Raw genomic sequence first — 45,818 nt, forward strand, 5'->3', positions numbered from 1 at the left:
CTGGATCCGCCGTTTCAGCAACCAGCCGTTGAGCCAGCCCACCCACATAAAATGGGACTTCGGCAGGATCACGCCCAGCAACAGCCGGGACAGCAGGAACACCGGAATGCCGATCACCGATTTCAGCAGGGCCCGCAGTTGGTCCTGGTGATGCAGGTGGACCGAGGGATGTGATGGCTTCAGGTCGTTGGGATGGTTGCGGCAGGACAGCAGGTGACTGTCGTGGCCCTGCTCCGCGAAGGCGTCTGCCAGATTGACGGCCACGCGTTCCATGCCGCCCATTTTGAGGCTGTGGATAACCACCAGGGTTCTCATGGGAAGTTCCTGACGTGAGAGAGTCCAATTCTGCGGGTGCCGGTATCAGCTCCGCTGCTTGACGATGCCGTTCTCCGCCCAGTAGCTGCGGTGTTTCTTCACGGCCTTGCGAATGGCCCGGTTCTTCGCCCAGATCTCCGGCTTGGAGTAGCCCCGGGGATGGTCCAGGTGCAGGCACACGGTGGTGTAGCGGATCTGCTTGGACTTGTGGCCATAGTTCCACAGGCGCTCACCCAGCTCCCGGTCCAGCCCGCCGTACTGCATGTCTTCGTTAAAGCCGTTGACGGCAATCAGGTCTTTGGTCCAGGTGGAGCTGTTCATGCCGTTCCAGCTGGCGGCGGCGGGGGTGATCGTGTTCATCAGCTTCTGCCGGAAGGCCGAACGGGTCAGTTTGGTCAGCTTGTGGGACTTGGGCTGGCCCTGGGCCACCAGCCAGTCGATGGAGAAAATATCACCATCGCGGATGTGCTGCTCGGTGATCAGCTCCGACACCGGCATGGTCAGCTTGATGTAGCCGCCGGACAGGAAGTAGCCGGGGCGGGCGAGTTGGGCGTGGGTGCCCACAAAGTTCGGCTCGGGAATGCAGTCACCGTCGGTGAAAATCAGGTAGTCGCAGTCGGTCTCCCGGATCGCCTTATTGAGGATCTGGCATTTCCGGAACCCCTGATCCTCATGCCAGACGTGGTCGATGGTCAGCCGGCCCCGGTCCTGGTACTTGCGAATGAGCTCGGCGGTCTCGCTGCCGGAGCCATCATCGGCAATAATCACCCGGAAATCACGATAGGTCTGCTGCTCGTAGCCGATCAATACCTTCTCGAGCCATACCGGCGAATTGTAGGTGGTGATGACGACGCCGATATTCTCGGGCGGATTGGGGGACTGACGCTTAAACATAGGGATTCCGACTACTCCATCCATTGACGGCATCCGAGCATCCGGCGGCCGTCCAATTTGGCGTCAGTATACAGGTTTTGGCGTCAGGATTGGCACCTCATCGGGCCGTCTGGTTGCCTGGGCGGAGCGGAGTAAAGGCCGGGCGCCGGTTCCGCTCCAGTTCCCGATAGAGGTCCAGTGTATTCTGCACGAAGCGTTCGGGGGCGAAGTCGTTGTGCAGGCGCTGCCGGGCGCCCTGGCCCAGTTGCTCGCGCAGTTCGGCGGAGGCCTGCAGGCGCTCCAGGGCCCGGGCCAGTGCAGAGGCATCGGCGGGCGGGACCACCAGGCCGCTGCGGCCGTGCTCGATCAGTTCCGTGGGTCCCGGAATATCGGTGATCACCGTGGCCACCCCCTGGGCCATGGCCTCCTTCACCGAGCGGGGCAGGCCTTCCAGGGTGGAGGGCTGGACATAGACATTGGCCCGGCGCAGCCAGCGGGCGGCCCGTGGCTGGGGGCCCGCGAGGAAGATGCGGTCTGCGGCCGGGCCTGCTTGCACCCGTTGTGGAAGGTCGCTGTCGTAGTCGCCGACGATTACCAGGTGGGCCGATTCAAGCTGGGCCTGGTGAAACGCGTCAATCAGGAACCTCACGCCCTTGTGGGGACGCCCCCTGGAGTTGCCGATGTGCATCACGGTAAAGCGGTCGTCGGGCAGTGTCGGAAACCCGGCCGGCAGCTCCTCGTCGGTTCCCAGCCACTCGGGGCTGTAACCCTTGGGGTTCAAGACCAGCTTGTGACGCGGCAGGAAGCGGCTCAGGTATTCGTGGATTGACCGGCTGACACAGATGATCCGTGCTACCCGGGGGTTGAGCAGGCCCAGCCAATAAGTGGGGTCGAACCGGCGTATCCGGGAATTGGTACCGCGGTAGCCGATGACCTGGACCTGGGTAAAGTAACTGGCCCAGATGGCGTTGGCCAGGGAGGACGAGTCGGTTGCATGGATCACGGTGACCCCAAGCTCGCGGACCAACCGGCGGATCTGGCCGATCAGGGCCGGCTGAAACTTGCCCCGTCCGCGCCGCGCCTCAATATACAGACCATGTTGCTCCAGCGCGGGGCGGGCCAGGCAGTGGGGGGAGGCCAGTACTCGCATGGGTACCCCCATCCGGTGAAGACTGAGGATCAGATGCAGTTCGGAGGCATCCGGGCTGGGCTTGATAAACAGTACTTGCATCGGCTTGGCCATCTGGTTGCGATGGCCAAACTGTATCCTGCGACTATTAAGGTTTTCTTAAACCGAAGCTACTTGCACAGACGGTCGGGGTAATAGGGGTTGACCTCGCCGGTGGGGCGATGACGCCAGCGCTTGTACTCCCACTGGTACTGGGCCGGTAACGCCCGCACACACTGCTCGATGGAACGGTTCAGCGCCGTGGTGGCCACCACCGGATCGCTGTCCGCCAGGCCGGGCTCCACCGGACGGACCACGATGCGGAAGCCACGGCCTGCGGGCAGGCGTTCGGCGTAGGTAATCAGGGCCTGGGCGCCGGTGCGTTGCATCAGCTTGGAAACCAGTGTCATGGTGCGCACTTCCATGCCGAAGAAGGGCGCGTAGGCGTTGCCCTTGCCGCGGGGGGACTGGTCCGGCAGGATGCCGGCCACGCCGCCTTCCCGCAGGAGGGTGGCCAGCCGGGCCAGGCCGCGGCGGTCACCGCGCACCAGCTCCGATCCCAGCCGTCCACGAACACGGATCATGTAGTCCTCGAATGCCCGGATGTGAGGGGGGCTGTACAGGGCTGCCATCTTGAAGCGGGAGGAGAAATACAGCCCGGCCAGTTCCCAGTTGCCCAGGTGGGGAGCCAGCAAGATCAGTCCCTTGCCGCTTTCCAGGGCATCGGTCACCAGGGAGTCGCCTTCCACTTCCCGGATCAGCCCCAGGCATTTGTCCACCGGCCATTCCCACATCAGTGGGATTTCCAGGGCGGTCTGCCCGGTATGGCTGAGGCTTTGGCGGGCCAGGGCCTTGCGTTCCTCCGGGGGCAGTTCCGGGAAGCCAATGCCCAGATTGACTTCGGTGACGCGACGGGATTCGGTTCTCAGCCACCAACCCAGGGTTCCCAGAAACCGGCCGATGGCCTGGGCGGCCCGCAGAGGTAATTTGCCGGCCAGTTTGAGGGCGAATATCAGGAAAGTTGCTTTAGACAGAGCCACGTTGTCAGGGGTCCCGGATCACTCGTTAAAATTGTGCGGCAAGCTATCACTAACGCCCATGGTCGGCAAGGGCCGGCTGGCCGCAGCATGCCGGCGGCTCGGCAGTATCTCCATCAACGGTTCTGCACCGCCTCCCAGCGCTCGCGGCGGCCACCCAGTTCCCACCGGATTCTGCGGTGGAACCTTTGGATCTTGCGACCGATGGCCCGGCGTCGCAGGGACGGCTGATGAGCCAGCAGCCGCTGGAGGGAAGGCGCGCCCAGGCCGTCGATCAGGTACAGCTCGGGCTGGCCGCTGCGGTTGGATACCACCAGGTTATGGGGCAGCAGGTTACGGGTCAGGATGCCGTAGTCCTGTAACCACCGGCAGAACCGGTCAATGGCCCGTTCCAGCTCCGGGGTCAGCGGTCGGCGCAGGTAGTGTTCCAGGGTGGGGCTGGGATGACCGCTGCGGTCGGTGATCAGGTCGCTGACGTTGGCCCGGCCCAGGGTGGTGATCTCATCGTCGTAGAGCCTGGGCAGATGCTGCCAGAGCGCCGCCTCCTGCGGGCCGCCCAGTCGCCGGGCGATGGCCGGTTGACCATAACCCAGGTGCTCCTGGCGGTTGTCATCCAGCCGCCGCTTGCCCAGCAGCCGCTTGGCCGGGGATTGCCGCCGGTAACGCTGCTCCAGGCTGTCGGGTTTGAGCACTTTCAGGCACCGGCCCGGTTGATCCGGGTGCCGGAAGCACAGGCGATTGGCGCCGGAGGCGAAGGGTCTGGACTGGCTCAGGTCGATCAACCGAGGGCCTCCCGCTGGACCAGCGCCCGGTACCAGGCTTCGGTCCGTTCGGTCATGGCCGTGGCGGTAAACTCGGTGCTGGCTCGCCGCATGGCGTCGGCCTGCCGGTCCCGGAGCCCATCGAGCGAACTGAGGTGGGTGATGAGCAGTGCCTGCAGGGCCGCCACACTGGCATCCGCTGCCAGACAGTCCGGTGGCAGTAGTTCGGGCGCACAACCCACCGGGGGGGAAAGCACCGGGCAGCCGGCCTGCAGGGCCTCGATGACCAGGTAACCGAACCCTTCCCGCTCGGAGCTGACCACAACCACATCGGCCTGGGCTAGCCAGGCCTGTAAATCCTCGCAGTAACCCGCCAGGGTGACCCGATGCGTCGCCTCGAGGCCGTCAATGAGGTTTTGCAGATGGGCCCGCTGGCTGCCCTCGCCGGCAATGATCAGGTGCCCGGGGGGGGGCAGCGCCGCCCAGGCCTGGATCAGCCGGTCAAAACCTTTCACCGGTTCCAGCCGGCCGGCAGCCAGCACCAACGGGCGTGTCAGGGCCTTTGGCAAGGTGGCTGGGGCCTGGTCCCAGTGCGGCGCTGCCGGTTCGAGGCCGTTATGGATCAGTTCTTTGTGTGGGTGGTTCAGCCCTTCGAACACCTGCTGGCTTACCGCAATGACGCCGTGGAGGCGACGGAAGCTGGTGTGGGAGGACTTGAGGCCATGAACGGTGCCGACGCTGACGGTCCCCGCTGGGGTGGTGACCGAGAGCAAGGCAGCGGCCTTGTTGCCCTGGGCATGGCACAGGTCCGGGCGGATCTGTCGCAGGCTCTGACGCAGCCGGTGGCGGAGCCAGGGGTTGCGTCGCCCCAAGCCCACCGGCAGCGGGTGGAAAATGAGCGGAGCCGGGAAGCGGTCGGCGTAATCCGGGTGCGCCAGGATGTGCAAGGCATGGCCGCGGTGGGCCAGTGCCAGTGCCAGCGTCCGGGTGTATTGTTCCATGCCGCCCCAGGTCGTGGCCGGGGTGGCGAGCACCATGGCGACGGTGAGCGCCTTCATCGGTCGGCACCTAAGCGATGGGATTCGAGTACCCGGCGGTAGACTGCCAGGGTGGCCTCGGTCTGGGCCTCCAGGCGAAAGCGCTCGGGCAGTTCGATGTGGTGATGGGGCCGCTGGGCGAGGGCCATGGCCTTGTCGGTAAATTCCCCGATGTGATCGGGGGTGACCAGTCCCTCGGGAAAGCAGGCGCGCAGGGTTTCGGCCGCGCCGCCACGGTCGAAGGCCACCACCGGCGTGCCGGCGGCCAGCGCCTCGGTCACGGTACGGCCAAAGGGCTCCGGTTTGGTGGACATATGGCAGACCAGGGTGGCCTGGCTGTACAGGTCCGCCATGTCGCTGCGCTGCCCCAGGAAGGTCACCTTGTCATCCAGCCCCAGTTCGCTGCGATGTACCTCCAGCTCCCGCAGGAAGCGGTGTTTGCCCGGTTCCACGCCCCCCACGATCACGCCGTGAAGGTCCCGGTGCCGGCGTGTCATCTCCGCCATCGCATCGAGGAACAGCAGTTGCCCCTTCCAGCGGGAAATGCGCCCGGGCATCAAAACCAACCGTTTACCCGCCAGTTCCGGGTAGTCGCGATACAGGGCGGCCGACCATTCGGCGCTGGGGGCATGGTTGCGAAAACTGGCGGTGTCCACACCGCGCTGGATGACGGACAGTCGCTCCGGGGGGACCCGGTAGTGCTGCAGCACGTAGTCCCGGACGCAGTTGGACACCGCAATCACATGCTCGGCCTTGGCCATGATGGCACTGTAGGGGTTCACCGAATACATGCCATGAAAGGTGGATACCAGTGCCGGCCGCTCCTGCGGTGGTAGCCCATTCCAGGCCAGACGGGTGATCCAGGCCGGCATGCGGGAGCGGACATGAACCACGTCTGGCTGCAGGTCCCGCAGCAGCTGTCTTACCGGACCGATCAGCCGAAATGAGGCTGGGGATTTCCGATGCACCGGCAGGCTGATGTGATGGCTACCCTGGCGGTCCAGCAGTGCGGTCATCGGCCCCCCGGCGGACAGCACAAAGGACTCATGGTCTCGCTTGACCAGTTCTGCCGCAAACTCGACGGTGCCCCGTTCAACCCCCCCGCTCTCCAGTGCGGGTAACACCTGCAATACCCTCATGCGGCAACGTCCTTCAGCACGGTCTCGATCAGCCAGGCGGCGGCGCGATCGGCTTCCCACAGCTGCGGCGACAACAAACTTGCCTGATTCATGACACCCGACTGGTCGCGCCATAGCGCAGCCCGGCCGCTTTCCACCAGGTTGGCGATACCGCGGGCAATGCGGCTGTGGGGCACCGGTGCCAGCTCGAACAGGCCGGTGGGGACGCCGGAGGTCACCGCCTCATACACCATGGAGTTGCTGTCGGGAGTGACCCAGACCGCCCGGGACTGGGACAGCCGTTCCGCCAGCCAGCGAGGGCCGGTGCGGCGATGGTCGACCACGGTCACCTTGGGGCCGGCCAGGCTGCGCAGTCGCTCGCTCAGTTCGGTGGGGGTGCGCCGGGACCCGCTGAGGGTCCAGCGCCAATCGGGATGCTGCTGCATCAGCTGCAGCACCTGATCAAAAACCGCATTGTCATTCCATTCGAAGTGCCGGGACGGTCCGCCAATGAGCACCAGGGCCTCGGGTTTGTCAGCGAGCCGGGCCAGCGGCGTGATGGCATTGAGCACACCATCGCTCAGCAGTATGCGGGCGCCGGGCGAAACGTCGTCGTGTTGGGGAATAATGGCCGCATCCACCCAGCCCAGCGGAAACGAGGGTTTCATCAGCACCACCGTGCGGCAGCGTTTCAGGCGCCTCAGCGACAGCAGCAGGCGATGGGTACTGGAACCTGCAGCCAGGATCAGGTTGGGTGCCGGCAAGGAACGGTCCAGTACGGGCGGAAGGCCCATCAGGGCGCGCCACAGCGAAACCGGGTAATGGCGGGCGTCGAGCCAGTGAAGACTGGCACCACAGAGAACCTGCAGGCGACTGCCCAGGCCCCGCAACTGATTCTCATGGCCGGGTTTGTGGTCGGTCAGCAGCCATACCACCGGTGCCGGTCCCTGTAGGTTGCCGGATGCGGCCATCAGGCAGAGTCCTTGTAAAGATCCGGGTCCGTGGCGGATGGGCGGGTCTTGAAGCGCCGGTGCATCCAGAGGTACTGATCCGGGTGACGGCGGATTTCCTGCTCGATGGTGTGGTTCACCAGGGTGGCGTCCGCCAGGTCGTCGCCCGAGGGGAAGTTGGCCAGCGGCGGGAGAAAGTGGATGTCGTAACCGGGGCGCCCCGGCTGTCGGAAATGGCTGAACGGAATCACCGCGCAACCACTGCGTTCGGCAATCCGCGAGGTCGCGGTAATGGTGCCGGCCGGCACGTCGAAGAAGGGCGCGAAGACAATGCCCTTGCGGCCATAGTCCTGGTCGGTGGCGTACCAGACGGTGCGGTTCTGTTTCAGGCGCTTGAGCAGGCCGCGCAGGTCCTTGCTGTCCAGGGCGACGCCATATCGCCGTTCCCGGGCTCGGGTCATCACGGCGTTCAACAACGGGTTGTTGTGGTCCCGCTGCATCACGTCGGCGTCAATGTAGAGAGACACCAGGCTACCGCCCAGGTCCAGGGTGCTGTAATGCCCGCCCAGCAGCAGCACGCCGTTGCCCCGGTCGAGCGCCGCCTGCAGGTGGTCGAGGCCGTGGACCCGGGTGATGCTGCGAAACCGCTCCGGGTTGCGGAACCAGGCCAGGCCGATTTCCATGATGCCAATGCCGTTGGAGTGGAAGGATTTGCGCACCAGCGCCTGTTGCTCCCTGGGGGACAGTTCGGGGAAGCAGAGCCGGATATTGATTTCGGCAATGTGACGGCGGCGTGGAATCAGCCGGTAGGCCAGTTCGCCCAGCAGTTTGCCCAATGCCCACTGCAGGCGTAGCGGGAGCCGGGCCAGCAGCCACATCAATCCAATCAGCAGCCATGTTGGCCACCACCGGGGTTGCCAGTAGCGGGAGTAGCGGGTGTCGCGTGTCTTTTTCCTGCGCTTGCTCACAATGATCTGTCCATCACCAAACTGGCCAGAAGTTTAGCAGTCCCGTAAGCCCCCGCTAAAGTCTGTCGTCGCGGTATTTTCATGAACAATTCCAGAAAGTTGATCATCAGAGGCGACTTCACCGGATCTTCAAGCGAAACCGTAATGGTTTCGGTAGAATGGCCGCCGCACCTACTGAACTGGAGCCATGATGCTGCATTTTCTGTACTCACTGTTCTTTCGTTTCGCCTTGCCCTTCGTGCTGCTGCGGCTGTGGTGGAGTGGACGGGAGAATCCGGAAGTATGGCGCAATTGGCAGCAGCGTCTGGGCTATGTTTCCCGCTCTGAAGAGCCGGTGATTTGGGTACATGCCGTCTCGGTCGGTGAAACCATCGCCGCGGCGCCTCTGGTCAAGGCGCTGCTGAGCCGCAATCCGGGGTCCTCCATCCTGATGACCGCCATGACTGTCACCGGACTGGAGCGGGCGCGGGTGATGTTTGGCGACCAGGTCCGCTACGCGTATTCCCCCTACGATACCCCCGGCTCGGTTCGGCGCTTTGTTGAACGGGTACGGCCCCGGGCGCTGGTGATCATGGAAACCGAACTTTGGCCCAACATGATCGCCGCCACCCGGCGGCGCCAGGTTCCCATTTTCCTGATCAACGCCCGCCTGTCGGAGCGTTCCGCCCGGGGCTACGAGCGGGTCGGTTCACTGGTGCGGCCGTTGCTGGCCAGCATTGGCTGGATCGCGGCCCAGGCCCGCGAGGATGCCAGCCGGTTCCTGCGTATCGGTGCTCAGCCGGAGACGGTTTCGGTCACCGGCAGCATCAAGTTCGACGTGGACATCACCCCGGAGTTGCGTGCGGCCGCCCGTCAGGTGAGGGCGGCGTTCGGCGACAACCGGCCGGTGTGGATTGCGGCCAGTACCCATGAGGGGGAGGATCGTCAGTTACTGGATGCTCACCGCCAGGTGCTGGCCCACCACCCGGAGAGTCTGCTGGTGATTGTGCCTCGTCACCCAGAGCGTTTCGACGATGTGGCCGCCCTGGTCACGGCGCAGGGGCTGTCCCTGGCACGGCGGTCAAAGGGCGAGTCGCCGGCGGCGATGCAGGTGTATCTGGGCGACACCATGGGGGAGTTGCTGATGCTGTTCGGCGCGTCGGATATTGCCTTTGTCGGTGGCTCACTGATCGAACGGGGCGGTCATAACCCTCTGGAGCCCGCGGCCTGGGGGATGCCGGTGCTCTCCGGTCCCCACGTATTCAACTTCGAGACCATCTACGGCCAATTGGCCGATGGGGAGGGCGTGTTCATCACCGAGGACTGTCAGCAACTGGCGGCGCGGCTGAATTCCCTGATTGGCGACCCGGCGCTGGCGGACCGTGCCGGAAACAACGCGCTGGCGGTGGTTGAGGCTAACCGGGGCGCGTTGGCGCGGGTGGTGGACGGCATCATGGGCCGTGTTTGAGGGAGCCGAGACACCGAGTGGGCAGTGCGGGGACAGGTTTTAACCTGTCCCCAGCGGTTTAGAGATCGATTAATTACCGCCGCGGGGATCGATGGTCTCGTCGTCGTTGGCGAGCGCTTCGATCCCGGGGGCCGAGGCGCTGAGCCACTGGTTCAGGTCCATCAGATCCTGCGGGCTCAGGGTGCCGGCGGCCTGTTTCAGCTGCAGTGTGTTGACCACGTAGTCGTAGCGGGCGTTGGCGTAGTCCTGCAGGGCCACGTAGTAATTGCGCTCGGCATCCAGTACTTCGACGATATTCCGGGTACCGACATCGTAACCCGCCCGGGTGGCGTCCAGGGCACTGCGGCGGGAGACAATGGTCTGTTCCAGGGCAGCGGCGGACTCAATGTTGGTATTGACGCTGCGATACAGGCTGCGGGTGTTCACCCGCACATCCCGGCGCACCGTTTCCAGGGTCTGTTGGGCCACGTCCACCAGCGAGCGCTGCTGGCGGACACTGGCCTGGGTGCCGCCACCGGTGTAAAGGGGAACGTTCAGGGTCAGGCTCAGCGAACCCTGGGTGGTGGAGCCATCGCGCAGGCCTGTGCGGGTGCCATCCACGTCGGACTCGCCGTAGGAGGCGTTTAGGTCCAGGGTGGGGTAGTGGCCGGACTTGGCGGTTTTCAGGGTGGACTCGCTGGCGTCCAGGTCGTACTGGGCGGACCGGATGCGCCAGTTCTGGTCCAGTGCGGTGTTCTCCCAGGCGCTCGGGTCCAGCGGCTCCGGGCGGGCCAGGGGGAACGCTTGGGCCAGGTTGTCCACCTGCTCGGTGAATTCGCCGGTGAGCCGGGCCAGCTGCTCCCGGGCGATGTCCAGGTCGCTTTCGGCGGCGATGCGGAGGCTCTTGCTGGAGTCGTAGCTGGCACGGGCCTCGTAGACTTCGGTGATGGCGATCAGGCCCACGTCGAACCGTTCCTGGGCCTGTTCGTATTGACGCTGGATGGCGGCTTCGGTGGCACGGGCGGTGGTCAGGTTGTCGGAGGCGCGCAAGACGTTGAAATAGGCAACGGCAACGTCCAGGATCAGTTGCTGCTGGGCCAGGTTGTACTGGGCCCGCGCCGATTCACTCTGGTACTTGCTGGTGTCGTAACGGTACCAGCTGTCCGCCCGAAAAAGAGGCTGGGTGAGCTGCACGCCGTAGGACAGGGTACGTTCTCCGTTATCGACGTTCGGCCCATCCAGGTCTGAGTAATCGGCATCGCCGAAGGCGAAAATCTGCGGCAGCAACGAGCTCTGGCTGACATCCACGTTGGCCTGCTGGGCCTCGTAACTGGCGCGGGCGGCTGCGATCCCGGAATCGTAGGACAGGGCCTTTTCGTACGTCTCAATCAGATCGATCGACAGGGCCGGCTGGGTCACCAGCAGGCCGACCAGTCCGGAAAGCAGTCGTTTCTTCATGTCATCTCCTTAAGAGTGAAAAGCCCTGGGGCCGGAATCCTGCGCATGCGCTGCGCGCTGTCCAGCACCATTGCCCCGGCCACAGTCATTGGCCGCTTATATCCTTAATCGGTAAGCGCGAGCCATTATGGACAATATTTGAGTTGATCTCTACACTTGCATCTGGCATCTATTTACGAGGCCAATGACTGACATATCGCGTCTTGACGGGGTGCTGGCTCAACCGTAACGGGCCGGCTGAGATGGCATGGCTGAACCCGCTGACCTGACCCGGATAATACCGGCGTAGGAATTCGAGGCAACACACCGGAACGTGCCCTGGGCTGACCAGAAAGCTACGTGTTCCCGTCATACGCGACCCGACCAATCCAGCAAATTTAGGGACGCTAAGATGACGACGATACCTCCGCACCTGAGTGAATCGGCCCAGGTCGACCGTGCCGCGGTTGAGCCCCTTCCCCAATCCCGCAAGATCTATGTTGAAGGCAGCCGACCGGACATCCGGGTGCCGATGCGGGAAATTTCCGTGAGCGACACCCCCACCGAAATGGGGGGCGAGAAGAACCCGCCCGTGGTGGTGTATGACACCTCCGGCCCCTACACCGACCCGGAGGCCAACATCGATGTCCGCACGGGCCTGGCTCCGCTGCGGGCGAAGTGGATCGAGGAGCGGGGAGACGTCGAACAACTGGACGGCTACAGCTCCGAATTCACCCGCCGTCGCATGAAAGACCCGCAGCTCGATCCCCTGCGCTTCATGGATGAGCGGAAGCCGCTCAAGGCCAAGGCCGGAAAAAACGTCACCCAGATGCACTACGCCCGTCAGGGCATTGTGACCCCGGAGATGGAGTACATCGCCATCCGGGAGAACCAGAAGCTGCAGGAGGCCCGCGACAAGGGGCTGTTGAAACAGCAGCATCCGGGCCAGCCGCTGGGAGCGTCCCTGCCGGACGAGATTACGCCGGAGTTTGTCCGTGACGAGGTGGCCCGCGGCCGGGCCATTATTCCCGCCAACATCAACCACCCGGAGTCCGAGCCGATGATCATCGGTCGCAACTTCCTGGTGAAGATCAATGGCAACATCGGCAACTCGGCGGTCACGTCCTCCATTGAGGAAGAGGTGGAAAAACTCACCTGGGGCATTCGCTGGGGCGCCGATACCATCATGGACCTGTCCACCGGCAAGAACATCCACGAAACCCGGGACTGGATCATCCGCAATTCCCCGGTGCCCATCGGGACCGTCCCCATCTACCAGGCCCTGGAAAAGGTGGGCGGCGTGGCCGAGGACCTGACCTGGGAGGTCTTCCGCGACACCCTGATCGAGCAGGCCGAGCAGGGGGTGGACTATTTCACCATCCACGCCGGGGTACGGCTGCACCATGTGCCGCTGACCGCCAAGCGGGTCACCGGGATTGTCTCCCGGGGTGGCTCGATCATGGCCAAGTGGTGCCTGGCCCATCACACCGAGAGCTTCCTCTACACCCATTTCGAGGAAATCTGCGAGATCATGAAGGCCTACGACGTGTCTTTCAGTCTCGGTGACGGCCTGCGCCCGGGCTCCATTGCCGATGCCAACGATGCCGCCCAGTTCGGCGAGCTGGAGACTCTCGGGGAACTGACCAAGATTGCCTGGAAGCACGACGTCCAGGTGATGATCGAGGGCCCCGGTCACGTGCCCATGCACCTGGTCAAGGAGAACATGGACAAGCAGTTGGAGTGCTGTGACGAGGCGCCGTTCTATACCCTGGGGCCGCTGATCACCGACATCGCGCCGGGCTACGACCACATCACCTCCGGTATCGGTGCCGCGATGATCGGCTGGTACGGCTGCGCCATGCTGTGCTACGTCACGCCTAAGGAGCACCTGGGGCTGCCCAACAAGGACGACGTCAAGACCGGCATCATCACCTATAAGATCGCCGCCCACGCCGCCGACCTGGCCAAGGGGCATCCGGGAGCCCAGGTGCGTGACGACGCCCTGTCCAAGGCCCGCTTCGAGTTCCGCTGGGAAGACCAGTTCAACCTGGGCCTGGATCCGGACACGGCTCGGGCGTTCCATGATGAGACCCTGCCGAAGGAGTCCGCCAAGGTGGCGCACTTCTGCTCCATGTGCGGTCCCAAGTTCTGCTCCATGCAGATCTCCCAGGAAGTGCGGGATTACGCCAAGGAAAAAGGCCTGGATGCCGCCGAGGCGGTGGATGCGGGGATGCAGGAAAAGTCCCAGCAATTCAAGGCCTCAGGCAGCAAGCTCTACGACAAGATCTGATCGCCGTAAGCAATGCCCGGGTGCGCCAGCCGGCGCCCCGGGTCCCTCCGTTGACGCTTGCAATGCCATCAGGGCTCCGGCTATCGTTGTTTTTTGATTGTTCCGGAATCAGGAGTAGCCAACCCTCCATGGCGCAACCAACAGAAGTCAAGCCACGCCAGTTTGGGCAGGACGATGTCCACGTCTCGAAGCGGGAAACCGTGTTCCAGGGCTTTTTCCGCATGGACAAGCTCTGGCTGACCCACCCCCGTTTCGCCGGCGGCGAGATGCCCCAGTTCACCCGCGAGCTGTTCATCCGTGGTGATGCGACCTGCGTGTTGCCCTACGACCCCGTCCGTGAAGAGGTGGTTTTGCTGGAGCAGTTCCGTGCTGGCGTCTTGGGACGTGCCCAGTCGCCCTGGCTGCTGGAGTTGGTGGCCGGTATGAACGAGGAAGGCGAGACGCCGGAGCAGGTGGCGCACCGGGAGGGTGAGGAGGAGGCGGGGCTGTCGTTCCGGCGGCTGGAGAAAATCTGCGACTACCTGGTATCACCCGGTGGCAGCACCGAACTGATTCACCTCTATTGTGGCCAGGTCTCCTCGGAACATGCCGGAGGCATCCACGGTATCGAGGCGGAGCACGAGGACATCCGGGTGCACGTGGTAGCCCTCAACGAAGCCGTCGCCATGGTGGATGACGGTCGTATCAACAACGCCGCAGCCATCATTGCCCTGCAGTGGCTGCAGCTCAATCATCAGCGCCTGTGTGACGCCTGGAGCCAGTATGACTGAATGGGTCAAGAAGCCGCGCCGTTATGTGCCGGATCTGCGCAGGCTGGGGGCCTTGTGCGAGGGCAATTATCGTCGGCTCGAGCGTTTGAGACAGCTGGAGGCGGGCGGGCAGCCGGTGTCCGAGTTCGAGCTGCACCGTGGTGACCTCTACCTGGGCCGGGTACGCATGCGGGTGTTGCAGACGGCCCGCTTCACCGAGACCTTGCTCCTCGAACAGATCCATAATGGCGGCAAGTGGCTGAACAATCCGGAGCTGACGGTTCGTATCTACCACGATGCAGGCATGGCCGAGGTGATCAGCTGCTACCGCGATCGCCGCATTGCCCCGGTCAATGATTACCCGAACCGGTTTATGCACCATCCAGATGAGAAGGTACAAATCAACAGCTTCCTGGCGGATTGGCTGGATTACTGTCTAAAGTTCGGGCACACCCCCTTCGAGCTGGCGGTCTGGCCAGTGGATGACGGTGTTGGTTGAAACACCTTGACCCATGCATGGTCGGCGGCACAAGAATGTGAAGCGAATGGCGGAATCTGGTGGCCGGTCTGATAGATTGCCAGAAGGGCTGTGCCATTGAACCCCGGCAGCGCCGCTCGCCAGGAAACCCACAATCCTTTGGACGGTCGTACTGCAACGGAGCGGTGCGATAAACGGAATAACCAGGTGCCATGACTCGACGAGACCCTCCCCCCGCATTACGGGTACTGCAACTGACCGATCCCCATCTGATGGCTGATCCGACCGGGGAGCTGCTGGGCGTCAATACCCGGGACAGCTTTGATGCGGTGCTCGATCAAATACAGCGCGATGGGATCCTGCCCGATTTGATCCTGGCTACTGGCGACCTGGCACAGGATTGTTCCGAAGATGCCTACCGCCTGTTTGCAGAAAAACTGGCCATTTTCAATTGCCCCGTTCTCTGGCTGTCCGGCAATCACGACGACGCCGCCACCCTGGAACGCATGGCCGGCGTGGAGTCGGGCCGTAAGCAACTGGTTCAGGGCGGCTGGCATTTTATCCTGTTGGACTCGTCCGTGCCCCATCAGGTGCATGGTGAGCTCAGTAACCGCGAATTGACCTTTCTGGACGAGGCCCTGACTGCGCAGCCGGAACTGCCGACGCTGGTGGCGCTCCATCATCATCCGGTGGATATCGGGTCCCGGTGGATGGACCGTATCGGGCTGAAGAACCGGGACGCCTTCTGGCGGGTGATCGATCGCCACCCGCAGGTCAAGGTGGTGCTCTGGGGGCACATCCATCAGGAGCTGGATCAGGCCCGCGGCAATGTCCGCCTGCTGGCGTCCCCTTCCACCTGCATTCAGTTCACGGCCGGTTCCGATGACTTCGCCGTGGAGGCGCTGCCGCCGGGCTACCGCTGGCTGGAACTGGCTCCTTCCGGGGACTGCCAGACCTGGGTGGGACGGGCCGGCGATTTCCGGTTCGATCTGGATATCAACAGCAGCGGGTACTGACCGTGCGACCGGCGATTGTCTATCTCCACGGCTTCAATAGCTCCCCCCGGTCCCAGAAAGCCAATGAACTGAAAGCCTGGCTGCCGGACCTCAACCCGGACATCGACCTGTTGGTGCCGGAGCTCGGGTTTGATCCCCGCCGGGCCTATCAACGGGCCTGCGACACCTTGACCTCGGTGGCCGGGCGTCCGCTGGGGCTGATCGGTAGTTCCCTGGGCGGCTACTATGCGACAGCCCTGAGTCAGCAGTTTGGGCTGCGGGCGGCGCTGATCAACCCCGCCATCTATCCTTACGAGCTGCTCCACGATTATCTGGGCCCCCAACACAACCCCTACACCGGAGAGCGCTATACTCTCACCACGGACCATATGGAGGCATTGAAGGCGTTGGAACCAGGCCCGATAAAGCGGCCGGAGAACCTGTTCCTGCTCCTGCAAACCGGTGATGAAACCCTGGATTACCGGGAGGCGCTGCGCCGACATCCCCATTCGCCATGCTGGATACAGGCTGGCGGCGATCACCGCTTCCAGAATTTCGAGGTGGTGGTGCCCGCGATCTTGAGCTTCCTGGGGATGGCGCGGACGTAGAGGGCGATGGTGTCTTCGGGTAAACTGCGCGAAAAAAATACGCCAAGGATTCCAAAATGAGTGAAATTCCAGCCAACGTGAAATACATCGAAACGCACCAGTGGGTTCGGGTTGAGGATGACGGCACCGCCACGGTCGGCATCACCGACTTTGCCCAGGAGCAATTGGGGGATGTGGTCTACATCGGCCTGCCCGATGTGGGGGTCACGGTCAATGGCGGCGAAGAGGCGGGTGTGGCCGAATCCGTCAAGTCCGCGTCCGACGTGTTCAGCCCGGTGACCGGCGAGGTGCTTGAGATCAACGAGGCCCTGGAGGACGAGCCGGAAAAGGTGAACGAGGATCCCTACGGCGAGGGCTGGATGTTCAAGGTCAAGCTGGCGGATGCGGGTGAGCTGGACAGTCTGCTGGATGCGGACGCTTACGCCGACCTGGTGGCCGAGCAGGAATAGGCCGAGTGCGCTCCCGGGGCAGGTTCCGGCCTGTCCCGATCCCTTCCCCAGCTTGCGCTCGCGCTCCTGAGCGAGTGAGATTCCCGACCTTGTCACCGTGATTCGCCCGGGCACTTCATGAATCGCGGGATTTCGCTGGCCTGGCCGGTCCCCGTTCGATCCACTGACGCCGTATTGTGAGTTTCCCGCACCGGATCTGCGCCCCGGTTGAGGTATAATCCGCGCCCATCCGTCCTCCAGTGAAAAGGTCGTCATCATGCAGTTTCCGGTTCTTTATCTGCGCAAAGGGGCCGAGCGGCGCATCCGCTCGGGGCATCTGTGGGTCTACAGCAATGAGGTGGACACCCGCCGTTCCCCCCTGACCGAGTTCGACGCCGGGTGTCAGGCCGAGCTGCGGGCCGCCTCCGACAAGCCCCTGGGCACGGTGTTTGTCAATCCACGCGCGCTGATCTGCGGTCGACTGATCAGCCGGGATCCGTCCCACGGAATGACCCCGCACCGTTTGACCGAACGTCTGGAGACGGCGTTGGTCATGCGGGAGCGGTTGTTTGCCGATCCCTACTATCGCTGGGTGTTTGGCGACGCCGATGGCCTGTCCGGGCTGGTGATTGACCGCTTCGGCGACGCGGTGGTGGTGCAGATCTCCACGGCCGGCATGGAACGGCTCCGGGAGGCCATCGTCCGGGCGGTCGAGCGGCTGGTGCACCCCGCCATCATCGTTTTGAAGAACGATGGCAAGATGCGGTCCGTTGAGGGCCTGGAGAGCTATGTGGAGCAGGTCCGCGGGGCTGAATGCGACCACCTGTCCGTGCAGGAAAACGGCGTACGCTTCGAGGTGCCGCTCACCGGGGGACAGAAAACCGGCTGGTTCTACGATCACCGCATGAACCGTCAACGTTTGCAACAGTATGCCGCCGGCAAGCGGGTGTTGGACGTCTTCAGCTATGTTGGCGGCTGGGGCGTTCAGGCCGCCGCGGCGGGGGCCCGTCAGGTGACCTGTGTCGACAGTTCCCCGGTTGCCATCGAGGCGGTGCACCACAATGCCCGGCTCAACGGTCTGGACAATGTGGAGACCCTGGAAGGGGATGCCTTCGACGCCCTCAAGGCACTGGCCGCGGAGAAAGAAAAGTACGATGTCGTGGTGCTGGACCCGCCCGCGCTGATTCCCCGCCGACGCGACCAGAAGGCCGGCGAGCAGGCCTACGCCCGCCTGAACCAGCTGGGGCTGCGCCTGCTGGCCCGGGACGGCATCCTGGTGTCGGCGTCGTGTTCGATGCACCTGTCCCAGGAGCGCCTGGTGGACATCATCCGCAACAGTGGGCGCAAGATCGATCGCTTCGTGCAATTGCTGGAGCAGGGGCATCAGGCCCCCGACCACCCGGTGATTCCCGGTATTCCGGAAACCGACTACATCAAGGCCTGTTTCGTACGCTCACTCACGGGCTTCTTCTGAAACCGGTGAGGTGTCGCCGGTGTTCTCGTGGGCAACCGCCTCGGCAGAGGTCACCAGGGTATCGAGGGCTTGCGCGTTTGATAGCGCCGCTGTTAACCGCCGCTGTTCGGCGTCCTGACACAGTTGCCGGCTGTGACGCTGCAGGGCAACGGCAATGAGCCGGGTCAGGTCGTGCCGGCGCTCGGCGACGTCAATGGCTTCGCCGCTCTCTGGTGACTGGCCGGCCACGAACTTGCTGGTCTGGTCGCTAACGGATTCCCCCGGATTGCCCCAGAGCATGAACTCCAGGGGGTGGAAGCCGAGGGTGAGGTAGTGAAAGTCGGTGGACTGATGCTCATCGGCCAGGACGTCCGGCGTCAAGGGGACTTCCGAGTAAATCAGGCCGCTGCGGGGGTAACCCGGCACCTGGTCCAGGTAGCCGGGCAGCATGGGGTAGGCATCGATGGGGTCCCGGTCTTCGTGAATCTGCGGAGGCAGCACTCCGGCCTGTTGATAATCGGACAGCACCAGGCGGTAAGCGTCATGGGCATCGTGCCAGGCGCTGCGAGCCGTCACCAGGGGCGCTTCCCCGGGCGCAGCGAGAAACCCCGTGACCGCCTGCTGCAGGTCGTCCACCGCCCGGCACAGCCGGTTGCTGCGTTCGACCAGTTGCGGGGCGGCGGCCGGTGCGGAGGGGGGCTGGGGCGTTGGCTCATCCGGCGCCGGGCCGCAGGCGACCAGGGCCAGCGCCAGAAGTGGCGGCAGGGCAGATCGAAGCATGGCCTCCCCTCAATCCCGCAGTGACAGGATCTGCCAGCCCTGCAGGCGGGCCAGTTTTTCAAGGCTGGGGTCCGGATCCACCGCCACCGGGTTCGCCACCTGCCTCAACAGCGGGGCGTCGTTGTTGGAGTCGCTGTAGAACCAGGCGCCCTCCAGCGACTCGTGGTGGGCGTCGAGCCACGCCTGCAAGCGGACAACCTTGCCCTCCCGGAAGCTCGGGGTGCCGGCGACCCGGCCGGTAAAGCGACCGTCGACCACTTCCGGGTCGGTGGCAATCAGGTGCTCGATGCCCATCAGGTCGGCCACGGGTTCGGTGATGAAGCGATTGGTGGCGGTTATGATCATCAGGGTGTGACCCTGGGCCCGGTGCCGATCCAGCAATTGGTCCGCCTTGTCCTGCAGCATGGGGCGGATCTTCCGGTCCAGGAACCGATCACGCCAGCTCAGCAGCGTTGGCATGTCGTGCTCGGCGAGGGGGGCCAGGGCGAAGCTCAGGTAACGATGGATGTCGAGCTCGCCATTGAGGTATTCCTGGTAGAAACGATCGTTTTCCCGGCGATAGCGTTCGGCATCGACGATGCCTTCCTCCACCAGAAACTCGCCCCAGGCGTGGTCGCTGTCGCCCGCCAGTAGGGTGTTGTCGAGGTCAAAGATCGCTAGGGTCACCGTTGGGCTCCTTTACCGGGTTGGGCGGAATTGATGGCCGCCAAGTCTACCACGGCCCGACGGGATTGGCCTGGTTTGCCGAATTCTGGTCTTTCTGTAAGAATGAGGCCAACTTGGACGATTTTTACCGACACGATTATTACTGACATATCAGAGGGCTGTGCCGTGATCGATTCAGATGGTTTCAGGCCCAACGTCGGAATCATTTTGGCCAACCACAGAGGCGAGGTCCTCTGGGCAAGACGTATCGGACAGGACTCCTGGCAGTTTCCCCAGGGTGGCATCAAGAGCAACGAGTCACCGGAAGAAGCGCTGTATCGGGAGTTGGCGGAAGAGGTCGGCCTTGGCAAAGCGGATGTGGAAATCATCAGCTGCACCCGAGGCTGGCTGCGGTACCGCCTCCCACGGCGGATGGTGCGACATAACTCGCATCCGGTATGTGTTGGGCAGAAACAGAAATGGTTCCTGCTGAGGATGCTTTCGCCGGACGCGCAGGTGTGTGTGGATGGCACGGATTCGCCGGAATTCGACGGGTGGCAATGGGTGAGCTATTGGTATCCATTGGGGCAGGTCGTTTCCTTCAAACGCGAAGTTTACAGGCGTGCATTAAGGGAGCTTGCTCCGCGACTTTTCCGTAATATGGAACAGTGGCACCGGAAATAGCAGTCGGAGCGCGCACAGTATCAATAACGGTGAGTAACTGGTCCGGATATGCTTGAAATACTGCGAAGCCTGGTACAAGAAGTAAACAGCGCCCGGGACCTCAAGGAGGCGCTGGATATTATTGTATCGCGGGTGCAGAAGGCCATGGGCACAGAGGTCTGCTCCGTTTACCTGCTCGATCCGGACAGCAACCGCTATATCCTGATGGCCACCGAAGGTCTGTACCAGCAGGCGGTTGGCAAGGTTAGCCTGGGCTATTCGGAAGGCCTGATCGGTCTGGTGGGGTCCCGCGAGGAGCCGATCAACCTGGAAGACGCCCCGTCCCATCCCCGTTATCGCTATTTCCCAGAGACCGGTGAAGAGCGGTTCCGTTCCTTTCTTGGGGTCCCTATCATCCACCACCGGCGGGTGCTGGGGGTACTGGTGGTCCAGCAGCGGGAGAATTCCCGCTGTTTTGACGAGGGAGAGGAGGCTTTCCTGGTGACGGTCTCGGCCCAGCTGGCCGGCGTGATTGCCCACAGCGAGGCCACCGGCGCCATCAGTGGCCTGACCCTGACCGGGGAAGAAACCAAGGACGTCAGCTTCAGCGGCGTTGCCGGCGCGCAGGGGGTGGCCATCGGCCAGGGGGTGGTGGTGTACCCGGCGGCGGATCTGGACGCCGTACCGGAGAAGCAGGCCGAAGACATCGAGCAGGAGCTGGCGTTGTTCGGCGGCGCGGTGACGGCAGTGCGCGAAGACATTGAGCGGGTGGCGCGTCGGTTGGCGTCCCAGCTGCGCCCGGAAGAGCAGGCGCTGTTTGAGGTGTACCTGCGCATGCTGGGCGACAATGCGCTGCCGGGCGAGGTGGTGAACTGTATTAAGCAGGGCATGTGGGCCCAGGGTGCGCTCCGGCAGGTGGTGCAGCAGTATGTCCGTCACTTTGAAATGATGGACGACCTGTACCTGCGCGAGCGGGCCGTCGATATTCGTGATCTGGGACGCCGGTTGCTCTCCCATCTGCAGGAGGGGAACCAGCAGGAGCGGGTTTATCCGGAACGGACCGTACTGGTCAGCGAGGAACTGACGCCGGCGATGCTGGGGGAGGTCCCGAGAGAGCAGCTGGTCGGGCTGGTGTCGGTGCGAGGTTCCGGGAACTCCCACGTTGCCATCCTGGCTCGGGCCATGGGCGTGCCGACTGTGATGGGGCTGGTGGATATTCCGGTCAACCAGCTGGATGGCCGGGAACTGATTGTCGATGGCTTCGAGGGACAGCTGTTTGCGTCACCCTCCGCGGACCTGCGGGCGGTCTACCAGGAAATCTGTGACGAAGAGGATGAACTGGTACGGGGGCTGGAAGTCCTGCGGGACCTGCCCTGCGAAACCACCGACGGCCACCGGGTGTCCCTGTTGGTGAACACCGGCCTGATGACCGATGTGGTGCGTTCTCTCAGCCACGGTGCCGAGGGCATTGGCCTGTACCGGACGGAAGTGCCGTTCATGATCAAGGACCGTTTTCCTTCGGAGCAGGAGCAGCGGGAGTACTACCGCGAACAGTTGGAGGCCTTCACGCCCAACCCGGTCACCATGCGCACACTGGATATCGGTGGTGACAAGGCGTTGACCTATTTCCCGATCCAGGAGGAGAACCCGTTCCTGGGCTGGCGCGGTATCCGCGTGACCCTGGATCACCCCGAGATCTTCCTGGTGCAGGTCCGGGCCATGCTCAAGGCCAGCGAAGGCCTGAACAACCTGCAGATCATGTTGCCGATGATCAGCAACATTTCCGAGGTCGAGGAGTCCCTTCACCTGATTTACCGGGTCTACCATGAGGTTCGGGAAGAGGGCTACGATATCCACATGCCGAAGGTGGGTGTGATGGTGGAGATCCCCGGCGCGGTGTACCAGGTCCGTGAGTTGGCGGACCGGGTGGATTTCCTGTCGGTGGGGTCCAACGATCTGACCCAGTACCTGCTGGCGGTGGACCGCAACAACCCACGGGTTGCCCAGCTTTACCATTCCTATCACCCGGCGGTGTTGCAGGCGCTCGTTCGCATCGCCCATGACGCCCATGCCGTAGGCAAGCCGGTGAGCATCTGTGGGGAGCTGGCGGGAGACCCCGGCGGCGCGGTCCTGCTGATGGCCATGGGCTACGATGCCCTGTCGATGAACGCTGCCAGCCTGCCCAAGGTGAAGTCGGTGATTCGCAATCTGAGCCGGGAGTGGGCCATGCAGCTGTTGGAGGACGTGCTGTTGCTGGATTCGCCCCACGTCATCAAGAGCTGTGTTGACCTGTCGTTACGCAACGCCGGTTTCGGGCGCTACCTGCGCCCCGGCAAGACGACAGCCGCAGCCGCCCTCAAAGAACAGGTTGTGCACTGACTGGGTTTACGACTTTGGTCGTAAATTTGGGGTCACTTTGGGCCTGTTTTAGTGAATATAGGGTGAGCATTCTAAAAGTGGGTGTTAGTTTGGAAAGACCCACTGTCCGAACTCTGGAAAGTTAGCTATGGCAGCGACGCACACGGATATCAAACCCAGGCCGCGAATTGGACTCGCGCTGGGGGGCGGCGGCCCTCTCGGGGGCATTTATGAAATCGGCGCCTTGCGGGCGCTGGATGAAGCCCTGGATGGACTGGATTTCAACGATATAGATGTCTATGTCGGCGTCAACGCCGGCTCCTTCGTGGCGGCCAACCTGGCCAACCAGATGACCACGGCGCAGCTGTGTCGGATCTTTGTGCGTAACGAGGCGGAGGTCCACCCGTTTCACCCGGAAGTGTTCTACCGTCCTGCCTTCCGGGAGATTGGCGGTCGCCTGTTGGCGGTGCCCAAGCTGGTAGCAACCGCGCTGACCCGCTTTATCAATAACCCCTATGACCAGAGTCTGCTGGAGGCCCTGACCATCCTGTCCCAGGCCGCACCGGCGGGGTTGTTCGACAACGAAGGGTTGCACGAATACCTGCAGCGGGCTTTCAGTATGCTGGGCCGGACCAACGACTTCCGCCAGCTCAAGCGCAGCCTCTATATTGTGGCCGCGGATGTGGAGAGTACCGAAGCGGTGTGCTTCGGGGCGCCGGGCTTTGACCACGTGCCGATTTCCAAGGCAATCCAGGCCAGTACCTCGGCCCCGGGTATTTATGTGCCAGTCAATATCGATGGTCGCTACTACGTCGATGGCACCTTGCGTAAGGCGCTGCACGCCTCGGTGGCCTTCGAGGACGGTGCGGATCTGGTATTCGCCGTCAATCCCCAGGTGCCCATCGATGCCAGCGCTGCTGTTCGGGCCGGCACCATGTCACCGGGTACGCTGACGCATTCCGGTATGCCCAACCTGCTGTCCCAGACCTTCCGCACCATGGTGTATTCGCGGATGCAGGCGGGCATTGCCCAGTATTCACGGGACTACCCGGACAAGGACCTGCTGCTGTTCGAGCCCACCCGTGACGATGCCAAGCTGTTCTTCTCCAACGTCTTCAGCTTCCAGTCCCGGCGCATGGTCTGTGAGCACGCCTACCAGATGACCCGGCGAGACCTGCTGAAGCGGGCGGATGAACTGGAGCCCAAGCTGCTACGCTACGGAATTCGGCTGCGGCGGGATCGCCTGGAAGACGAGCAGCGGACCATCAGCACCAGCCTCTATGGCGAAATGCTGCCCCTGTACGTGGCGAAGAACCGTCGCAAGGCCCAGCGCGGGAAACTGGGTGGTGGGCTGGGGGTGACGGACCTCATTCAGAAGGCCCTCTGAAAGGGGCATATCCGCAAATGATCTAGGGGGCTCGCGAGCCCCCTTCCTGCGCCAGTCGTTCCAGGTAGCGCGCCCAGTAGGTGGTCTGGTGTTCCCCCAGATCCCGCAGGTACTCCCAGGTGAACAGGCCCGAATCGTGGCCATCGCTGAAGCTGAGCTTGAGCGCGTAGTTGCCCACCATTTCAGCGCCGGTAATTTCCACATCCTGCTTCCCGGTCTGCAGAAGACCGGGTCCCATGCCGTGGCCGCGGACCTCTGCCGACGGCGAATACACCCGCAACAGCTCGAAGGGCAGCTCCAGGCTGGAATCGTCGGCGTAGTCCAGGTGCAGCAGCCGGCTGCGCTTGCGGACTCGGATGTTGGTGGGGCGCTCGGCAGTCATGGTCGGACTCCTGGGTTGGGCATGGCCCGGGACCCCGGGCCTGCCGTGTCGGTTGCTGGTTAGAGAATGTAGCGACTCAGGTCTTCGTCCTCGGCCAGGTGGCTCAGTTTGTCATCGACGTAGCCGGCGCTCACCTCGAACCGGTCGGTCACGCTGTCGCCGGCGTCAAAGGAGAGGCTTTCCAGCAGCCGTTCCAGGACGGTGTGCAGGCGCCGGGCGCCGATATTCTCCGTGGTTTCGTTCACCTTCCAGGCCACCTCGGCGATGCGGTTGATGGCATCCTCGCTGAACGTGAGCTTCACGCCTTCGGTGCCCACCAGCGCCTCGTACTGTTGGACCAGGGAGGCATCCGGCTCGGTCAGGATGCGTTTGAAGTCGTCCGGGGACAATGGCTGTAGTTCGACCCGGATGGGCAGGCGCCCCTGCAGCTCCGGAATCAGGTCCGAGGGCTTGGCCAGGTGAAAAGCACCGGATGCGATGAACAGGATGTGGTCGGTACGCACTGAGCCGTACTTGGTGCTGACCGTGCTGCCTTCAATGAGCGGCAGCAGGTCCCGTTGTACGCCCTCCCGGGAGACATCGGTGGAGGCGTTCTCCGAGCGCTTGGCGACCTTGTCGATCTCGTCGATAAAGACGATGCCATTCTGTTCCACGGCCTGAATGGCCTTCTGCTTGATCTCTTCCTCGTTGACCAGCTTGGCGGCCTCTTCATCCTTGGCCCGACGCATCGCATCCGCCACTTTCATCTTGCGGGTCTTGCGTCGCTCCGAGGACATGCTGGAAAACATGTTCTGAAGCTGGGAGGTCATTTCTTCCATGCCGGGAGGGGCCATGATTTCGACACCGGCCGAGGAGCTGCTTAGCTCAATCTCGATTTCCTTGTCATCAAGGTCGCCTTCGCGAAGTTTCTTGCGGAACAGCTGGCGGGTTGAGTTGTCCTGACTCGCCCGGCTGTCCTCGGAGAAGTCCCTGGCCGGGGGGAGCAGGGCATCCAGGATGCGCTCTTCTGCGGCATCCAGGGCGCGGTTCTCGTGGCGCTTCATTTCCTGTTCCCGCAGCATCTTGACCGCCGCATCCGCCAGGTCGCGCACTATGGATTCCACGTCCCGACCCACGTAACCGACTTCGGTGAACTTGGTGGCCTCCACCTTCAGGAAGGGGGCGTCGGCGAGCTTTGCCAGGCGGCGGGCAATTTCGGTCTTACCGACCCCGGTGGGCCCGATCATCAGAATGTTCTTGGGCGTGATTTCATCCCGCAGCTCGCTGTCCAGCTGCATCCGGCGCCAGCGATTGCGCAGGGCAATGGCGACCGCACGTTTGGCCTCATCCTGGCCGACAATGTGTTTGTTGAGCTCGTGGACTATCTCTCGAGGAGTCATTGCAGACATGGTCGCTCCGGATCAATCGTTGGCGGACAGCACCTCTAGGGTGCGGTTGTGGTTGGTGTAGACGCAGATGTCGGCGGCAATATCCAGGCCTTTCTCGACAATCTCGTGGGCCTTGAGGTCGGTGTTTTCCAGCAGGGCCCGGGCCGAGGCCTGGGCAAAGGGACCGCCGGAACCGATGGCTATCAGATCGTGCTCCGGTTCAATGACATCGCCATTACCGGTAATGATCAGCGACGCGGTCTTGTCCGCCACCGCCAGCAGGGCTTCCAGACGCCGCAGTGCCCGATCCGTGCGCCAGTCTTTGGCCAGTTCCACCGCCGCACGGGTCAGGTTGCCCTGGTGCTTCTCCAGTTGCGCCTCGAACCGCTCGAACAGGGTGAAGGCGTCGGCAGTGCCGCCGGCAAACCCGGCCAGAACCTCGCCGTTATACAGCCGTCGTACTTTGCGTGCGTTTCCCTTCATGACGGTATTGCCGAGAGAAACCTGGCCGTCACCACCCATGGCGACTTCGTCATCGCGTCGTACGGAAAGAATCGTTGTCATGTCGGCTCCAATTGCCCAAGGTGAAAAACATCAGGTGAAAAACATTGTTGGGAAGTTATGGAGGCGGAGACGGGAAATTCAAGCGCTGTCCCGGAAGGTGGTCCGGCGATGGCCAATAATGTCTGGAGGTTGGCCTGCAGGGCCTCGGGCACCGGGGCCGGGTCGGTCAGCTGTCTTTGGGGATCTTGCGGACCAGCGGTTGAATGTTGATCGAGACCAGTTTGTCCAGCGCCGCGTTCATCTGGCTGCGCGAGGTGAACGGTCCGACATTGACCCGGTACCAGGTGGAGCCGCTGTCCAGGTCGATCCGGCTGATTCTGGCCCGGAGTCCCTGAAACGCAATCTGTGCCCGCTGACGCTCGGCATCCCCCTGATTGCGGAAGGAGCCGGTCTGGACCAGGTAGTTGTAAGTCTGTTGCGCCGGTCCCGGCGTGTACTCCTCTACCTTGGGGGGGATGACCTCGGAGTCCGGCAGCATCTCATAGAACCGGAAGCTCTGCGGTTGGTCTTGTGTTGACGACGGCTGGTTGCGCTCCGGCGCTGTCGGCGAGGGCTGGCGCTGGTTGCTGGTCTGTGGAGGTTGGGCGACTGGCTGGACCGCCGGGGCGTGTGGCTCCAGGGTGTTGAGGTAGACGATAAAGCCGATGAACCCGCCAACGGCGGCCAGCGACAGGATCCAGCGCACGGATAATCCTCCTGATTGATGACGGGCAGGCTGCTTGGGCCTGCTGGAACGCTTGGCCGGCGCGGCCTTTTGGGGCGCGCGCCGGGGTGCCGGGGCTGGCCGGCTCTTCTTGGCATAGTCTCGCGGCATGGCGGCGGTGACCCTGTCGGCTCCTGTGGGCGCCTACATCTCTTCCGGCGCGCTGACTCCCAGCAGGTCCAGGCCATTGGCGATGACCTGGCGTACCGCCAGGTAGAGGCTGACGCGGGCATCGCGGATGGCGGCATCCTCCACCAACACCTTGTGGGCGTTGTAGTAGGTGTGGAACTGACCTGCCAGTTCCCGCAGGTAATGTGTGAGGTGGTGCGGCTCGCGCTGGGCGGCGGCGTTGGCCACCAGCTCCGGGTACCGGGCCAGCTGGTTGGCGAGGTCTTTCTCCTCGTCCAGAGTCAGCAGTGCCAGGTCGCCCAGGCACTCATTCCGGTTGCGGGGGTGTCCTTCGTCTGCCAGCTTGCGCAGCACGCTGCAGATGCGGGCGTGGGCATACTGGATGTAATAGACCGGGTTTTCATTGGTCTGGGAGCGTGCCAGGTCGATATCGAAGGTCAACTGAGAATCCACTCGCCGTGCCGCCAGGAAAAAGCGGGTGGCGTCCCGACCGACTTCGTCGATCAGATCCCGCAGGGTGACGTAGCTGCCGGCCCGCTTGGAGATCTTCACCTCCTGACCGGAGCGAGTGACCATCACCATCTGGTGCAGGACGTAGTCCGGCCAGCCCTTGGGAATGCCGGCATCGAGGGCCTGCAGGCCCGCCCGTACCCGGGTGACCGTGGAATGGTGGTCGGCTCCCTGCTCGTTGATCACCGTGGTGAACCCCCGCTGCCACTTGTCCAGGTGATAGGCCACATCCGGCAGGAAGTAGGTGTAGCCACCGTCTTTCTTGCGCATCACCCGGTCCTTGTCGTCGCCGAACTCGGTGGTCATCAGCCACATGGCGCCGTCTTTTTCGTAGGTGAAGCCATTGTCGGTCAGCCGCTCCACGGCGGCTTCCACCTTGCCGTCCTCATACAGGGACGACTCCAGGAAGTAGACGTCGAACTCGACGCCAAAGGCCTTGAGGTCCAGATCCTGCTCCCGGCGCAGATAGGCCACTGCAAACTCCCGGATGGCTTCCAGGTTGTCCGGGTCCTTCCGGCCAGTCACCTCGCGGTCATCGGCGGTGACGGTGTCCCCGGCCAGGTAACTGTTAGCGACGTCAATGATGTAGTCGCCGCGATAGCCGTCGGCGGGCCAGCTGTCATCGTCCGGGGTCAGCCCCTTGACGCGGGCCTGCACGGACAGGGCCAGATTGTTGATCTGGGCGCCGGCATCGTTGTAGTAGAACTCCCGGGTCACCTTATAGCCGCTGGCTTCCAGCAGCCGGCAGAGGCAATCGCCAATGGCGGCGCCCCGGCCATGACCCACGTGGAGGGGGCCGGTGGGGTTGGCCGATACGAATTCGACTTGCACCGGCGCGCCCTGGCCATCCTGGTTGCGGCCAAAGTCATGGCCCTTGTCGAGAATGGTATTGACCACCTCGAAGGCGCTGGCCGTGCTCATGAAAAAGTTAATGAATCCCGGGCCGGCGATCTCCACCTTGTCGACCGCGGCACTAGCCGGCAACTTGTCGATCAGGGACTCGGCCAGTTGTCGGGGCGGGCATCCGGCAGCTTTCGCGGCGACCAGGGCAATGTTGCAGGCGTAATCGCCATGGGCCTTGTCTTTGGTGTTGCCAACCTGGGGGGTAAAGGTCTGGTCCGAGGGCAGGGTGCCTTCGGATTGCAGGGTCGCCAGGGCGGACTCGAGCAGTTCGGTAACGATCTCTTTCATGCTGTCGGATGATTCGGTTTGTGGGGATTGGAGGCGGCGTGTCAGCGCCAGGGAGTAAAGGGGGGTATTATCCCGGAAAGCAGTGTGGGACTCAAATAGGAGGAGAGCGCAGCCAGTTGCTTGGCTGCGCTCTGTCAGTAATTGCTGTTAGTTGGGGTCGGCGCAGCTGGCCGCAGAACCGTAGGGGCTCACTGTACCAGGTGCAGGTGCTATGGGGTTGCTTGAATTGTATGCCAGGTCTGCAGCCAAACAGGGTAAAGTGAATTGTTGGGAGGCGTCGGACTCAGTGCCTCCAACACGCGTTACGGCTCTTAAGTTTACCTCGACCCAGCTGCACTCGCTTTTCAGATAGGTTAGGTCAAAATCCGCGATGCCATCACTTGAGGTTGTCACCGTGCTTGGTGTTGCGGCCGAGGAGTTGGGTTCCAGGCTGCCATTGCTGTTTGTATCTTCGCCTGTATCGAGGCTACCGTTATTGTTCACATCTTCAGACGCGCAAACGGTTGCCGGCTCGAAATGCCATCTGCCATCCGGCTCACCCGCGTCAGTGTCGGGAGCATCATAAATACCCTTGACGTAGCTAACTGACGTCACGCTAAGTTCAACCAACTGGTCACCAGCCGCATTGCCGTTAGCGTCAGTGACGATTACCGTCCAGGGCTGGCTATAAACAGTGGTGCTGGCTTCGCTAATTTCATTGCCTGTGCCAATGTTTATGCGAAGTGCCTGGCCGCCTACTGTTAGGTAAACTGAATCTGTTAAGCTCCCTCCAACGGTTGCCGTAACTTCCACTCCGTCCTTGCTGCTGGTGGATGAGCCTGCGAAGTAGGTTACCTGTGTCTGTCCCTGGCTATCCGTGGTTCCGGTTGAGCTGGATAAATAGCCCCCGGTGCTATCGTTAAGCTGGAAGTTAACAGAAGCATTTTTCACCAGGTTATCGTTGGCGTCTCTGATAGTAGCTGTAATATCAGTTGATTGTTCAGGGGATATTTGCGTTTTGCTGGCTTGTAGATAGATAGACGAGGGTGTAGTAGCAACAAACTCAACAGAGGTTTGAATTGTCGGGCCGCCGCTAGTAGGTGCTGCCGCAATCGATGACAGCCCCGCATTGTTCGATTCAATCTGTACGGATGCTTTTCCTCCAGACGTCAGCGCTAGGCCGTTAGCGGGAGTTAATGTCCCCCTGGTAGCGGAAAACTGAATCTCTGAACCATCCGCAACAGGAGTGCCGTTCGTTTCCCAAGATACTTCAATCGTTTGTGACGTGTTCAGTGGGATTTCTTGATTAGCCTCAGGCGATTCAAAAACGAAGGTGTCTGGTGAAATCGAAAGTGTGAGAGCGTCAGATACCATACTATCGCCTTCAAATGCTCTCACGGTTAACGTGTCTTCGCCGCCACTGGCCGCTTCGTACGTGAAGCTCATGGAGCCGTTGGAGTCAGAGGTGCCTGTGCTAGGTGATATCGAGTTGTTAGCACTGCTTTGGATGTTGATGGTTTGATCGGCGATAGGGTCGCCGGCGGAGTCTCTAAGCTTGATTGAATAGTTTGTCGGCTGATTAAGCGGAATTGTAGTCGGACCGTCCAGAGTAATTGATGTACCGACTATGCTGACCATCGTGGAGGCGGATGTTTGGCTCGCAGTCGCGGTTACTTCAGCCGTGCGATTTGCCTTTGAGCCTTGCGCTGACACTACGGCGTTAACTGTACCTAGCTCGTCAGTTGTGTCATTGATAACGGTTATAGTGGCATCGTTAGCCGAAAAGTTGACAGGAACTCCTGAAAGTGTGACTCCGCCGTCATCTTTGACAATAGCAGTAATCTCTGTCTGATCTGACCCCGCCGAGCCAATTTGAGGGGAGGCTGTTATTAAGTGTATGGAAGCCGCTGCAGAGCTGTTGCCGTCCTGCCCGCTACTGTTATTGCTTGAGTTTGAGTTATTGCTTAGTCCAGATAATGAGTCTGAGCTTTCATTGCCTCCGCAGGCGGCAAGAAAAAAGGCAAGCGAGAGTGCAGATGCACTTGCTAGGAAATTCCCTGACATTATCTTATCTCCGTTCTTTGATTACTGCCTTGGGGGCAACTCTTTTGGAATTTCAATCTATAAGAGTTGCCTTTTCAATCAGATTCGAAAATCGCCAAAAGCATAGCACAAGAAATTCCGTCGTAACTGTTCATTAGGTCCGCTCTCGATCAAAAACACCTTCGTTAGACAGTGATTTTCATCACCCTGTTTCATAGGGATCAATATCTATCTGCCAGCGAAGCCCAGAGGGTCGACCTACATCTTCTAGAGCCAGAGTTAGCCCGGACAATAACTGGCCAAGGCGCATGCGATGATCACTGAGAATTACCAGCTGTGCCCGGTAACGGTCCGCCCGGCGGGCAATCACGGCGGGCAGGGGGCCCCAGATCTGCGCGGCAGAGCCGTTGAGCAGGCCACGGGCCTGATCCAGGAAGGCAAGGCTGGCGTCCATGGTGGGGGCCTCGGCCCGGAGGATCGCCATGGCCCGGAAGGGGGGGAGTTCGCCCGCCTCCCGCTCGGCCAGTAATTGATCTGCCAGGGGCAGGTAGTGGCCGTCGCAGAGGGACATCAGCAGCGGGTGGTCACTGTGACAGGTCTGGATCAGTACCTTGCCCGGGGCTTCGCCCCGGCCGGCCCGGCCGCTGACCTGCAGGAGGGTCTGAACCAGTTGCTCCGGGGCCCGGAAGTCCACGCTGAACAGCCCCCCGTCGGCATTGACCACCACCACCAGCGTCACATTGGGAAAGTCGTGCCCCTTGGCAAGCATCTGGGTGCCCACCAGAATGCAGGGTGCGCCGGAGTTTACCCGCTCCAGGATGGCGTGGATGCTCCCCTTGCGCTGCGTGCTGTCGCGATCCACTCGCACCACGGGGGTGTCGGGGAAGTGCTCGGCGAGCACGGTCTCGGTCCGTTCCGTACCCTGGCCAATGGGTTTGAAGGCCTCGCTCCGGCATTTGGGGCAGTGATCCTGCGCGGCGGTCTGGTAATCGCAGTGGTGGCAGCGCATGGCCCGGTCACGGCGGTGGTAGGTCAGCCGGGTGTCGCAACGCGGGCATTCCATCAGGTGGCCGCAGTCGAAACACATCATCACCGGGGCAAAGCCGCGGCGATTGACGAACACCAGGGTTTGCTGGCCCGCTGCCAGGCATTGCTGGATGGCGTTCAGGGCCGGTCGCGAAATGCCCCCCTCCAGTGGACGGCTGCGCACGTCCAGCAACCGAACCGTCGGCGGAAGGCTCTTACCTGCCCGTTGCTCCAGCTTGATCAGCCGGTATTTGCCGCTGCGGGCGTTGTGATACGTCTCCAGGGAGGGCGTGGCGGACCCGAGAATGACCGGGCAGCGGTTGAGGTGGCCCCGGTAGACGGCCAGGTCCCGGGCGGAATAGCGGAAGCCTTCTCCCTGCTTGTAGGAGCTGTCGTGCTCCTCGTCCACCACGATGGCGTTCAGGTTGGTGAAGGGGAGCAGCACGGACGATCGGGTGCCGATCAGGATCACCGGCTCACCCTGTCGGACCCGAAGCCAGGTTTCCAGCCGCTGGGAGTCGTTCAGGGCCGAGTGCCACACCGCGATGCGGTCACCGAAGTAGCGGCGAAAGCGGGCGACGGTCTGCGGGGTCAGGTTGATCTCCGGGACCAGCACCAGGGCCTGTTGGTCGGCTGCCAGGTTTTGTTCCAGGTAATGCAGGTACAGCTCGGTCTTGCCGCTGCCGGTAATGCCAAAGAGCAAGCTCGTGGCGAAGCCGTCGCCCGGCGTCGGCAGTTGCTCGAACGCCTGTCGCTGGGCTTCGGACAGTGTCGGCAGCGGCTGGGTTTGTGCGGGTGGCGGTGTGGTGGATTCTGCCGCCTTGACCAGTTCCCGCTCCTCCAGGCCGCGGAGCTGGGCCCGGGTGAAACCGGCCTGGGTAATGGCGGGAGTGGGCGTCGGAACCGCCCGTTGCTGCAACCACTCCAGAAGGGCCCGCTGGCGATGGGCCTGTTTGGGAAGGTCCGCGCTTTCGCCGCAGGCCAGCCAGTGCTGTTCTGCCTTGACCGCGGCCGGTTGTCCGCGACGCAGAGCCGGCGGTAACGCCATGAACAGGCACTCGCCGAGTGGGTGCTGGTAGTAGTTTGCCGCCCAGCTCAACAGGGACAGGGTCTCCTCGGGGAGGGCGGGCCAGGGCTCCAGCGCCTCCAGCACCGTTTTGAGCCTGACGTTCGCCGGCGGAGGCGTGCCCGTTTCGGCGACGATGCCGACAGCGGTCTGGCGGCCGAAGGGGATGCGCACCCGCTGTCCCGGCAGGAGTGACAGGGCGTCCGGCACCCTGTAATCAAACAGCTTGCGTAACGGTCGGTTGAGGGCGATACGGGCGGTCGCTGTCACAGGGGCTCCGGCTGGGGCGCGTCGGGGGGACGCGGCTGCGGTAATTGCTTACATCACGGGCCCTTCGGGGCTGCCAGTGTGATCACTGCATACTTGCTAAGCAGTACGTATGCAAGTAAGATTCGCGGTCTGTTTAAGGCCGGGCATGATTGTGCATGGTCTTTTCCATTGATTCAATGCGGTGCCTGGCGCCCGGGTTGCACAGTAAAGGTTTTGGCAGCCCCGTGATCAGGTAGCGGCATGACCGACAGAGGTTCGCCATGAAAGAAGGTATCCACCCGAAGTACGAAGACATCACTGCCACTTGCAGCTGCGGTAATGTGATCAAGACCCGTTCCACCGTTGGGCAGGATTTGCAGCTGGATGTGTGCTCCCAGTGCCACCCGTTCTACACCGGTAAGCAAAAGGTCATGGACACCGGTGGTCGTATCGATCGCTTCCAGAAGCGTTTCGGCGGCCGTATCGGTGGCAAGAAAGCCTGATCTGCGATGGCTGGTTGAAAAAGCGCCTTTCGGGGCGCTTTTTTTATGTCTGGAGGTTGGCCGTAGGGGGCCCGGATTTGCCGATCCGGCTGGTCATTATCTGCACAGGGGCCTTGTTTGAGCTGGACCTTCGCGCCATAATGGCGCGCTCCGCTGGGTAGGCCCCGGCGGTTTTTTTAAAGAGAGCACAGCTGGCCAGGCTTGTGAGAGTCGATTTCCGCCCAGACACGGCAAGTGCCGAGGGGTGGGGTCAGTGACAACGTATCTCCGTCCTTTTAACGTGACAAACGGAACAGTGGCAATGTCTCAAGATCTGAAAACAGCAGCCCTTGAATATCACGCCCACCCGCGGCCAGGTAAAATTAGTGTTGAAATCACTAAGTCTACCCAGACTTCGCGCGATCTGTCTCTGGCGTACAGTCCCGGGGTTGCCGAACCGGTCCGCGAGATCGCAAAAGACTCAGAGAATGCATACAAGTACACTGCCAAGGGTAACCTGGTGGCGGTTATCTCTGACGGCAGCGCGATCCTGGGTCTGGGGAATCTTGGCCCGCTGGCCAGCAAGCCAGTGATGGAAGGTAAGGGCGTACTGTTCAAGCGCTTTGCCGGCATCGACGTGTTCGATATCGAAGTGGACTCAGAGAGCCCGCAGGCCTTTATCGAAACGGTAGAGCGTATTGCCGATACTTTTGGCGGTATCAACCTGGAAGACATCAAGGCACCGGAGTGCTTTGAGATCGAGCGTGCGCTGATTGAAAAGTGCAATGTCCCCATCTTCCACGACGATCAGCACGGCACTGCCATCGTAACGGCGGCCGGCATGATCAACGCCCTGGAGCTGCAGGGTAAGAAAATTGAGGAAGCCAAGGTGGTTTGCCTCGGTGCCGGCGCTGCGGCCATTGCCTGTATGAAGCTGCTGGTCAGCTGCGGCGTGCAGTCCGAAAACATCTTCATGCTCGACCGTAAGGGGGTTATTCACTCCGGTCGTGAAGACCTGAACCAGTACAAGGCGATGTTCGCGACCGAGACCGACAAGCGTACTCTCGACGACGCGATTGACGGCGCTGATGTGTTCCTGGGTCTGTCCGGTCCGGACCTGCTTAGCGCCGAGCAGCTCAAGAAGATGGCTCCGAAGCCGATTGTCTTTGCCTGCTCCAACCCGGACCCGGAGATCAGCCCCGAGGTTGCCCTGGCGACCCGCGATGACCTGATCATGGCGACCGGCCGTTCGGACTACCCGAACCAGGTCAACAACGTGCTGGGCTTCCCCTTCATCTTCCGTGGTGCGCTGGACGTACGTGCCACTGCCATCAATGAAGAAATGAAGGTCGCTGCGGTTCACGCCATCCGTGAGCTGGCAAAAGAGCCGGTGCCGCAGGAAATCTGTGACGCTTATGGCGTTGACAGCTTCGAGTTCGGCAAGGATTACATCATTCCCAAGCCGCTGGATGTGCGCCTGCTGGAAGTGGTGCCTGCTGCTGTGGCCCGAGCTGCCGTCGATAGCGGGGTTGCCCGCAACGGCTACCCGGAGCACTACCCGCTGAAAGCCATGGAAGACATCAGGTAACCCAGGGCAGAAGGCAAAAAACCGGCGGTCAGCACCGCCGGTTTTTTTTGTCTGCAATTTGCCGATTAAAACAGTTCTGTCGGCAGGGTGGCTTCGGTGCCGCTGGTTGTGGATGGGGCTCCGCTACCGCTGACGGATTCCAGGGGAGGTGGCGCATCCTCTTCCCGGAAGAGTTCGAAGATCCCGGCTTCCTGGCCGGGGCGGGTCCGTTTGCCGGTGGCGGGGTCGATCCTGACGGTTACGATGCCGTTGGGCTGTGGCATGAACGCATTGGGTTCGTCATTCAGCGCGACTTCCATATAGTCCATCCACACCGGCAGGGCGGCGGTGGCACCAAACTCGCCCCGTCCCATCGGGCTGGGCTGGTCGAACCCGACCCAGACGGTGGTCGCCAAATTGTGGTTGAAACCACTGAACCAGGCGTCCCGCTGGTCGTTGGTGGTGCCGGTCTTGCCGCCAATGTCGCTGCGGCCAAGAGCCAGGGCCCGACGTCCGGTACCGCGCCGGATCACATCTCGCATCATGGAGTGCAGTATGTAGACGGAGCGTTCGTCCGCCAGCCGTTTCATCATGTTGATATTCGGCGGCGCCTCAAACGGATCACGGTGGGGGAGCTGGCACGTGTTTTCACACTGCACCACCGCCGGGGCGGAGTAGAGAACTTCGCCGTCGCTGTCCCGTATCTCCTTGATCAGGAAAGGCTGAACGTCATAGCCACCGTTGGCGATAACCGCGTAACCTCGGGCAACTTCCATTGGCGTCAGCAGGCCGCTGCCGAGGGCAAGGGAAAGGTCGGCGGGAATCTGGTCCGTGGGGATGCCCAGTTGCTCAAGGTAGCTGAGGGCGTTATGGATGCCTATGTCGCGCAGCAGGCGAATGGACACCAGGTTGCGGGAGCGATACAGGGCTTCCCTCAGGCGGGTCGGACCATAGAACTGGCCGGAGGAGTTCTCCGGGCGCCAGGCGGTTTCCAGTTGGGAGTCATCGAACACGATGGGCGCGTCATTGAAGATGGAGGCGGGGGTCAGGCCGCGCTCCAGTCCCGCCAGGTACAGGAATGGCTTGAAATTGGAGCCGGGCTGGCGGGTGGCCTGAGTGGCGCGATTGTACTTGGACTGATTGAAGCTGTAACCGCCAGCCAGCGCCTCGATGGCGCCGGTTTTGGCGTTCAGTGAAATGACCGCGCCCTGAACTTTGGGCAACTGGGACAGTGTCACGGTGGGTTTGATGCCACCGGTGTGCTCGCTGCTTGTATGGTCTGCGTCTGTGGTCGTTTGCACGTAGACGACATCGCCGGGCTGTACCACCTCTGACGGCGTCTTCGGGGCTGGTCCGGTCAGGCTTTCGGTGCGGTAAGGCTTGGCCCAGGTCATCGATTCGAACGGCATGTGGCTCGGGCCGAGCGACCGGGTGATCAGCTCCACCCGTTCCTCCTCGTCGATGACCGCGGTCACCACCGCTGGATGGAGGGATTCGATGATCGGATAGTTTCGTAATTGGTCCTGAAGCTCGTCGGTGGTCCGCCCGGATGGCTCGATGGTGCCAATGGCGCCCCGGAAACCGTGGCGACGGTCATAGGCATGGAGGCCGGCGCGAAGGGCTTCGGTGGCGGTTTGTTGCTTGTCCGCCAGCACGGTCAGGGTGACGGAATAGCCGTCGGTGTAGGCGGCCTCGCCGAACCGCTGGACCATCTCGGCACGCGCCATTTCAGCGACATAGTCCGCGTCCACTTCGGTAGACGGTGCGTTGTAGCTGGCTGTCAGGGGCGCCTGCGATGCCAGCTCGTAGGCGTTTGGCGTGATGTAGCCCAGGTCGCGCATCCGGCCCAGGATCCAGTTGCGACGGATACGGGCCCGTTCCGGGTTGGCCAGCGGGTTAAAGGCCGAGGGGGCTTTGGGAAGGCCGGCCAGCATGGCCATCTGCGCCAGGCTCAGTTCGTTGACATCCTGGTCGTAGTAGACCTGGGCGGCTGCCCGCAGGCCGTAGGCGCGGTTGCCCAGGTAGATCTTGTTCAGGTAGAGCTCAAGAATCTGGTCTTTGTTCAGTTCACGTTCAATTTGAAGTGCCAGAAGTATCTCATTGAACTTTCGTATAAACGTTCTATCCCGTGACAGAAAGTAATTTTTTGCAACCTGCATCGTAATGGTGCTGCCACCGGATTGGATCTGGCCGGTGGTGACCAGTTCGATGGCAGCCCGCAGCAGGCCTTTGAAGTCGACGCCTATATGCTGGTAGAAGTTTGCATCCTCGGCCGCCATGAAGGCTTGTAACTGGATTGTTGGGATCTGTTCGATTGTGATGGGTGCCCTTCTCTTTTCGCCGAATTCTGCTATTAATCTGTTGTCTGCGCTGTAGACCCGCAGTGGCGTTTGGAGCTTAATATCAGTAAGTTGTTCGACGGCTGGGAGTCCTGGTCTCAGGTAAAGGTAAAAGCTGGACGCGGTCATTGCCGCCACACTTAATCCGCTAATAAAAAACCAGGCAAGGACACGGGAAGTTCGAAATAATCGGGACATTTTTTTCTGACAACTATTGGATATAGGTCTATCATTTGAGAAATTGCTTTAGGAAGAGGTTGGCCCCTTCACTGCTACAATAGCGCTCAATGATGAAGATGTCGCATTGTAGACGGAAAACGGAACAAATTCTCTTAAATAAAAAAACACATAACCCGGTGCAGGTAACCAGGTATAGGGTGAGCGCGTGTTCGGATTGTTTGGAAATAAATCCAGTGCGGTTCTGGGTGTGGACATCAGCTCCAGCTCAGTCAAGCTGTTAGAGCTCTCGAAACAGGGCGAGCGTTACAAAGTTGAAAGTTACGCGGTCGAGCCACTGCCGGCCAATGCCGTGGTCGAGAAAAACATTACCGATGTTGAAGCCGTGGGTGAGGCGCTAAAACGGGTGGCCTCCAAGTCGCGCACCAGTGTCAAGCAGGTGGCGGTGGCCGTGTCCGGTTCGGCGGTCATCACCAAGTTGATCCAAATGAACGGCGGCCTCAACGAATTTGAAATGGAAGACCAGATCGCTCTGGAAGCCGATCAGTACATTCCCTACCCACTGGACGAAGTGGCCATCGACTTTGAAGTGCAGGGAGCGTCTGAAAGCAATCCCGATCAGGTGGACGTGCTGCTGGCGGCCTGCCGCAAGGAAAACGTCGATATCCGCGAGGATGCCCTGGAGATTGCCGGGCTGACCACCAAGATTGTCGACGTCGAAGCCTACGCCCTGGAGAGGGCATTCACACTGATTGAACCCCAGCTTGAATCCCAGGGCGAAGACCTGGTGGTGGCCATTGTGGATATCGGTGCCACCATGACCACCCTGAGTGTGTTGGCCGAGGGCAAGACCGTGTATACGCGGGAGCAGATCTTCGGGGGCAAGCAGCTGACGGAGGAGATTCAACGTCGCTACGGGTTGTCCCTGGAAGAGGCCGGTCTGGCCAAGAAACAGGGCGGTCTGCCCGACGACTACGAGGCCGAGGTGCTGACCCCATTCCGTGAAGCGGTGGTTCAGCAGGTCGCCCGTGCCTTGCAGTTTTTCTTCGGTGCAAGCCAGTACAATGCGGTGGATTATGTGGTGCTTGCCGGTGGTACAGCGTCAATTCAGGGGCTGACGGAGATGGTTGAAGAGAAAGCAAACACGCCAACCCTGGTGGCCAACCCATTTGCGGACATGGCCGTGGGTTCGCGGGTGAATGCCTCGGCTCTGGGTAACGATGCGCCGTCACTGATGATTGCCTGCGGTTTGGCAATGAGGAGCTTTGACTGATGGCAAAGATTAACCTCAGACCCTGGCGCGAAGAGCTTCGGGCCGAGAAGCAACAGCAGTTTGTCGTCATGATTCTTGGGGCGGCTATCCTGGCGGCCGCTCTTGCCTTCCTCTGGAAGACCGATGTGGACAACCGCATTGCCTATCAGGAGTCCCGTAACGCCTATATCCAGACCGCGATGAAGGAGCTGGATGCCCAGATCAAGGAAATCGAAGATCTGAAACGCAAGCGGGATGAGTTGCTGGCGCGGATGCGAGTGATACAGGACCTGCAGGGCAAGCGTCCGGTCATCGTGCGGGTGTTCGATGAGCTGGTCAGAACCCTGCCGGAAGGCCTGTATTACACCAGCCTCGTTCGTAAGGGCGATCGTCTGGAGCTGGTCGGCATGGCCGAGTCCAACAGCCGGATTTCCGGCCTGATGCGGCAATTTGACAGTTCGGATTGGTTTGCCAACCCGAACCTGACCAACGTTGCGGCTGCAGATCGCGCTCGCGCAGGCTACAGCCAGTTCAATCTGTCGGTGCAACAGAAAACACCAGAGCCCGAAGGGGAGGGTAGTGAATGAGCCTTGCGGACTCTCTGAAAAGCCTGAATGAGTTTGACATTAATGATCTGGACATCAGCAGCGCTGGGATCTGGCCCGCACCGGTCAAGTTCATCGTTGTTCTCCTTGTGTTTGGCCTGATCCTCGGTGGCGGTTATTGGTTCTTCGTCAAGGATCTCTATGGCCAGTTGGACCGGGTTGCCCAGAAAGAGCAGGAACTGAAGCAGCAGTATGAGAGTAAGGCCTACCGGGTGGCGAACCTGGAGGTCTTCAAGAACCAGATGGCGGAAATGGAGGAAACCTTTGCCGCGTTGGTGCAGCAACTGCCCAGCGAAACCGAAGTGCCCGGATTGTTGGAAGACATCACCAATACCGCCTTGGGTAGTGGGCTGGACCTGAAGGCCGTCAAGCTTCAGCCAGAGCAGCGTCGCGATTTTTACGCCGAGCTCCCCATCAATATCCAGGTGTCGGGGTCCTATCATGAGCTGGCGTCTTTCGTCAGCAGCGTGGCTGGCTTGCCCCGGATCGTAACGTTGCATGATTTAACCATTAAACCAATCGGCGGTAACGGCGAGCAGCTCGACATGCAGGTGACTGCTCGTACCTATCGCTACCGGGCTGGAGAGTAAGCATGGCAGGAAATCATGCGGTAAGAGCCTGGCTGGGCGTATGTCTGGCGTCATTGTTAACGGCCTGCTCCCAGGGTAACGGCTTTTCGGATTTGGATACGTTCATGGCAGAAACCCGGGCCAAGCCGCGGGGGCACGTGGAGCCCCTGCCTGAATTCAAGGCCTATGAGGCCTTCAGCTATTCCGCGGCAGATCGGCGGGCGCCCTTCGAGCCGCCCATTGACGTTCAGCTCACTATGGTGGACCAGGCGCCGGAAACCAATATTGAGCCGGATCTGGACCGGCCCAAAGAGGTTCTTGAGAACTTCGGCCTCAATGAGTTGACCATGGTCGGTACCTTGAGCGGGGCCGGTAGCTCCCTGTATGCGCTGATTGCGGACAGTGAAGGGGGCATCCACCGGGTTCGCGCGGGCAATTACATAGGTACGAACTACGGTCGTATTATTGGCGTCAGTGAAGATCGAGTTGAATTGATAGAGATCGTTCCCAATGGCCGGGGAGGCTGGGTTGAGCGTCCCCGATCCCTGACACTGAATCAGGATGAGGGCTAAGGAGCGGTACGATGATTAGTCAGCATAAAATGCACGAACAAAATTGCTTGGGGTCGAGGCTCGCGATGTTCAGAAAATTAAACATATTCGTCGGCGCGGTGGCGTTGGGGCTACTTTCCGGTCTGGCCAGCGCCGTTACCCTTGAGGATGTGTCCTTTTCCTCCCTGCCGGGTGACCGTACAGAGGTAACGCTCAAGTTCGACGGTCAGCCGCCGGAGCCCTCCGGCTACACCATTGAGCGTCCAGCGCGGATTGCTGTGGACCTGCGGGATACCCAAAGCGGTCTTGATTCCAGGTCGATTTCGCTGGGCACCGGGAATGCCCAGAGCATGACCGTTGTGGAGACCCAGGATCGCACCCGCCTGATTTTCAATCTGGTGGAACTGCAGCCCTACCGGACTAGCCGGACCGCAGACACGCTGGTCCTGGTGATCGGAGAAGAAGGCGCAGCTGCGCCGTCTGCACCGAGACAGGCCGCGGCATCGACGCAGGGCATGGCTTCCACAGGAGGACTGGCCGGCGTGGATTTCCGTCGAGGCGAGGATGGCGAGGGCCGGGTGATTGTGGATCTGGGGGCGGCCAACCGGTCCGTGGACCTGTCGGAACAGGCCGGCAAGATTCGTCTGGTGATGGACGGCACTGAGGTGCCGGCTGAACTGCGCCGGCGTCTCGATGTTCGCGACTTCGCGACACCGGTTACCCGCATTGACACCTACATGGAAGGTGATTCCGCGGTGGTGGAAATTCGCCCGGAAGGTGACTACGACTACATTGCCTACCAGTCGGGCCGTCAGTTTACGGTCAGCGTCGAGCAATTGACCCCTGAAGAGGCGGAAAGCCTGCGAGAGGAGAAGTTCCCCTACACCGGTGAAAAGCTCTCGCTCAATTTCCAGGATATTGAAGTCCGTTCCGTATTGCAGCTGATTGCGGATTTCACTGGCTTGAACCTGGTGGCCAGTGACACAGTGAGCGGCAGCATTACGCTTCGGTTGCAGAATGTGCCCTGGGATCAGGCGTTGGACCTGATCCTCAAAACCAAGGGACTCGATAAGCGTCAGGTGGGTAACGTCCTGCTGGTTGCCCCGGCCGATGAAATTGCGGCCCGGGAGAAGCTGGAACTGGAAACCAACAAGCAGATTGCCGAGCTGGCACCGGTACGCCTCGATATCATTCAGGTGAACTATGCCAAGGCTGCGGATATCGTTGCCTTAATTCGAGAGGATGAGGAGCTGGTTTCCTCTCGAGGTTTTATTTCGTCAGATGTACGTACCAACACCATCAGTGTTAGGGAGTCAACGGAAAAACTGGAGCAGATTCGAAAGTTGGTGGATACCTGGGATATTCCGGTTCGCCAGGTCTCTATTGAGGCGAGGATCGTTCGGGCGGAAACCAATGTTGCCGAAAGTCTTGGTATACGCTGGGGTGGCGCTGCGTATGATGTCAGTGGAGATAATGTGATCTCAGTCGGTGGGTCATTAAATACCGTTGAAGAGGCGCGTGACGCTGCGGCCGGCGGAGGGGGCTCGATTACGTTCCCGGATGCGCTCGGCGTCGACTTGGGGGTAACTGGAGATGGGGCCTCTTCATTTGCTATCGGGTTTGGTAGCGACGATTTTCTGGTTGACTTGGAGCTTTCGGCACTTGCTGCGGACGGCAAGGCGGAGATTGTTTCGCAGCCTCGAGTTGTAACTGCGGATAGGCAAACAGCCAAGATCAAGTCGGGTGAAGAAATTCCGTACCAAGAAGCGTCATCTAGTGGTGCAACGTCTGTGTCATTCAAGGAAGCTGCTCTGGCGTTGGAGGTGACTCCGCAGATCACTCCCGATAACAAAGTTATCATGGACCTCACTGTTAACCAGGATTCGCGAGGAGAGGTGACTGCGGGAATTCCTTCGATAAACACTAATGAAGTAACAACTCAGGTTCTTGTAGCCAATGGTGAAACGGTGGTTTTGGGTGGGATATTCGAATCTGAATCTGCCACTACTACCACGAAGACACCTTTCCTTGGCGATATTCCGTACTTAGGGCGGCTGTTCAAGCGCACTGTTCAAACGGATGAGCGGAGTGAATTGTTGATCTTTATCACCCCCAAGATTATTCAGCAGGATATGATTCGATAATCCTGAGCTAGTCGTTTAAGGCCGCCGTTCATCCGGCGGCTTTTTTTTGCCCGCCGTTCGGTGCCAGCTTATGGTTTGGGGAGCCCTGTGCTATTCTCACCCGCCGAACGAGGTAAGAGTTATTGTCATGTCTTTGCCAAAACGTGTTGTTCTAGTCGGGCCAATGGGGGCGGGAAAAAGCACCATTGGGCGTTTGCTGGCCAAAGAACTGGGCTATCAGTTCATCGACTCCGACCGCTTGATTGAGGAGCGGTGCGGCGCGAATATTCCCTGGATATTCGATGTCGAAGGCGAGGATGGCTTCCGGCAGCGTGAATCAGCCATGCTCGCGGAGATGTCCGAGGTCCAGCAAACCGTGCTGGCGACCGGCGGCGGTGCCGTGATGAAGCTCGAGAATCACGATTATTTGCGCCGCGACGCGACCGTTGTGTATCTCCGTACCTCGGTTGAGCAGCAGGTGGAGCGCACCCGAAAGGATCGCAACCGTCCCCTGCTCCAGAATGACGATCCCGAAGCCGTGCTCCGCAACCTGTTCAGGGTTCGGGACCCGCTTTACCGGGATCTGGCGGACATAGTGATGCAGACCGATCGCAAGAGCCCGCGGCTGGTCGTGCGCCAGTTGTTAAACCGTTTGAAACCCAGATCTCCGCGCCACAAGCGGCGAGTCAAGAAAGAAGGTCGAAATCATGCCTAGTGCCACTCGCGAGCTGAAGGTCGACTTGGGCGACCGCAGTTACCCCATTCTGATCGGTGCGGGGCTGCTCGGTAAACAGGACCTGAGCACCTACGCGGCTGGCCAGCAGGTGATGATCGTCACCAACGAAACCGTGGCGCCGCTGTATCTGGCGGCTGCGGAACGCTGTTTCCCCGGCAAGAACGTAGACCATGTCGTGTTGCCGGACGGGGAGAAGTTCAAGGACTGGCAAACCCTGAACCTGATTTTCGACGCTCTGCTGGAGCGTCGCCACACCCGTAAAACCACGCTGGTGGCCTTGGGTGGCGGTGTGGTTGGCGATATGACGGGGTTCGCCGCAGCCTGTTACCAGCGTGGCGTACCGTTCATCCAGATCCCGACAACCCTGTTGTCTCAGGTGGATTCATCGGTGGGCGGCAAGACCGGCATCAATCATCCTCTGGGCAAGAACATGATCGGTGCCTTCCATCAGCCGGAAGCGGTTCTGATTGACGCCGATACCCTGCAGACCCTGCCGGAGCGGGAAGTTGCCGCCGGCCTGGCTGAGGTGATCAAGTATGGGCTGATCCGTGACGCGGCGTTCCTGGCATGGCTCGAGGAAAGCATGGCCCGGTTGTCGTCGTTGGAGCCGGGTGCGCTGATCGAAGCGATTTACCGATCCTGTGCCTGTAAGGCGGAGGTGGTCGCCCAGGACGAGCGTGAGGGTGGTCTGCGGGCCGTCCTGAATCTGGGGCACACCTTCGGGCATGCCATCGAGACCTTTGCGGGTTATGGCGAGTGGTTGCACGGAGAGGCGGTTGGCAGCGGCATGGTGATGGCCGCCGACCTGTCGCGGCGACTGGGGATGATTTCCGAGGCGGACCAGGCGCGGGTCGACCGGATTGTAGGTCAGGCCGGGTTGCCGACGTCGGTTCCGGCGGGAATGCAGCCGGACGATTTTCGTCGCCTCATGGCGGTCGACAAGAAAAACATCGACGGAGCGCTGCGGCTGGTGCTTCTGAACGCCTTGGGAGATGCCGTGATTGTGGCCGATGCCAACCCGGATCGGCTGCAGGAAACGCTCTCCAGGTTTTGCCAGGGCATGGGTTGTTGATCAGGGAGTAACGTCGGGATATGGGTTCTGAGGAGCAGGGATTGAATAGCCTGGAGGGCGGCGGTCTGTTTCCCAGGCTACAGGAGCGATTTGGTCTTCGGGAAGATCCCACGGCGATGGATGCGCCTTTCTATCCGGATGCCCAGCGCCACCATGCCCTGGAATCCCTGCGCCATCTCACCGGCTTCGGCGATATGGCGCTGCTGCTGACCGGGGCTCGTGGCGCCGGTAAGACCCGGCTGTTGGCGGAGCTGGTCCGTAGCGAGTCGGCCAGGCTTGACTTTCACTTCGTGGACGCGTCCAGTCTGACCAGCGCGCAGGCCTTGGCCAGAACCCTGCTGGGGATCGCTCACCAGGGGCTGAAACCTGAGGGCGCAGCCCGGGAAGCGATATACGGCTTTTTCCGGTGGAGTGAAACCGCCACCCGCAAGGGGCGGCGGTTGGTGCTATTAGTGGATGATGCGGATCAGGCGCCGCCGGAATTGATGAGGCTGCTGTTGGCGGCATTCCTGGCAGCGGACTCCTCCGCTGCGGCCGTACCGGTGTTCAGCGGGACCGAGCAGCTGCCCGAGCAGTTGGGGGGGGCTGCCGACGGTGAGCTGGCGGGGGTGCACCGGATTCACCTCCCCCCGCTGGCTCCGGAGGACATCAGGGCGTACCTGGAACCCCGGGTCCTGAGAGCGGGGGGCAAGAGCGCCGAGCTCCTCAGTCCGCTGATGGTCAAGCGCCTGTCGGAGCTGAGCCAGGGCAGTTTTGGCCGGTTGCAACGGGTGGCGCCGGCGGTATGGCTGGGCATGGCCCAGGGGGCAGGGGCGCGTATTGGTTCCGGCTGGCACAGTGCCTGGCGTTGGCCCGCCCTGGCTGTGGTCCTGTTGGGGGGCTCCTGGTGGATGGTGTCCCAGCAGTATGACGACGCCGTTGAGCAGGCCGGGCATGAGTCGCAACCGGCGGTGCCGGAGCGCAAGAGCGTGACCATCGGGCCGGGTCAGCCGGAATTGTCATTGGCGGCTGAATCCCAGGCTCCGGGCGGCAATCCCCCTTCCCCGGTCGTCCCCTTGAGTGATGGCGCCCCAACGCCCACGCTCGTTCCAGAACCAGAACCAGAACCAGAACCAGAACCAGAACCAGAACCAGAACCAGAACCAGAACCAGAACCAGAACCAGAACCAGAACCAGAACCAGAACCAGAACCAGAACCAGAACCAGAACCAG

The 45,818-nt window shown here is 61.5% G+C and carries 41 protein-coding genes and 1 riboswitch; of the genes, 21 read left to right on the forward strand and 20 right to left on the reverse strand.

The features are described 5' to 3' along the window. From R3175_RS15830 to lpxL, 9 genes are all read right to left on the reverse strand, one after another. On the reverse strand, window positions 1-315 hold a 315-nt coding region (locus R3175_RS15830), incomplete at its 3' end, for a glycosyltransferase (RefSeq protein WP_413231786.1). A 45-nt stretch (window positions 316-360) separates the two neighbouring features. After that, window positions 361-1,209: a glycosyltransferase family 2 protein gene (locus R3175_RS15835; protein WP_318945299.1), complete on the reverse strand. Its 849-nt coding sequence runs from the start codon at window positions 1,207-1,209 to the stop codon at window positions 361-363. A 97-nt stretch (window positions 1,210-1,306) separates the two neighbouring features. Then, window positions 1,307-2,419: a glycosyltransferase family 4 protein gene (locus R3175_RS15840; RefSeq protein WP_318945300.1), complete on the reverse strand. Its 1,113-nt coding sequence runs from the start codon at window positions 2,417-2,419 to the stop codon at window positions 1,307-1,309. A 68-nt stretch (window positions 2,420-2,487) separates the two neighbouring features. Then, on the reverse strand, window positions 2,488-3,390 hold the full coding sequence (locus tag R3175_RS15845; protein ID WP_318945336.1) for a lysophospholipid acyltransferase family protein: 903 nt from the start codon (window positions 3,388-3,390) through the stop codon (window positions 2,488-2,490). A gap of 119 nt (window positions 3,391-3,509) precedes the next feature. Continuing rightward, window positions 3,510-4,175 (reverse strand): YrbL family protein, encoded by a 666-nt coding sequence (locus tag R3175_RS15850; protein ID WP_318945301.1) that lies wholly within the window; start codon window positions 4,173-4,175, stop codon window positions 3,510-3,512. Further along, window positions 4,172-5,212 (reverse strand): glycosyltransferase, encoded by a 1,041-nt coding sequence (locus R3175_RS15855; RefSeq protein ID WP_318945302.1) that lies wholly within the window; start codon window positions 5,210-5,212, stop codon window positions 4,172-4,174. Before R3175_RS15855 ends, R3175_RS15850 begins: the two co-directional genes overlap by 4 nt. After that, window positions 5,209-6,330, reverse strand: a complete 1,122-nt coding sequence (locus tag R3175_RS15860; RefSeq protein ID WP_318945303.1) for a glycosyltransferase family 4 protein — start codon at window positions 6,328-6,330, stop codon at window positions 5,209-5,211. Before R3175_RS15860 ends, R3175_RS15855 begins: the two co-directional genes overlap by 4 nt. Next, window positions 6,327-7,280 carry a mitochondrial fission ELM1 family protein gene (locus R3175_RS15865; RefSeq protein ID WP_318945304.1) on the reverse strand — a complete coding sequence of 318 codons (954 nt, stop codon included), beginning with the start codon at window positions 7,278-7,280 and terminating at the stop codon, window positions 6,327-6,329. Before R3175_RS15865 ends, R3175_RS15860 begins: the two co-directional genes overlap by 4 nt. Beyond that, window positions 7,280-8,227 (reverse strand): LpxL/LpxP family Kdo(2)-lipid IV(A) lauroyl/palmitoleoyl acyltransferase, encoded by a 948-nt coding sequence (gene lpxL, locus R3175_RS15870; protein WP_318945305.1) that lies wholly within the window; start codon window positions 8,225-8,227, stop codon window positions 7,280-7,282. The genes R3175_RS15865 and lpxL overlap by 1 nt, the downstream gene beginning before the upstream one ends. Before the next feature lie 190 nt (window positions 8,228-8,417). Between lpxL and waaA the strand changes: the two genes are divergently transcribed. Continuing rightward, complete coding sequence (gene waaA, locus R3175_RS15875; protein WP_318945337.1) at window positions 8,418-9,674, forward strand: lipid IV(A) 3-deoxy-D-manno-octulosonic acid transferase; 1,257 nt, start codon at window positions 8,418-8,420, stop codon at window positions 9,672-9,674. Window positions 9,675-9,743: 69 nt separating this feature from the next. On the opposite strand, the gene R3175_RS15880 is transcribed toward waaA, so the two are convergent. Further along, window positions 9,744-11,111, reverse strand: a complete 1,368-nt coding sequence (locus R3175_RS15880; RefSeq protein ID WP_318945306.1) for a TolC family outer membrane protein — start codon at window positions 11,109-11,111, stop codon at window positions 9,744-9,746. 197 nt (window positions 11,112-11,308) lie between these two features. After that, a riboswitch (TPP riboswitch) is annotated at window positions 11,309-11,421 on the forward strand. A gap of 81 nt (window positions 11,422-11,502) precedes the next feature. Between R3175_RS15880 and thiC the strand changes: the two genes are divergently transcribed. The 7 genes from thiC (at window position 11,503) to R3175_RS15915 (ending at window position 18,112) form a co-directional block, all read left to right on the forward strand. Further along, window positions 11,503-13,380 carry a phosphomethylpyrimidine synthase ThiC gene (gene thiC / locus R3175_RS15885; RefSeq protein WP_318945307.1) on the forward strand — a complete coding sequence of 626 codons (1,878 nt, stop codon included), beginning with the start codon at window positions 11,503-11,505 and terminating at the stop codon, window positions 13,378-13,380. Window positions 13,381-13,508: 128 nt separating this feature from the next. Further along, the gene (locus tag R3175_RS15890; RefSeq protein ID WP_318945308.1) at window positions 13,509-14,150 is read left to right on the forward strand and encodes an NUDIX domain-containing protein; all 642 of its coding nucleotides are present in this window, start codon (window positions 13,509-13,511) and stop codon (window positions 14,148-14,150) included. Beyond that, on the forward strand, window positions 14,143-14,628 hold the full coding sequence (locus R3175_RS15895) for a DUF1249 domain-containing protein (RefSeq protein ID WP_318945309.1): 486 nt from the start codon (window positions 14,143-14,145) through the stop codon (window positions 14,626-14,628). Before R3175_RS15890 ends, R3175_RS15895 begins: the two co-directional genes overlap by 8 nt. A gap of 191 nt (window positions 14,629-14,819) precedes the next feature. Beyond that, window positions 14,820-15,623: a 3',5'-cyclic-AMP phosphodiesterase gene (cpdA, locus tag R3175_RS15900; RefSeq protein WP_318945310.1), complete on the forward strand. Its 804-nt coding sequence runs from the start codon at window positions 14,820-14,822 to the stop codon at window positions 15,621-15,623. Window positions 15,624-15,625: 2 nt separating this feature from the next. Further along, complete coding sequence (locus tag R3175_RS15905) at window positions 15,626-16,210, forward strand: YqiA/YcfP family alpha/beta fold hydrolase (protein ID WP_318945311.1); 585 nt, start codon at window positions 15,626-15,628, stop codon at window positions 16,208-16,210. A gap of 56 nt (window positions 16,211-16,266) precedes the next feature. After that, the gene (gene gcvH / locus R3175_RS15910; protein WP_318945312.1) at window positions 16,267-16,659 is read left to right on the forward strand and encodes a glycine cleavage system protein GcvH; all 393 of its coding nucleotides are present in this window, start codon (window positions 16,267-16,269) and stop codon (window positions 16,657-16,659) included. A 256-nt stretch (window positions 16,660-16,915) separates the two neighbouring features. Further along, window positions 16,916-18,112 carry a class I SAM-dependent rRNA methyltransferase gene (locus R3175_RS15915; protein ID WP_318945313.1) on the forward strand — a complete coding sequence of 399 codons (1,197 nt, stop codon included), beginning with the start codon at window positions 16,916-16,918 and terminating at the stop codon, window positions 18,110-18,112. On the opposite strand, the gene R3175_RS15920 is transcribed toward R3175_RS15915, so the two are convergent. Both R3175_RS15920 and R3175_RS15925 read right to left on the reverse strand, forming a co-directional pair. Next, entirely contained in the window at window positions 18,092-18,871 is a 780-nt protein-coding gene (locus R3175_RS15920) for an imelysin family protein (protein WP_318945314.1), read from the reverse strand. The genes R3175_RS15915 and R3175_RS15920 overlap by 21 nt on opposite strands. Window positions 18,872-18,880: 9 nt before the next feature. Then, window positions 18,881-19,537, reverse strand: coding sequence for an HAD family hydrolase (locus R3175_RS15925; protein WP_318945315.1), 657 nt, complete (start codon window positions 19,535-19,537; stop codon window positions 18,881-18,883). Window positions 19,538-19,702: 165 nt separating this feature from the next. Here R3175_RS15925 and R3175_RS15930 point away from each other — a divergent pair, with 165 nt between their 5' ends. The 3 genes from R3175_RS15930 (at window position 19,703) to R3175_RS15940 (ending at window position 23,924) form a co-directional block, all read left to right on the forward strand. Then, window positions 19,703-20,200 carry an RNA pyrophosphohydrolase gene (locus R3175_RS15930; RefSeq protein ID WP_318945316.1) on the forward strand — a complete coding sequence of 166 codons (498 nt, stop codon included), beginning with the start codon at window positions 19,703-19,705 and terminating at the stop codon, window positions 20,198-20,200. A gap of 48 nt (window positions 20,201-20,248) precedes the next feature. Continuing rightward, the gene (ptsP, locus tag R3175_RS15935) at window positions 20,249-22,558 is read left to right on the forward strand and encodes a phosphoenolpyruvate--protein phosphotransferase (RefSeq protein ID WP_318945317.1); all 2,310 of its coding nucleotides are present in this window, start codon (window positions 20,249-20,251) and stop codon (window positions 22,556-22,558) included. 127 nt (window positions 22,559-22,685) lie between these two features. Further along, window positions 22,686-23,924, forward strand: a complete 1,239-nt coding sequence (locus R3175_RS15940; RefSeq protein WP_318945318.1) for a patatin-like phospholipase family protein — start codon at window positions 22,686-22,688, stop codon at window positions 23,922-23,924. Window positions 23,925-23,946: 22 nt separating this feature from the next. Here the strand turns inward: R3175_RS15940 and R3175_RS15945 are convergent, their stop codons facing one another. The 7 genes from R3175_RS15945 to R3175_RS15975 all read right to left on the reverse strand — a co-directional run bounded on the left by R3175_RS15945 (window position 23,947) and on the right by R3175_RS15975 (window position 33,154). Continuing rightward, entirely contained in the window at window positions 23,947-24,306 is a 360-nt protein-coding gene (locus R3175_RS15945) for a DUF971 domain-containing protein (protein WP_318945319.1), read from the reverse strand. A gap of 59 nt (window positions 24,307-24,365) precedes the next feature. Continuing rightward, window positions 24,366-25,694 (reverse strand): ATP-dependent protease ATPase subunit HslU, encoded by a 1,329-nt coding sequence (gene hslU, locus R3175_RS15950; protein ID WP_318945320.1) that lies wholly within the window; start codon window positions 25,692-25,694, stop codon window positions 24,366-24,368. A gap of 12 nt (window positions 25,695-25,706) precedes the next feature. After that, complete coding sequence (gene hslV, locus R3175_RS15955) at window positions 25,707-26,237, reverse strand: ATP-dependent protease subunit HslV (protein ID WP_318945321.1); 531 nt, start codon at window positions 26,235-26,237, stop codon at window positions 25,707-25,709. A 166-nt stretch (window positions 26,238-26,403) separates the two neighbouring features. After that, window positions 26,404-27,051, reverse strand: a complete 648-nt coding sequence (locus R3175_RS15960; protein WP_318945322.1) for an SPOR domain-containing protein — start codon at window positions 27,049-27,051, stop codon at window positions 26,404-26,406. 33 nt (window positions 27,052-27,084) lie between these two features. Continuing rightward, window positions 27,085-28,770, reverse strand: a complete 1,686-nt coding sequence (gene argS / locus R3175_RS15965) for an arginine--tRNA ligase (protein WP_318945323.1) — start codon at window positions 28,768-28,770, stop codon at window positions 27,085-27,087. Between the two features lie 147 nt (window positions 28,771-28,917). Next, on the reverse strand, window positions 28,918-30,813 hold the full coding sequence (locus R3175_RS15970) for an Ig-like domain-containing protein (RefSeq protein WP_318945324.1): 1,896 nt from the start codon (window positions 30,811-30,813) through the stop codon (window positions 28,918-28,920). Window positions 30,814-30,994: 181 nt separating this feature from the next. Then, on the reverse strand, window positions 30,995-33,154 hold the full coding sequence (locus tag R3175_RS15975; protein ID WP_318945325.1) for a primosomal protein N': 2,160 nt from the start codon (window positions 33,152-33,154) through the stop codon (window positions 30,995-30,997). 260 nt (window positions 33,155-33,414) lie between these two features. Between R3175_RS15975 and rpmE the strand changes: the two genes are divergently transcribed. After that, on the forward strand, window positions 33,415-33,636 hold the full coding sequence (gene rpmE, locus R3175_RS15980; protein ID WP_318945326.1) for a 50S ribosomal protein L31: 222 nt from the start codon (window positions 33,415-33,417) through the stop codon (window positions 33,634-33,636). A 301-nt stretch (window positions 33,637-33,937) separates the two neighbouring features. Then, window positions 33,938-35,203: a malic enzyme-like NAD(P)-binding protein gene (locus R3175_RS15985; protein WP_318945327.1), complete on the forward strand. Its 1,266-nt coding sequence runs from the start codon at window positions 33,938-33,940 to the stop codon at window positions 35,201-35,203. A gap of 65 nt (window positions 35,204-35,268) precedes the next feature. Here R3175_RS15985 and R3175_RS15990 read toward each other — a convergent pair whose 3' ends face one another. Next, entirely contained in the window at window positions 35,269-37,719 is a 2,451-nt protein-coding gene (locus R3175_RS15990) for a penicillin-binding protein 1A (protein ID WP_318945328.1), read from the reverse strand. A gap of 187 nt (window positions 37,720-37,906) precedes the next feature. On the opposite strand from R3175_RS15990, the gene R3175_RS15995 reads away from it, so the two are divergent. The 8 genes from R3175_RS15995 to R3175_RS16030 form a co-directional block, all read left to right on the forward strand. Then, window positions 37,907-38,971: a pilus assembly protein PilM gene (locus tag R3175_RS15995; RefSeq protein ID WP_318945329.1), complete on the forward strand. Its 1,065-nt coding sequence runs from the start codon at window positions 37,907-37,909 to the stop codon at window positions 38,969-38,971. Further along, window positions 38,971-39,537, forward strand: a complete 567-nt coding sequence (locus R3175_RS16000; RefSeq protein ID WP_318945330.1) for a PilN domain-containing protein — start codon at window positions 38,971-38,973, stop codon at window positions 39,535-39,537. Before R3175_RS15995 ends, R3175_RS16000 begins: the two co-directional genes overlap by 1 nt. Next, entirely contained in the window at window positions 39,534-40,145 is a 612-nt protein-coding gene (locus tag R3175_RS16005) for a type 4a pilus biogenesis protein PilO (RefSeq protein ID WP_318945331.1), read from the forward strand. The genes R3175_RS16000 and R3175_RS16005 overlap by 4 nt, the downstream gene beginning before the upstream one ends. A gap of 2 nt (window positions 40,146-40,147) precedes the next feature. Continuing rightward, entirely contained in the window at window positions 40,148-40,696 is a 549-nt protein-coding gene (locus tag R3175_RS16010; RefSeq protein WP_318945332.1) for a pilus assembly protein PilP, read from the forward strand. A gap of 65 nt (window positions 40,697-40,761) precedes the next feature. Continuing rightward, the gene (locus tag R3175_RS16015; RefSeq protein WP_318945338.1) at window positions 40,762-42,819 is read left to right on the forward strand and encodes a type IV pilus secretin PilQ family protein; all 2,058 of its coding nucleotides are present in this window, start codon (window positions 40,762-40,764) and stop codon (window positions 42,817-42,819) included. A gap of 127 nt (window positions 42,820-42,946) precedes the next feature. Continuing rightward, window positions 42,947-43,513: a shikimate kinase AroK gene (gene aroK / locus R3175_RS16020; protein ID WP_318945333.1), complete on the forward strand. Its 567-nt coding sequence runs from the start codon at window positions 42,947-42,949 to the stop codon at window positions 43,511-43,513. After that, on the forward strand, window positions 43,506-44,606 hold the full coding sequence (gene aroB, locus R3175_RS16025; protein WP_318945334.1) for a 3-dehydroquinate synthase: 1,101 nt from the start codon (window positions 43,506-43,508) through the stop codon (window positions 44,604-44,606). The genes aroK and aroB overlap by 8 nt, the downstream gene beginning before the upstream one ends. A 41-nt stretch (window positions 44,607-44,647) precedes the next feature. Beyond that, a partial coding sequence (locus R3175_RS16030) for an ATP-binding protein (RefSeq protein WP_318945335.1) occupies window positions 44,648-45,818 on the forward strand: 1,171 nt, incomplete at its 3' end.

It is taken from the genome of Marinobacter sp., from assembly GCF_033722735.1.
GTDB lineage: Bacteria > Pseudomonadota > Gammaproteobacteria > Pseudomonadales > Oleiphilaceae > Marinobacter.

Bases quoted from the DNA above. Each gene is read 5' to 3' on its own strand.
- R3175_RS15835 (WP_318945299.1), bottom strand. From the start codon at position 1,209: ATGTTTAAGCGTCAGTCCCCCAATCCGCCCGAGAATATCGGCGTCGTC.
- R3175_RS15840 (WP_318945300.1), bottom strand. From the start codon at position 2,419: ATGCAAGTACTGTTTATCAAGCCCAGCCCGGATGCCTCCGAACTGCAT.
- R3175_RS15855 (WP_318945302.1), bottom strand. From the start codon at position 5,212: ATGAAGGCGCTCACCGTCGCCATGGTGCTCGCCACCCCGGCCACGACC.
- R3175_RS15860 (WP_318945303.1), bottom strand. From the start codon at position 6,330: ATGAGGGTATTGCAGGTGTTACCCGCACTGGAGAGCGGGGGGGTTGAA.
- R3175_RS15865 (WP_318945304.1), bottom strand. From the start codon at position 7,280: ATGGCCGCATCCGGCAACCTACAGGGACCGGCACCGGTGGTATGGCTG.
- waaA (WP_318945337.1), top strand. From the start codon at position 8,418: ATGCTGCATTTTCTGTACTCACTGTTCTTTCGTTTCGCCTTGCCCTTC.
- R3175_RS15880 (WP_318945306.1), bottom strand. From the start codon at position 11,111: ATGAAGAAACGACTGCTTTCCGGACTGGTCGGCCTGCTGGTGACCCAG.
- thiC (WP_318945307.1), top strand. From the start codon at position 11,503: ATGACGACGATACCTCCGCACCTGAGTGAATCGGCCCAGGTCGACCGT.
- R3175_RS15890 (WP_318945308.1), top strand. From the start codon at position 13,509: ATGGCGCAACCAACAGAAGTCAAGCCACGCCAGTTTGGGCAGGACGAT.
- R3175_RS15895 (WP_318945309.1), top strand. From the start codon at position 14,143: ATGACTGAATGGGTCAAGAAGCCGCGCCGTTATGTGCCGGATCTGCGC.
- cpdA (WP_318945310.1), top strand. From the start codon at position 14,820: ATGACTCGACGAGACCCTCCCCCCGCATTACGGGTACTGCAACTGACC.
- gcvH (WP_318945312.1), top strand. From the start codon at position 16,267: ATGAGTGAAATTCCAGCCAACGTGAAATACATCGAAACGCACCAGTGG.
- R3175_RS15915 (WP_318945313.1), top strand. From the start codon at position 16,916: ATGCAGTTTCCGGTTCTTTATCTGCGCAAAGGGGCCGAGCGGCGCATC.
- R3175_RS15920 (WP_318945314.1), bottom strand. From the start codon at position 18,871: ATGCTTCGATCTGCCCTGCCGCCACTTCTGGCGCTGGCCCTGGTCGCC.
- ptsP (WP_318945317.1), top strand. From the start codon at position 20,249: ATGCTTGAAATACTGCGAAGCCTGGTACAAGAAGTAAACAGCGCCCGG.
- R3175_RS15940 (WP_318945318.1), top strand. From the start codon at position 22,686: ATGGCAGCGACGCACACGGATATCAAACCCAGGCCGCGAATTGGACTC.
- R3175_RS15945 (WP_318945319.1), bottom strand. From the start codon at position 24,306: ATGACTGCCGAGCGCCCCACCAACATCCGAGTCCGCAAGCGCAGCCGG.
- hslU (WP_318945320.1), bottom strand. From the start codon at position 25,694: ATGTCTGCAATGACTCCTCGAGAGATAGTCCACGAGCTCAACAAACAC.
- hslV (WP_318945321.1), bottom strand. From the start codon at position 26,237: ATGACAACGATTCTTTCCGTACGACGCGATGACGAAGTCGCCATGGGT.
- R3175_RS15960 (WP_318945322.1), bottom strand. From the start codon at position 27,051: ATGCCGCGAGACTATGCCAAGAAGAGCCGGCCAGCCCCGGCACCCCGG.
- argS (WP_318945323.1), bottom strand. From the start codon at position 28,770: ATGAAAGAGATCGTTACCGAACTGCTCGAGTCCGCCCTGGCGACCCTG.
- R3175_RS15970 (WP_318945324.1), bottom strand. From the start codon at position 30,813: ATGTCAGGGAATTTCCTAGCAAGTGCATCTGCACTCTCGCTTGCCTTT.
- rpmE (WP_318945326.1), top strand. From the start codon at position 33,415: ATGAAAGAAGGTATCCACCCGAAGTACGAAGACATCACTGCCACTTGC.
- R3175_RS15985 (WP_318945327.1), top strand. From the start codon at position 33,938: ATGTCTCAAGATCTGAAAACAGCAGCCCTTGAATATCACGCCCACCCG.
- R3175_RS15990 (WP_318945328.1), bottom strand. From the start codon at position 37,719: ATGTCCCGATTATTTCGAACTTCCCGTGTCCTTGCCTGGTTTTTTATT.
- R3175_RS16000 (WP_318945330.1), top strand. From the start codon at position 38,971: ATGGCAAAGATTAACCTCAGACCCTGGCGCGAAGAGCTTCGGGCCGAG.
- R3175_RS16005 (WP_318945331.1), top strand. From the start codon at position 39,534: ATGAGCCTTGCGGACTCTCTGAAAAGCCTGAATGAGTTTGACATTAAT.
- R3175_RS16010 (WP_318945332.1), top strand. From the start codon at position 40,148: ATGGCAGGAAATCATGCGGTAAGAGCCTGGCTGGGCGTATGTCTGGCG.
- R3175_RS16015 (WP_318945338.1), top strand. From the start codon at position 40,762: ATGTTCAGAAAATTAAACATATTCGTCGGCGCGGTGGCGTTGGGGCTA.
- aroK (WP_318945333.1), top strand. From the start codon at position 42,947: ATGTCTTTGCCAAAACGTGTTGTTCTAGTCGGGCCAATGGGGGCGGGA.
- aroB (WP_318945334.1), top strand. From the start codon at position 43,506: ATGCCTAGTGCCACTCGCGAGCTGAAGGTCGACTTGGGCGACCGCAGT.